The organism is Amycolatopsis sp. cmx-4-83 (genome assembly GCF_046548815.1).
GTDB classification, from domain to species: Bacteria; Actinomycetota; Actinomycetes; order Mycobacteriales; family Pseudonocardiaceae; genus Amycolatopsis; species Amycolatopsis pretoriensis_A.
Map to the genome: position 1 here is coordinate 283816 of NZ_JAEBEF010000013.1, position 57671 is coordinate 341486.

Genomic DNA, 57671 nt, shown 5'->3' on the forward strand with positions numbered 1-57671 from the left:
CCCCCGGCTCCTCGAGGAGGCGCTGCGGGTCGCGGGGATCACCGGGTACCCCACCCGGTGGACGCGGGTTTCGCTGCACGCCGCGGGCGCGGCCCGCGTCCGCGTCCGGGTGGGTGACGGCCCGTCGCTGGCCCTCACCGACACCGCCGGGCAGCCGGTGGCGTCGGTCGGCTCGGTGCGCGCGGAAGCCGTGGCCGCGGAGTCCGAGGTGGACTCGCTGTTCGAACCGCGCTGGGTGCCGGTCGTGCTGCCCCCGGAAGGCGCCACCGACGTCACCCTCGTCCGGCTGGCCGGCGACGGCAGTCCCCTGGACGACCTCACCACGCTGACCACCCGCGCCCTCGAACTGGTGCAGGACTGGCTGGCGGACGAGCAGTCCGCGGCGTCGCGGCTGGTCTTCGTGACCGAGGCCGGCGACCTCGCCGCCGCGGCCGTCTGGGGCCTGATCCGCACCGCCCAGGCCGAAAACCCGGGCCGCTTCGTGCTCCTCGACGTCGACGCCGAGACCACCGACGCGACCATCGCCCGTGCCCTCGCCCTCGACGAACCCCAGCTGCAGCTGCGCGGCAACACCGCCCGCGCCCCCCGCCTCGCCCGCCTGGAGGCCGCACTTTCACGTGAAAGTGCCCACCTGGGGGCCGCACTTTCACGTGAAAGTGCGGCCTGGGATCCGGACGGGACGGTCCTGATCACCGGCGGCACCGGGGGACTGGGGGCCGAACTCGCGCGGCACCTCGTGCGTGAGCACGGTGTCCGGCACCTGCTGCTGCTCAGCCGCCGCGGCCCGGACGCGCCCGGCGCCCGTGAGCTGCGCGACGAACTCGGCGCCGACGTCGAGATCCGCGCCTGCGACGTCGCCGACCGCGACGACCTGGCCGCCGCGCTCGCCGCGGTTCCGGCCGAACACCCGTTGACCGCGGTCGTGCACGCGGCCGGCGTGCTCGACGACGGCGTCGTCACCGCGCTCACCCCGGAGCGGCTCGCCCCGGTGCTGGCCGCCAAGGCCGCCGCCGCGTGGCACCTGCACGAGCTGACCCACGACCTCGACGCGTTCGTGCTGTTCTCCTCCGTCGCCGGGATCATGGGCGGCGCCGGGCAGGGCAGCTACGCCGCCGCCAACAGCTTCCTCGACGCCCTCGCCGAGCACCGCCACGCCGCCGGGTTGCCCGCCCACTCGCTGGCCTGGGGCTCGTGGACGGTCGGCATGGCCGGCTCGCTCGCCGAAGCCGACCGCGCGCGGATGGCCCGCTCGGGCATGCCGCCGCTCGAACTCGACCACGGCCTCGCGCTGTTCGACGCCGCCCTCGCGTTGCCGCGGGCCCTGGTGGTGCCGGTCGCCGTCGACCTCGCCGCCCTGCGCCTGCTCGACGAGCTGCCGCCGATCCTGCGCGGCTTGGCCGGGGGCATCCGCCGCTCGGCCGCCACGACGTCCGGGGCCGCCGCCGACCTCGCCGGGCAGCTGCGCGCCCTGAGCGACGAGGAGCGGCTCGCGAAGGTCACCGACCTCGTCCGCGGCCGTGCCGCGACCATCCTCGGCCACTCCGATCCCGCCGCGGTCGGGGCCGGGAAGTCGTTCTCCGACCTGGGTTTCGACTCGCTGACCGCCGTCGAGCTGCGCAACCGGCTGGCGGCGGTGACCGGGCTGCGGCTGCCCTCGACGCTGGTGTTCGACCACCCGACGCCGGTCGCGGTCGCCCGGCTGGTGCTGGCCGAGCTGTTCGGCGACGCGGCCACCCCCGCCGCGGTGACCACCGGACGGCGGGACGACGACCCGATCGTCGTGGTCGGGGTCGCCTGCCGCTTCCCCGGCGGGGTCGAGAGCCCCGAAGACCTGTGGGACCTGGTCGCCGGCGGCCGCAGCGGGGTGTCGAGCTTCCCCACCGACCGCGGCTGGGACGCGGCCGCGCTCGCCGCCTCCGACACCCGCGCGGGCGGGTTCCTCTACGACGCCGCCGAATTCGACGCCGGGTTCTTCGGCATCTCCCCGCGCGAAGCCGTCGCCATGGACCCGCAGCAGCGTCAGCTGCTCGAAGTGTCCTGGGAGGCACTGGAACGCGCCGGGCTGGACGCGACCGGCCTGCGCGGCTCGCGCACCGGCGTGTTCGTCGGTACCAACGGCCAGACCTACTCCGACCTGTTCCTCACCGCCGACGTCGAGCTGCGCGGCCAGACCGGCACCGGGATCGCCGGCAGCGTCGTGTCCGGCCGGCTGTCCTACGTGCTGGGCCTGGAGGGCCCGGCGATGACCATCGACACCGCCTGTTCGTCGTCGCTGGTCGCGATGCACCTGGCCGCGCAGTCGCTGCGGGCGGGGGAGTGCGACCTGGCGCTGGCCGGCGGTGTCACGGTGATGGCGACGCCGGGCGGGTTCGTCGGCTTCAGCGGCCAGAACGGCCTCGCGCCGGACGGCCACTGCAAGGCGTTCTCCGACGACGCCGACGGCACCGGCTGGTCCGAAGGTGTCGGCGTGCTGGTGCTGGCGCGGCAGTCCGAGGCGCTCCGCGCCGGGCACGAGATCCTCGCCGTGCTGCGGGGTTCCGCGGTCAACCAGGACGGTGCGTCGAACGGCCTGACCGCGCCGAACGGCCCGTCGCAGCAGCGGGTCATCCGCGCCGCGCTGGCCGACGCCGGTCTGTCCACTTCGGACGTCGACGTGGTCGAGGCGCACGGTACCGGGACGACGCTGGGTGACCCGATCGAGGCGCAGGCGCTGCTGGCGACGTACGGGCAGGACCGTGAGACGCCGTTGCTGCTGGGGTCGGTGAAGTCGAACATCGGGCACACGCAGGCGGCCGCGGGTGTCGCCGGGGTCATCAAGGTGATCGAGGCGATGCGGCACGGGGTCGTGCCGAAGTCGCTGCACGTCGGCGAGCCGTCGTCCCATGTGGACTGGGAAGCCGGCGCGGTCGAGGTCGTCTCCGAAGCCGTCGAGTGGCCCGCGGTGGATCGGGCGCGGCGGGCCGGGGTTTCGTCGTTCGGGATCAGCGGCACCAACGCCCACGTCATCCTCGAAGCACCCGAGCCGCGGCCCGTCCCCGCGCCGCGACCGGAGGTTCCGGTCGTGCCGTGGGTCGTGTCGGCCAAGACCGAGGACGCCCTCACCGCCCAGATCGCCCGGCTCACCGAGGCCGGGCCCGACCCGCTCGACGCCGGGTACTCCCTGGCCACCACCCGCGCGAGCTTCCCGCACCGCGCGGTGCTTTCGGCCACGCCGGACGGCGTCCGCGAGATCGCGCGGGGAACCGTGGAAGCGCTCTCGGTGGGCTTCCTGTTCACCGGCCAGGGCTCGCAGCGGCTCGGCATGGGCCGCGAGCTGTACCGCACCTCGAAGCCGTTCGCCGCCGCGCTCGACGCCGTCCTCGCCCACCTCGACCCCGGCCTGCGGGACGTCCTGTGGGGTGACGACGAGAGCCTGCTCGCCGAAACCGGCTGGGCGCAGCCGGCGCTGTTCGCCCTCGAAGTCGCCCTGGCCCGGATGGCCGAGGCGCACGGCGTCCGGCCCGCCCGGGTCGCCGGGCACTCGGTCGGCGAGATCGCCGCCGCGCACATCGCCGGCGTGCTGTCCCTCGAGGACGCCTGCGCGCTGGTGACCGCCCGCGGCCGCCTGATGCAGGCCCTGCCGCGCGGCGGCGCGATGGTCGCCGTCGAAGCGTCCGAAGAGGACGTTCGCGCCCGGCTCACCGGCGGCGTCGACATCGCCGCGGTGAACGGCCCGCGCGCGGTCGTGCTCTCCGGCGCCGAGGACGCGGTGCTGGCGGTGGCGTCGACGTTCGAGAAGACCAAGCGGCTCAAGGTGAGCCACGCGTTCCACTCGCACCTGATGGACCCGATGCTCGACGACTTCCGCGCGGTCGTCGCCGGGTTGGCGTTCACGCCGCCGCGGACCCTGCTCGCCACCACCGGCGACGTCACCGACCCGGAGTACTGGGTCCGCCACGTCCGCGACACCGTCCGCTTCGCCGACGTCCTCGCGGACCTGGACGTCACGGCGTTCGTCGAGATCGGCCCGGACGGGGTCCTCTCGGCACTGGTCGACGAGCCCGGCGCACTCGTGACCCCGTTGCTGCGCAAGGACCGCCCCGAAGCCGAGACCGTCCTCAATGGACTGGCCCGGCTGCACGTTGCCGGCGCCGACGTCGACTGGACGCCGTGGTTCACCGGCGCCCGGCGGATCACCCTGCCCACGTACGCCTTCCAGCGGCAGCACTACTGGCCGCGGGGAGTGCCGGGCCGCGGCGCCGTCGAGCGCCTCGGGCTGACCCCGGCCGGGCACCCGCTGCTGGACTTCGCCGTCGACCTCGCCGACTCCGGCGGTGTCGTGCTGTCCGGGCTGCTTTCGCGGGACGCCCAGCCGTGGCTGGCCGACCACGTCGTCGGCGGGCACGTGCTGTTCCCCGGCACCGGGTTCCTCGACCTCGCCGTCCGCGCGGCGGACCAGGTCGGCTGCTCGGCCGTGGAAAGCCTGTCCATCGCCGCGCCGCTGTGGCTGCGCCCGGACGAGCCGGTGCTGCTGCAGATCGCCGCCGGCGGCCCGGACGACGCCGGGCGCCGCGAGCTGACCATCTCCGCCCGCGGCACCGGCCCGCACGCCGAGTGGGTGCAGCACGCGGCCGGGTTCGTCGCGGTCGGGGAACACCCGGCGGCGCCGCCGGGGGAGTGGCCGCCCGCCGGGGCGACCGAGCTCGACGTGTCCACCGTGTACCCGGAACTGGCCGCGACCGGCCTGGCCTACGGACCCGCTTTCCGCGGCCTGACCCGGGCCTGGCTGGACGGCGACACGCTGCTCGCCGAGGCCGAGCTGCCCGGCGAAGCCGACGGCGACTACGGCCTGCACCCGGCCCTGTCCGACGCGGCCCTGCACGCCCTCCACCGGCTCGACACGATCGCGGGCGGCCTGCCGTTCGCGTGGTCCGGGGTGTCGCTGCACGCCTCGGGCGCGACGCGGATCCGTGCCCGCTTCACGCCGGTGGACCGCGAGTCGGTGGCGATCGCGGTCACCGACGAGGCCGGCGAGCCGGTCCTGACCGTCCAGTCGCTCCAGCTGCGCGAAGCGGCCCAGCGCGACGCGGACGACGACTCCCTCTTCCAGACCACGTGGGTCCCGGCCGCCCTGGCCAAGGACGCACCGGCGGGCACCTGGGCCCTGCTCGGCGACGACCCGCAGCTGGCGGCGGTGGCCCGCCCCTGCGCGGACCTCGAAACGGCACTGGCCCTGGAACCGGACGTCCTCCTGGTCCCGATCGGCGCCGGGCACGACGACCTGCTCACCGCCGTCCGGGAAGTGACCGCCCACGCGCTGGGCGTGCTGCAGAACGCCGACGAGCGGGCCCGCCGGGTCGTCTTCGTGACCCGGGAAGCCGTCGCCGTCGAGCCCGGGGACCGGATCGCCGATTCCGCCGCCGCGGCCGTCTGGGGGCTGGTGCGGTCCGCGCAGTCCGAGCAGCCCGACCGGTTCGTCCTCGTCGACCTCGAAGCCGGCGCGTCCCTCCCCGGCACCGGGTTCGTCGTCTCCGGGGAACCCCAGTTCGCCGTCCGCGGCGAAAGCGTCCGCGTCGCCCGGCTCGGCCGCCTCGTCGGCAACGGCGACCTCCTGCCCCCCGCGGTACCGGCGTGGCGGCTCACCGCCGGTCCCGCGGGCATCGACGACCTGGGCGCCGAAGCGTGCCCGGCCGTGCTCGACGACCCGCCCGCGGGTCACGTCCGGGTCCGCCTCGAAGCGGCCGGGCTCAACTTCCGCGACGTCCTGTCCGTGCTCGGCATGTACCCGGGCAAGCTCGGCGACCTCGGCGCGGAAGGCGCCGGCGTGATCGAGGCGGCCGGCCCGGGCGTCGACCCGGCCCGCGTCGGCGAGCGCGTCTTCGGCATGCTGCCCGGCTCGTTCGGCACCCACAGCGTCTCCGACGTCCGTTACCTCGCGCCGGTGCCCGCCGGGTGGTCCGCGCGCACCGCCGCGTCCGTCCCGCTGGTGTTCCTGACGGCCTACTACGCGCTGGTCGACCTCGCGGACCTCAAGCCCGGCCAGAAGATCCTGATCCACGCGGGCGCCGGCGGCGTCGGCATGGCCGCCATCCAGCTCGCCCACCACCTCGGCGCCGAGGTCTTCGCCACGGCGAGCGCGGGCAAGCAGCACGTCCTGCGCGAACTCGGCGTCGCCGACGACCACATCGCCTCCTCGCGCTCGCTGGAGTTCGGCGCCGACTTCCGCCGCGTGATCGGCGGCGCGGGCGGCTCGGGCGTTGACGTCGTGCTCAACGCGCTGACCGGCGAGTTCGCCGACGCCTCCCTGGACCTGCTCGCCGACGGCGGCCGGTTCCTCGAGATGGGCAAGACCGACATCCGCGACGCCGCCGCGCTGCCGCGGGTCCGCTACCGCGCGTTCGACCTCGGCGAGGCCGGGCCCGACCGCACCGCCGAACTGCTCGTCGAGCTGCTGCGGCTGTTCGAAGACGGCGTCCTCACCCCGCTGCCGATCCGGAGCTGGGACCTGCGCCAGGCCCCGGCCGCGTTCCGGCACATGAGCCGCGCGAAGCACGTCGGCAAGATCGTGCTGACCCTGCCGCCGCGCTGGGAACCCGACGGCACCGTGCTGATCACCGGCGGCACCGGCGGGCTGGGCCGCGAGCTGGCCCGCCACCTCGTGCGCACCTACGGCGTCCGGCACCTCCTGCTCACCAGCCGCCGCGGGCCCGACGCCCCCGGCGCGGCCGAGCTGCGCGAAGAGCTGGGTGTCGACGTCACCATCGCGGCCTGCGACGTCGCCGACCGCGACCAGCTCGCCGCCGTGCTCGCCCGGATCCCGGCCGCGCACCCGCTGCGGGGTGTCGTGCACACCGCGGGCGTCCTCGACGACGGCGTCGTCGCCTCGCTCGACCCGGCGCGCCTGGACACCGTGCTGCGGCCCAAGGCCGACGCCGTCGTCCACCTCGACGAGCTGACGCGCGAGCTCGACCTGGCCGCGTTCATCATCTTCTCCTCGGTCGCCGGCACGGTCGGCTCGGCCGGGCAGGGCAACTACGCCGCCGCCAACGCCTTCCTCGACGCCTTCGCCCAGCGCCGCCACGTCGAAGGCCGCGCCGCGCTCTCCTTGGCCTGGGGTGGCTGGGAAACCGGCATGGTCGGCACGCTCACCGACGCCGACCGCGAGCGGATGGCCCGCGGTGGCGTGCCGCCGCTGACCGTCGAGCAGGGCATCCGGCTGTTCGACCGGGCGACCCGCTCGCCGAGCGCCGTGGTCGTGCCGATGCGCGTCGACCTCACGGCGATGCGCGCCCAGGGCGAGCTGCCGTGGCTGCTGCGCCCGGTCGCCCGGCCGGGCCGCCGCCGCGCGGGTGGCGACGCCGAGCACGTGCGCGGGTCGCTGCGCGAACAGCTCGCCGGGATGCGCCCGGCCGAGCAGCTGCGGGTGCTCACCGGGCACGTCGCCGCCGAGGTCGCGACCGTGCTCGGGCACGCGGCCGACGACGTCGAGACCACGCGGGAGTTCCGCGAGCTGGGCTTCGACTCGCTGACCGCGGTGGAGTTCCGCAACCGGCTCGCCGCGGTGACCGGCCTGCGACTGCCCTCGACGCTGGTGTTCGATTACCCGACCCCGGGCGCGGTCGCGGAGTTCCTGCGCGGCGAGCTGGTCGGCTCGGCCGGCACCGGCTCCGCCGTCGTGGTCACCGGGCCGGTGTCCGACGACCCGGTCGTGGTCGTCGGCATGGCGTGCCGCTTCCCGGGTGGCGTCACCGGTCCCGACGGGCTGTGGGACCTGGTCGCCTCGGGCGGGGACGCCGTCTCGGGCTTCCCGGCCGACCGCGGCTGGGACCCCGCGGCGCTGGCCGCCAGCGACACCCAGGCGGGCGGGTTCCTCTACGACGCCGCCGAATTCGACGCCGCGTTCTTCGGGATCTCCCCGCGTGAGGCCGTCGCGATGGACCCGCAGCAGCGGTTGCTCCTCGAGGTGTCGTGGGAGGCCTTCGAACGCGCCGGGCTGGACGCGTCGCGCCTGCGGGGTTCGCGCACCGGCGTGTTCGTCGGCACCAACGGCCAGACCTACTCCGACCTGCTCATGACCACCGACGCCGACCTGCGGGGGCAGACCGGCACCGGGCTGGCCGCGAGCGTCGCCTCCGGCCGGCTGTCGTACGTGCTGGGCCTGGAGGGCCCAGCCATGACCATCGACACCGCGTGCTCGTCGTCGCTGGTGGCGCTGCACCTGGCCGCGCAGTCGCTGCGGTCGGGGGAGTGCGATCTCGCCCTCGCCGGCGGCGTGACCGTGATGGCGACGCCGGGCGGGTTCATCGGGTTCAGCGGCCAGAGCGGCCTCGCCCCCGACGGCCGCTGCAAGGCGTTCTCCGACGACGCCGACGGCACCGGCTGGTCCGAAGGCGCGGGCCTGCTGGTCGTCGAGCGGCAGTCCGACGCACTGCGCCACGGGCACCGGATCCTCGCCGTGGTGCGGGGTTCCGCGGTCAACCAGGACGGCGCGTCGAACGGCCTGACCGCGCCCAACGGGCCGTCGCAGCAGCGCGTCATCCGCGCCGCACTCGCCAGCGCCGGTCTGTCCACTTCGGACGTCGACGTCGTCGAAGCGCACGGCACCGGCACCACCTTGGGCGACCCGATCGAAGCCCAGGCGCTGCTCGCGACCTACGGGCAGGACCGCGGCACGCCGTTGCTGCTCGGGTCGATCAAGTCCAACATCGGGCACACGCAGGCCGCCGCCGGCGTCGCCGGGATGATCAAGGTGATCGAGGCGATGCGGCACGGGGTCGTGCCGAAGTCGCTGCACGTCGGCGAGCCGTCGTCCCATGTGGACTGGGAAGCCGGTGCGGTCGAGGTCGTCGCCGAGGCCGTTCCCTGGCCGTCGGTGGGCCGGGCCCGCCGCGCGGGCGTTTCGTCGTTCGGGATCAGCGGGACCAACGCCCACGTCATCCTCGAAGCGCCCGAAGCGCGCCCGGAAACCCCGCGCGAGGAGCCGGCCGCGATCCCGGTGCCGCTCGTCGTCTCCGGCCGGACCGCCGACGCGCTGCGGGACCAGGCCGCCCGCCTCGCCGAGCGGCTCGAGACGTCCGGTGAACTGCTCGACGTCGCCTTCGCCGCGGCCACGACCCGCGCGAGCTTCGCGCACCGGGCCGCGATCGTCGCCACCGAACCGGAAGCCGCGGTCCGCGAGCTGCGGGCACTGACCGGCGCCACCGAGACCGGCCGCCCGCCGGTGCCGGCGTTCCTCTTCACCGGGCAGGGCGCGCAGCGGCTCGGCATGGGCCGCGAACTGGCCGAGGCCTACCCGGTCTTCTCCGCCGCCCTCGACGAGGTGCTCGCCTTCTTCGACCCCGGACTCCGGGACGTCATCTGGGGCACGGACGCCGACGCACTGGCCCAGACCGGGCACGCGCAGCCCGCGCTGTTCGCGATCGAGGTCGCCCTGGTGCGGCTGCTGGCGTCGTGGGACGTGCGGCCGGACTTCGTCGCCGGGCACTCCGTCGGCGAGATCGCCGCCGCGCACGTCGCCGGGGTGCTGTCCCTGGAAGACGCGTGCACGTTGGTGGCCGCCCGCGGCCGCCTGATGCAAACGCTTGCGCCGGGGGGCGCGATGGTCGCCGTCGAAGCCTCCGAAGCGGACGTCCGCCCCCTGCTGACCGGCGAGGTCGACCTTGCCGCGGTGAACGGGCCGCGTTCGGTCGTGCTTTCCGGCGCCGAAGACGCGGTGCTGGAAGTGGCGGCGCGGTTCGAGAAGACCAAGCGGCTCGCCGTCAGCCACGCGTTCCACTCGCACCTGATGGACCCGATGCTCGACGACTTCCGCCGCGTCGTCACCGGCTTGTCCTTCGCCGAGCCGGAGATCCCGGTCGCCGCCGCCGGGGACGTCACCGATCCGGAGTACTGGGTCGGGCACGTCCGCGGCACCGTCCGGTTCGCCGACGCGGTCGCCGGGCTGGCCGAGCGCGGTGTGACGGCGTTCGTCGAGGTCGGGCCGGACGCCGTGCTCACCGCGCTGGTCGACGTCCCGGGCGCGGCGGTCGTCCCGGTGCTGCGCCGCGACCGCGGCGACCGCGCCGCCGTGGCCGCCGCGGTGGCCGCCCTGCACGTCGCCGGCACCCGGATCGACTGGGCCGCCTGGTTCGCCGGCACCGGCGCCCGGGCCACGGACCTGCCCACCTACGCCTTCCAGCACCGCCGCTACTGGCCGGAACCCGCCGCGCGCGCCGCGGCGGACGACTCCTTCTGGTCGGTGGTGGAGAACGGCGACCTCGAGTCGCTGGCGGCGGACCTCCAGGTCGACGCCCCGGCGCTGGAGTCGGTCGTCCCCGCCCTGTCGGCCCTGCGCGCGCGACGGCAGCGGCAGTCCGTTGTGGACGGCTGGCGCTACCGCGTCGAATGGCGCCCCTTGCCGACCGCGGCCGCCACGGCAGGCGAACGGCTGGTCCTCGTCCCGCCCACGGACGACCCGTGGGTCCGCGAGGTCGCGGCCGCGCTGGGTACCTCGCTGACCGTGTCCACTGTGGACCGGGACGAGCTGGCCGGCCTCCTGCGCCCGCACGTCGCCCCGACGGTCGTCTCGCTGCTCGGGCTCGCCGAGACCACCGCGCTCATCCAGGCCCTGGACGACGTCGGTGCCGACACGGCGCTGTGGTGCGTCACCCGCGGCGCGGTGTCCACCGGCCCGGCCGATCCGGTCACCGCACCCGCCCAGGCGGCGATCTGGGGCCTCGGGCGCGTCGCCGCGCTGGAGTACCCCCGCCGCTGGGGTGGTCTCGCCGACCTCCCGGCCGACCTCGACGCCCGGCTCCTCGCCAGATTCGCCGGGGCCTTCGACGGCGACGACGACCAGATCGCCGTCCGCGCCTCGGGTGTCTACGGCCGCCGCCTCGTCCCGGCGACCGCCGCGCCCACGCCGTGGCGGCCCCGCGGCACCGTCCTCGTCACCGGCGGCACCGGCGCGCTCGGCCGCCACGTCACGAAGTGGCTGCTCGGCCAGGGCGCCGAGCGGGTCGTGCTGGCCAGCCGCTCCGGCGGCGAACCGGGCCCCGACGAGCGGGTCGTCGTCGCGCGCTGCGACGTCGCGGACCGTGCCCAGCTGACCGGACTCCTCGAAGCTCACCGGCCCGACGCCGTCGTGCACGCCGCCGGCGTCCTCGACGACTGCGTCCTCGGCAGCCTCACCCCGGACCGCTTCGACGCCGTCTTCCGCGCGAAGGTCGATTCGGCGGTGCTGCTCGACGAGCTGACCGGCGACCTCGACGCATTCATCCTGTTCTCCTCGGTGGCCGGCGCCGTCGGCAACCCCGGCCAGGCCAACTACGCCGCCGCCAACGCCGTGCTCGACGCGCTCGCCGAAGCCCGGCGCGCCCGCGGGCAGGCCGCGACGTCCATCGCCTGGGGCGCCTGGGCCGGGGACGGCATGGCGGCCGGTCTCGGGGGTGGCCTGGACCCCGACCTCGCCGTCACCGTGCTCGCCGACGCGGGCGGCCCAGCCGCGCAGCTCGTCGTCGCCGACATCCAGAACGCCGACGTCCTGCGGTCGCTGCTGAGCATCCGCCGCAGCCCGCTGCTGGCCGACCTGCCGGTCGTCCGCCGGGTCCTCGCCGACCTGGCCACCGAACCGGCCACCGGGGGAGCACTGGCCACGCGCCTGCTCGCGGCCCCCGCGGCCGAACGCGCGAGCGTGCTGCTGGACCTGGTCCGCGAGCACGTCGCCACTGTGCTCGGCCACGCCGGCACCGCGGAAATCGGGGCCACGCGGGCGTTTTCGGACCTCGGGTTCGACTCGCTCACCGCGATCGAGCTGCGCAACCGCCTCGACGCCGCCACCGGGCTGAGCCTGCCCGCGACCCTGGTGTTCGACCACCCGAACCCCCTCGCGCTGGCCGAATTCCTCCTCGTCGAAGTGCTCGGCGGCGACGTCCCGGCGACCGCCGTGGCGGGCCCGGCGAACGCCACCGACGACCCGATCGTCGTGGTCGGCATGAGCTGCCGCTTCCCCGGCGGCGTCCGCACCCCCGAGGACCTGTGGACGCTGCTGTCGGAAGGCCGCGACGCGATCACCGGGTTCCCCGCCGACCGCGGCTGGGACATGTCCGCGCTGGCGGGCGAGGGGCGCGGCAGCAGCTACGTCGACCGCGGCGGGTTCCTGCCCGACGCCGCCGACTTCGACCCCGAGTTCTTCGGCATCTCCCCGCGCGAAGCACTGGCGATGGACCCGCAGCAGCGCGTGCTGCTGGAGACGTCGTGGGAGGCCGTGGAACGCACCGGCATCGACCCGACCGGCCTGCGCGGCAGCCGCACCGGCGTCTTCGTCGGCACCAACGGCCAGGACTACGCCGGCGTGATCGTCCGCTCCGCCACCGACGTCGAGGCCCACGCGGGCACCGGCGTCGCGGCCAGCGTCGTGTCCGGCCGCCTGTCCTACGTGCTCGGGCTCGAAGGCCCGGCGATGACCATCGACACGGCGTGCTCGTCTTCGCTGGTCGCGCTGCACCTAGCGGCGCAGGCCCTGCGCGCGGGGGAGTGCGACCTCGCGCTCGCGGGCGGCGTCACGGTCATGGCCACCCCGGTCAGCTTCGTCGGCTTCAGCCGCCAGAACGGCCTCGCGCCGGACGGGCTGTGCAAGGCGTACTCCGACTCGGCCGACGGCACGAGCTGGTCCGAAGGCGCGGGCGTGCTCGTCGTCGAGCGGCTGTCCGACGCACGCCGGCACGGCCACGACGTCCTCGCGGTGGTCGCCGGTTCGGCGATCAACTCCGACGGCGCGTCCAACGGCCTCACCGCGCCCAACGGCCCCTCGCAGCAGCGCGTGATCCGGCAGGCCCTGGCCAGTGCGGGACTGCGTCCGTCCGATGTGGACGTCATCGAGGGCCACGGCACCGGCACGACCCTCGGCGACCCGATCGAGGCGCAGGCGCTGCTGGCCGCGTACGGTCAAGAACGTGAACGGCCGCTGCTGCTGGGGTCGGTGAAGTCCAACCTCGGCCACACCCAGGCCGCGGCGGGCGTCGCCGGCGTCATCAAGATGATCCTGGCCCTGCAACGGGAACGGATCCCGGCGTCCCTGAACGTCACCGAGCCCTCCACCCACGTCGACTGGACTTCGGGCGGGGTCGAGCTGCTCACCGAGCCCGTCGAGTGGCGTGAGAACGGGCACCCGCGCCGGGCCGGCGTCTCGTCGTTCGGCCTGTCCGGCACCAACGCGCACGTGATCATCGAGCAGGCCCCGGCCGCCGCTCCCGTCGAACCGCGGCGGGAGGTCACGCCGGGCGTGGTGCCGTGGCCGGTCGCCGGCCGGTCCGAAGCCGCCCTCGACGCGCAGCTCGCCTCCCTGCCCCGCGACCTCGACCCGCTCGACGCCGGGTTCTCGCTCGCCACCACGCGCTCGGCGTTCGAACACCGGGCCGTGCTGGTCGACGGCACGCCGGTCGCCCGCGGGATCGCGCGGGAGCGGACGGTCGCGTTCCTGTTCACCGGCCAGGGTGCGCAGCGGCTCGGCATGGGCCGCGGGCTCTACGAACGGTTCGGCGTCTTCGCCGACGCCTTCGACGCGGTCTGCGCGCACCTCGACACCGCCTTGCCGCGTCCGCTGCGCGAAGTGGTCTTCGGCGACGACCCCGCGCTGCTCGACGAGACCGGCTGGGCCCAGCCCGCGCTCTTCGCGCTCGAAGTCGCGCTGTTCCGGCTGGTGCGCTCGTGGGGCGTGCGGCCCGCGTTCCTCGCCGGGCACTCGGTCGGCGAGATCGCCGCGGCCCACGCCGCCGGGGTGCTGTCGCTGGCCGACGCGTGCACGCTCGTCGCGGCCCGCGCCCGGCTCATGCAGGCGCTCCCGTCCGGCGGCGCGATGGTCGCCGTCCGCGCCACCGAGGACGAGGTCCGGCCGCTGCTGACCGGCGGCGTCTCGCTCGCCGCGGTGAACGGGCCGTCGTCGGTCGTGCTCTCCGGCGCCGAAGACGCCGTGCTGGCCGCGGCGGCGGGCTTCGAGCAGACCAAGCGGCTCGCCGTGTCGCACGCCTTCCACTCGGCGGCGATGGACCCGATGCTCGACGACTTCCGCGCGGTCGTGGCCGGGTTGGCTTTCGCCGCACCGGAAATCCCGGTCATCGGCGACTTCACCTCGCCGGAGTACTGGGTGCGGCAGGTCCGCGACACCGTCCGCTTCGCCGACACGACCGCGCGCCTGCTCGAGGCCGGTGTCACGGCGTTCGCCGAACTGGGCCCGGACGCCGTGCTCACCGCGCTCGTCGACGGCGAAGTCCTCGCCCCGGTGCTGCGTGCCGGGCGCGACGAGGAGACGACCGCCGTCACCGCGCTGGCCGCGTTGCACGTCAACGGCGTGCCGGTGGACTGGACCGCGCTCTTCGACGGCACCGGCGCCCGGCGCGTCCCGCTCCCGACGTACGCGTTCCAGCGGCAGCGCTACTGGCCGCGGCTCATCCCGGGCCCGGGGCAGCTCGGCATCACCGCGGCCGGGCACCCGCTGCTCGGCGCGGTCACCGAGCTGGCCGGCTCCGGCGAGGTCGTCTTCTCCGGCAGGCTCTCGCCGTCGTGGGTCGACGAGCACGTCATCGGCGGCCAGGTCCTGTTCCCCGGCGCCGGGTTCCTCGAACTGGTGGTGCGCGCCGGCGACCACGTCGGCTGCGGCCGCGTGGAGGACTTCACGGTGGCGGCGCCGCTGGTGCTGTCCGCCGCGACGCTCGTGCAGGTCGTGGCCGGCGCCCCGGACGCGGACGGCCGCCGAGAGGTCAGCGTGTCCTCGCGCGCCGACGCCGAGTGGGTCCGCCACGGCACCGGCGTCCTGGCCCCGGGCACGCTCCCGGCCGGCTTCGACGCGGGGGAGTGGCCGCCCGCCGGAGCGTCCGAAGTGGACTTGGACGGGTTCTACGAGAACTTCGCCGAGGCCGGGTTCGCCTACGGGCCCCAGTTCCGCGGCCTGCGCCGGGTGTGGCTTCGTGACGGCGAGGTCTTCGCCGAAGCCGAGCTGCCGGGCGACGACCACGAGGACTACGGCCTGCACCCGGCCCTGCTCGACTCGGTGCTGCACGCGATCTCTTTCGCTGATTCAGTGCCGGGCGGGCTCCCGTTCTCGTGGGCGGGCGCGGAACTGCACGCCACGGGCGCGCGCCGGGTCCGGGCGCGGATCGCGCGGGCCGGCGACGACTCGGTCACCCTCGACCTCGCGGACGAGACCGGTGCGCCGGTGCTGTCGGTGGACGCGCTGACCCTGCGCGCGGCGACGCCGGTCGAGTCCGGGCCCGAGTCGCTGTTCCGCGTCGACTGGCTGCCGTTGCCCGGTGCCGAACCCGAGGGAAGCTGCGCGGTACTGGGCGCCCGGCTCGCGGAGCTCGGCACCGAGTACCCGGACGTCGCCACGGCGCTGGCCGCGGAGCCGGACGTGCTGCTGGTCGGAGTGCACGGCGGCACCGACGTGCTCGCCGACGTCCGCCGGGTCACCGCCGACGTCCTCGCCATCCTGCAGACCCCGAACGAGAGCACCCGGATCGTCTTCGTCACCGAGGGCGCCGTCGCCGGGGAAGACCTCGCCGCGGCCGCCGTCTGGGGCCTGGTCCGCTCCGCGCAGACCGAGAACCCGGGCCGGTTCGTGCTCGCCGACGTCGACGACGCCTCCCTGGCCGGACTGCCCGCCGCGATCGCGACCGGCGAACCGCAGCTGCTGCTGCGCGACGGCACCGCCCGGGCCGCCCGCCTGACCCGAGCGGCACTTTCACGTGAAAGTGCCGACCTGGGCCCCGCACTTTCACGTGAAAGTGCGGGCTGGGACCCGGAGGGGACCGTCCTGATCACCGGGGGCACCGGTGGGCTCGGCCGCGTCTTCGCCCGGCACCTGGCCGCCGAGTACGGCGTCAAGCACGTCCTGCTCGCCAGCCGTCGTGGCGGGGACGCCGACGGGGTCGTCGAACTGGTCGCCGAACTCGCCGCGCACGGCACCGAAGTCACCGTCGCCGCCTGCGACCTCGCCGACCGCGCCGCCGCGGAGAACCTGCTGGAAAGCATCCCGGCCGACCGCCCGCTGACCGCGATCCTGCACGCCGCCGGGGTCCTCGACGACGGCGTCCTCGGCTCCCTCGACCCCGGCCGCCTCGAGACCGTGCTGCGCCCGAAGGCCGACGCCGCCTGGAACCTGCACGAGCTGGCCGGCGACGTCGACGCGTTCGTCCTGTTCTCCTCGGTCGCCGGCACCATCGGCTCGCCGGGGCAGGCGAACTACGCCGCCGCCAACGCCTTCCTCGACGCGCTCGCCGCGCACCGGCACGCCCGCGGGCTCGCCGCGACGTCGCTGGCGTGGGGCGCGTGGGAGACCGGCATGGTCGGCACCCTCACCGACGCCGACCGCGAGCGGATGGTCCGCGCGGGCATGCCGCCGCTGCCGGTCGAGCAGGGCTGCGCGCTCTTCGACCGGGCCGTCGCGCTCACCGAACCCGCGCTCGTGCCGGTGCTGATCGACCTGCCGCGGCTGCGCGGCCTGGCCGAACCGCCGTGGCTGCTGCGCCCGGTCGGCCGCCGGAGCCGTCGCGGCGCGGGCCGGGCGACGCCTGCCGCGAACGCCCTGCGCGAGCGGCTGTCCGGCCTCCGCGAGGGCGAACAGCGCAAGGCCCTGCTGGAGGTCATCCGCACCCAGGTCGCCGCCGTGCTCGGGTTCGACGCCGCGAGCGTCGACGTCGAGCGCGAGTTCCGCGGCCTCGGCTTCGACTCGCTCACCGCCGTCGAGTTCCGCAACCAGCTCGCCACCGCGACCGGCCTGCGGCTGCCGGCGACCCTGGTGTTCGACCACCCGACCCCGGTCGTGCTGGCCGGCTTCCTGCGCGGCGAACTGGCCGGCGAGGACGTCCCGGTCGCCCGCACCACGGTCAAGGCGCCGGTGTCCGACGACCCGATCGCCATCGTGTCGATGGCCTGCCGCTACCCGGGCGGGGTCACCTCGCCCGAGCAGCTGTGGCAGCTGGTCCTCGACGGCGGCGACGGCGTCGGGCCCTTCCCGGCCGACCGCGGCTGGGACCTCGCCGGGCTCTTCGGCGCCGACCGCGGCCGCTCGTACGTCCGCGAAGGCGGTTTCCTCGGCGAGGCCGGGATGTTCGACCCCGGCCTGTTCGGCATCTCGCCGCGCGAGGCCCTCGCGATGGACCCGCAGCAGCGGCTGCTGCTGGAAACGTCGTGGGAGGTCATCGAACGCGCCGGCGTCGACCCGCTTTCCCTGCGCGGCAGCAAAACCGGCGTGTTCGCCGGCGTGATGTACCACGACTACGGCCAGGGCGTGCAGTTCCCGGAGGAGGCCCTCGGCTTCCTCGGCATCGGCACCGCGGGCAGCGTCATGTCCGGGCGCGTCGCCTACGCGCTCGGTCTCGAAGGCCCGGCGGTCACCATCGACACAGCGTGTTCGTCGTCGCTGGTCGCGATGCACTGGGCGGCCCAGGCCCTGCGGGCCGGGGACTGCGAACTCGCGATCGCCGGCGGTGTCACGGTGATGGCGACGCCGGGTGCCTTTGTCGATTTCTCGGCTCAGGGCGGCCTCGCGCAGGACGGCCGGTGCAAATCGTTCTCCGACTCCGCCGACGGTGTCGGCTGGGCCGAAGGCGTCGGCGTGGTCCTGCTGGAGCGGCTGTCGGATGCCCGCCGCAACGGGCACGAAGTCCTCGCCGTGGTGCGCGGTTCGGCGGTCAACCAGGACGGCGCGTCCAACGGCCTCACCGCCCCCAACGGCCCTTCGCAGCAACGCGTGATCCGCCAGGCGCTGACGGTCTCCGGGCTCACGACGTCCGATGTGGACGTCGTCGAAGGCCACGGCACCGGCACCCCGCTCGGCGACCCGATCGAGGCGCAGAGCCTGCTGGCCACCTACGGCCGGGACCGCGAAACGCCGCTGCTGCTGGGTTCGGTGAAGGCCAACATCGGCCACACCCAGGCCGCCGCCGGCGTGGCGGGCGTGATCAAGATGGTCCAGGCCATGCGGCACGGCGTCGTCCCGAAGTCGCGCTACTCGGCCGAACCGTCGTCCCATGTGGACTGGTCCGAGGGCGCGGTCGACCTGGTCCCCGACACCACGGCGTGGCCCGAGGTGGACCGCGTCCGCCGCTCGGCGGTGTCGTCGTTCGGAATCAGCGGCACCAACGCCCACGTCATCCTCGAGCAGCCGGCCGAGCAGCCCGCACCCCGGGCGACCACTTCGGACACCGGTCCGGTGCCGGTCGTGGTCTCCGGCCGCACGCCCGAAGCTCTGCGTGCCCAGGCCGCCCGCCTGGCCGAACACTGGGAAGCGACCGACAACCCGATGAGCGACCTGGCGTTCTCGGCCGCGGTGACCCGGGCGGCGTTCACGCACCGCGCCGCGGTCGTCGGCAGCGAGCTCACCGAGGTCGTCGCCGGGCTGCGGGCCATCGCCGCCGGGGACGCCGCCGTGCAGGGCGAGGCGCGCGTCGCCCCGCCGGTCGCGTTCCTCTTCTCCGGCCAGGGTGCGCAGCGAATCCACATGGGACGCGGCCTGTACGTCGCACACCCGGTGTTCGCGGCCGCGTTCGACGAGGTGCTGGCGCTGCTCGACCCGGACGTGCGGGCCGCCCTCGACGACGAGACCCGCATCGACCGCACGGAGTTCGCGCAGCCCGCGCTGTTCGCCTTCGAGGTCGCGCTGTTCCGGCTCCTGGAGTCCTGGGGCGTGCACCCCGACTTCGTCACCGGGCACTCGGTCGGCGAGATCGCCGCCGCCCACGTGGCCGGCGTGCTGTCCCTGCCGGACGCGTGCGCGCTCGTTTCGGCACGGGCCCGGCTGATGGGCGCGCTGCCGACCGGCGGGGTGATGGTCGCGGTGCGGGCGTCCGAAGAGGACGTTCTCCCGTTCGTCGGCGAAGGCGTCGACGTCGCTGCCGTGAACAGCCGCGGCTCGGTCGTCCTTTCCGGACACGAGGACGCCGTCGTCGCGGTCGCGGCGAAGTTCGCCAAGCACCGGCGCCTGCGCGTCTCGCACGCCTTCCACTCCGTGCTGATGGAACCGATGCTCGCCGAGTTCGGCGACGTCGTCGCGAAACTGGACTTCGCCGAGCCGCGGGTGCCGGTCGTGTCGGCGGGCGACGTGACTTCTCCGGCGTACTGGGTCAGCCAGATCCGCGACACCGTCCGCTTCGGCGACGCGATCGAGCGGCTCACCGAGGCCGGCGTCACGGTGTTCGCCGAGCTGGGCCCGGACGCCACGCTCACCGCCATCGTCGACGAGCCGGCCGCGCACGTGATCCCGGTGCAGCGCAAGGACCGCGACGAAGCCGCCGCGGTCGCCGAGGCCCTCGCGCGGCTGCACGTCGCCGGGGTCGCCGTCGACTGGGCCGCCCGCTTCCCGAAGGCCCGGCGGGTGGCGCTGCCGACGTACGCCTTCCAGCACGAGTGGTTCTGGCCGCTGCCGGCCGCCGGCGGCGACGCCACCGGCCTCGGCCTCACCCCGGCCGGGCACCCGCTGCTCGGCGCGACCCTCGCACTGGCCGACTCGCCGGGCGTGGTCTTCTCGGGACGGCTGTCCGCGGCGACCCAGCCGTGGCTGCGCGACCACGTCGTCGGCGGCACGATCCTGTTCCCCGGCGCGGCTTTCCTCGAACTCGCGGTCCGCGCGGCCGACGAGGTCGGCTGCGCGGCGGTCGAAGACCTGACCCTGGCCGTGCCCCTCGTGCTCGACCCGGACGGCGCCGTCGTGCTGCAGCTGGCCGTGGGCGAGCCCGGCGAACGCGGCCGCCGCGAGCTGACGATCTCCTCGCGGGCCGACGAAGACTGGACCCGGCACGCGACCGGCACGCTGGTCCCGCGCGCCGTGCCCGCCGAGGCGGTGCCCGGCACGTGGCCGCCGGCCGGGGCCGTCGAGGCCGACCTCACGGACTTCTACGCCCAGGCGGCCGAAGCCGGGTTCGCCTACGGGCCCGCGTTCCGGGGCCTGCACCGCGTCTGGCGCTCCGGCGCCGAGGTCTACGCCGAACTGGCCCTGCCCGAAAGCCTGGAAGCCGGCCGGTTCGGGCTGCACCCGGCGTTGCTCGACGCGGCCCTGCAGGCCATCGGCTTCGGCGAGGGCGCCCCGGCCGGGCTGCCGTTCGCCTGGACCGGCGTCACCCTGCACGCGTCCGGCGCGACCCGCGCCCGCGTCCGGATCACCCCCGCGGGCGGCGACTCCGTGTCCCTGGCGCTGGCCGACGACGCCGGGAAGCCGGTCCTGACCGCGACCGGCGTCACCCTCCGCGCGGCCGAAGCCCCCGCCGAGGCCGACGCGTTGTTCGAGCTGCGCTGGACGCCGGTTCCGCTCCCCGAGCCGGGTGCCGAAACCTGGGCGGCCGTCGGGACCGACCTCGCCACCGCGCTCGGCGTCGAGGCCCACCCGGACTTCGCGACCGCGCTGGCGTCCGGCGCCGACGTCCTCGCCATCCCGGTCACCGGCGGGCCCGACGCGGCGGCTTCGGCCCACGCGCTCACCGCGGAAGTCCTGGAATACCTGCAAAGCCCGGCACCGCGGCTGGTGTTCGTCACCCGCGGCGCGGTCGCCGGGGACGACGTCGCCGCGGCCGCGGTCTGGGGCCTGGTGCGCTCGGCGCAGTCCGAGGAACCCGGCCGGTTCGTCCTGCTGGACGCCGACGAGCCCGACGGCGACACGATCCGCGCGGCACTGGCCACCGGCGAACCGCAGCTCCTCCTGCGCGACGGCACCCTGAGCGTCGCCCGCCTCGCCCGAGCCGCACTTTCACGTGAAAGTGCCGACCTGGGCCCCGCACTTTCACGTGAAAGTGCGGGCTGGGACCCGGAGGGGACCGTCCTGATCACCGGGGGGACCGGTGGGCTGGGGCGGGTCTTCGCCCGGCACCTCGTGGCTCGGGGGGCGCGGAAGTTGCTGCTGCTCAGCAGGAGGGGGCCGGCCGCCGAGGGGGTCGGTGAACTGGTCGCGGAGCTGGCCGGTGCCGACGTGCGGGTGGTGGCCTGCGACGTCGGCGACCGGGACGCGCTCGCCGCGGTGCTCGCCGGGGTGCCCGACCTGACCGCCGTCGTGCACACCGCGGGCGTCGTCGACGACGGCGTGCTCGCGTCGCAGTCCCCGGAACGGCTGGCGAAGGTGTTCGCGCCGAAGCTCGACGCGGCCTGGCACCTGCACGAACTCGCCGGGGACGTCGCCGGGTTCGTGGTGTTCTCCTCGGTGGCCGGCACCATCGGCACGCCGGGGCAGGCCAACTACGCGGCCGCGAACGCGTTCCTCGACGCCCTCGCCGCGCATCGCCGCGGCCGCGGGCTGGCCGGGCTGTCGCTCGCGTGGGGTGCCTGGGACACCGGCATGACCGGCGACCTGACCGACGCCGACCGCGAGCGGATGGTCCGCGGCGGGATGCCGCCCCTGGGCGCCGAGCAGGGCACCGAGCTGTTCGACCGCGCGGTGGCCGGCGACCTCGCGCACGTCGTCCCGGTGCGCGTCGACCTCCCGACCCTGCGCACGCGCGGCGAGCTGCCGTGGCTGCTGCGCCCGGTGGGCCGGCCCGGCCGCCGCAGCGCGGCCGCCGGTCCGGACCGGGCCGCCGCGGCCGACCTGCGCGGGCAGCTGGCCTCGATGCGGGAGAGCGAGCAGGAACGGACGCTGCTTTCCCTGGTGCGCACCCAGGTTTCGGCGGTGCTCGGCCACCCGGCCGAGCAGGTCGGGGCCGGGCTGGAATTCCGCGAACTGGGCTTCGACTCGCTGACCGCGGTCGAATTCCGCAACCGGCTCACCGCCGCGACCGGGCTGACCCTGTCGGCGACCGTCGTCTTCGACTACCCGACCCCGGCCGGGCTCGCCGCGCACCTGCGGGCCGAGCTGGCCCCGGCCCCGGCCGCCGCGACTTCGCTGCCGGCGGAGCTTGACCGGCTCGAAGAGCTGGTCGCCGCGGGCACGGCGGGCGAGTTCGCCGAGGCGGACGTCGCGGCCCGGCTGCGCCGGCTCCTGGCGAAGATCGCCGACGCGGCGCCCGCCGGCGAAGACGTCTCCGAGCGGCTCGACGCGGCCAGCACGGACGAGGTGTTCGCCTTCATCGACCACGAACTGGGCCGGCTCGGCGACGGGTCCGGACTCGAGCGGGAGGGCTGAGGCCGCCATGACCGAGGACAAGAAGCTCGTCGAGTACCTGAAGTGGGTCACCGCCGACCTCGCCAAGACGCGCAAACGCGTCGAGGAGCTCGAAACGGCGGAACCGGAACCCGTGGCGATCGTGTCGATGGCCTGCCGCTACCCGGGCGGGGTCACCTCGCCCGAGGGGCTGTGGGACCTCGTGCTCGACGGCGGTGACGGCATCGGAGCGTTCCCCGAAGACCGGGGCTGGGACCTGGGGGGTCTGTTCGGCGATGAAAGAGGACGTTCGTACGTTCGTGAAGGCGGTTTTCTCGACCACGCGGGCCGCTTCGATCCTGGCCTCTTCGGCATCTCCCCGCGCGAGGCGCTGGCCATGGACCCGCAGCAGCGCCACCTCCTCGAGGTCTCCTGGGAGGTGATCGAACGCGCCGGGCTCGACCCGCTTTCGCTGCGCGGCAGCAAGACGGGCGTGTTCGCCGGCGTGATGTACCACGACTACGGCCAAGGCGCGCAGTTCCCCGAAGAGGCGCTGGGCTTCCTCGGCGTCGGCACCGCGGGCAGCGTGCTCTCCGGCCGCGTCTCCTACACCCTCGGGCTGGAAGGCCCGGCGGTCACCGTCGACACGGCGTGCTCGTCGTCGCTGGTGGCGATGCACTGGGCCGCGCAGGCGCTGCGGGCCGGCGACTGCGAGCTGGCGATCGCCGGCGGTGTCACGATCATGGCCACCCCGGGGTCCTTTGTGGACTTCTCCGCGCAGGGTGGCCTCGCCCGCGACGGGCGGTGCAAGTCCTACGCGGAGTCCGCCGACGGCGTCGGCTGGGCCGAAGGCGTCGGTCTCGTCCTGCTGGAGCGGCTGGCGGACGCGCGCCGCCACGGCCACGAAGTCCTCGCCGTGCTGCGGGGTTCGGCGGTCAACCAGGACGGCGCGTCCAACGGCCTCACCGCCCCCAACGGGCCATCGCAGCAGCGGGTGATCCGGCAGGCGCTCACGAGTTCCGGGCTCACGGTGTCCGATGTGGACGTCGTCGAGGGCCACGGCACCGGCACGCCCCTCGGCGACCCGATCGAGGCGCAGAGCCTCCTGGCGACCTACGGCAAGGGCCGCACGACGCCGCTGCTGCTGGGGTCGGTCAAGTCCAACATCGGGCACACCCAGGCGGCCGCGGGGGTCGCGGGCGTGATCAAGATGGTCCAGGCCATGCGCCACGGCGTCGTGCCCAAGTCGGTGCACCTCGACGAGCCGTCGTCCCACGTGGACTGGACGGCGGGCGCGGTCGAGGTCGTCACCGAGCACACGCCCTGGCCCGCAGTCGAGCGCGTCCGCCGGGCCGCGGTGTCTTCGTTCGGGATCAGCGGCACCAACGCCCACGTGATCCTCGAACAGCCGGAACCGGTCGAGCAGCCCGAAACCGAGGCGCGACCCGGTGTCCGCGCGTTCGTCGTGGCCGGGCGCACCGAAGCCGCGCTCGCCGCGCAGGCCGCCCGCCTGCGTGAGCACCTCGACGCCGAAGAGATCACTTCCGCGGACCTGGCGTGGTCCTTGGCGAAGTCGCGGGCCGCCCTCGAACACCGGGCCGTCATCGTCGCCGAGGACCCGCGCGACGACCTCGCCGCGCTGGCCGCGGGCACGCCCGGCCCGGCGGTGACCACCGGCGTCGCCGACGTCGACGGCCGGGTCGTGTTCGTCTTCCCCGGCCAGGGCGCGCAGTGGGCGGGCATGGGCGCCCGGCTGCTCGACGAGTCGCCGGTGTTCGCCGCCCGCATCGCCGAATGCGAAGCCGCGTTGTCCCCGTACCTCGACTGGTCGCTGACCGACGTCCTGCGCGGGACGGCCCCGCTGGACCGCGTCGACGTCGTGCAGCCCGCGTCGTTCGCCGTGATGGTCGCCCTCGCCGCGCTGTGGCAGGCCCACGGGATCACCCCGGACGCCGTCGTCGGCCACTCCCAGGGCGAGATCGCCGCGGCCTGCGTGTCCGGCGCGCTCGACCTCGCCGACGCCGCGCGGGTCGTCGCCCTGCGCAGCCAGGCCATCGCCCGCCGGCTCGCCGGAGCCGGGATCATGCTGTCGGTGTCGGTGCCCGCCGCCGACGTCGAAGCCCGCCTCGCCCGGTTCGAGGGCAGGCTGTCGGTCGCCGTGGCCAACAGCCCGTCGTCCGTCGTCGTCGCCGGTGATCCGGCGGCGGGGGAGGAGTTCCTCGCCGAACTGGCCGAAGCCGGCTTGCGGGCCCGCCGCATCGACGTCGACTACGCCTCGCACTCCGCGCACGTCGAGCTGATCTCCGGCGAGCTGGCGACCGCGCTGGCCGGGCTGAAGCCGCGGCCGTCGGAGATCCCGTTCTTCTCCACAGTGGACGGTGAGTGGCTCGACACGACCCGGCTGGACGCCGGCTACTGGTACCGCAACCTGCGGCAGCGCGTCCGGTTCGAGGAGGCCATCCGCGAGCTGCTTTCCCTGCAATACCAAGCGTTCCTGGAGATCAGCTCGCACCCGGTGCTCAACGTCCCGCTGCAGGAGATCGCCGAGGACGCGGGCGCCCGCGCGGTCGTCACCGGCACGCTGCGCCGCACCGACGGCGGCCTCGACCGGTTCCTGACCTCGGTGGCGAAGGCGCACGTCCGCGGCGTCAGCCCGGACTGGGCGAGCTTCCTGGCCGAGGGCGCGAAGGTCGTCCCGCTGCCGACGTACGCCTTCCAGCACGAGAACTACTGGCCCGAACCCGCTCCGGTGGCCACCGCGGACCCGGCGGAGGCCGAGTTCTGGACCGCGGTCGACGACGCCGACTTCGCGTCGCTCAGCAGCACCCTCGACGTCGAAGAGGACGCGCTCACCCGCGTGCTGCCCGCGCTGTCTTCGTGGCGCCGCCGCCGCTGTGAACAGTCCGCTGTGGACGGCTGGCGCTACCGCGTCACGTGGAAGCCGTTGTCCGCCAGGACAGCCGCGACCGGACGTTGGCTCGCGCTGGTGCCCGAAGACTTCGACCTGCCCTTCGACGCCGACCGGCTGGTGGTGGCACCGGACGCCGACCCGGTCGAGGTCCTGCGTGCGGGACTCGGAGAGTACGCGGGGGTCGTTTCCTTCCTGGAACTCGACGGGACGACGTTCGCGAAGACCGCCGCACTCGTCGAATTCCTCGCCGAAGCCGACCCGGTGGTCCCGCTGTGGGCGGTCACCCGCGGCGCGGTGTCCGTAGGCCGCTCGGACCCGCCCGCCGACCCCGCCCGCGCCGCGCTGTGGGGTGCCGGGCGGGTGCTCGCGCTGGAGTACCCGCGGGTTTGGGGCGGCCTGATCGACCTGCCCGAAACCCTCGACGAGCGGGCCGTGGCCCGGTTCGCCGCCGCCCTCGGCGGCGTGGAAGACCAGGTCGCCGTGCGCGCGTCCGGGCTCTTCGGCCGCCGGCTCGTGCACGCCGCGGCCGGGGGCGCCGCCGAACCGTGGCGCCCGCACGGCACGGTGCTGGTCACCGGCGCCGAGGAAGGCTTCGGCGCGCGGGTGGCCGAGTGGGTCACCGGGTGCGGTGCCCGCGTCGTGACCGCGGTGCCCGAGGACCGGCAGCTCACCGCCGTCCTGCACACCGCCGGGATGACCGGCGACCCCGGCGCGTGGACCACCGCCGTCCAGCTCGACGAAGCCCTCGCCGGCGCCGACCTCGAAGCGTTCGTGCTGTTCACGTCGGTGAGCGCGGTGTGGGGTGCCGAAAGCCAGCGCGACCGCGCCGCCGTCGACACCGGCCTCGAAGCCCTCGCCCGGCACCGCCGCGACCGCGGCCAGGTGGCGACCGCCGTCGCGTGGAGCGCCTGGGCGGACACCGGCGTCGCCGAAGACGAGGAGACCGCCGGGTTCCTGCGCGCCCGCGGCCTCCCGCCGCTGCCGGTCGAGCAGGCGCTGCTCGCGCTCGGCCAGGCCGTCGCCCACGACGACACCGCCGTCGTGCTCGCCGACGTCCGGTGGGACCGGTTCGTCCCGGCGCTCACTTCCCGCCGCGACGGGACGCTGCTCGACGAGCTGCCCGAAGTCCGCGCGCTCGCCGACGCCGGTCCGGGCGACGTCACGGCGGCGTCGGATCTGCTGGCCCGCCTGCGCGAGATCGACCCGCGCGAGCGCGAGACGCTGCTGCTCGACCTGGTCCGTGAGCAGGTCGCCGGCCTGCTCGGCTACGCCGGCGCGGCCGCGGTCGAGCCCCGCCGCCCGTTCAAGGAACTGGGTTTCGACTCGCTCACCTCGGTCGAACTGCGCAACCGGATCAACGCGGCCACCGGCCTCACCCTGCCGTCCACCCTGGTCTTCGACCACCCGCGCCCGGACGCCGTCGCCCGGCTCCTGGCCGCCGAACTGCTCGGCGACGACGACCAGGCCGCGGCCCCGGTCGCGGCCGGCGTGGTCGACGGCGACCCGATCGTCGTGGTCGGCATGAGCTGCCGCTACCCGGGCGGCGTCCGCTCGCCCGAGGACCTGTGGCGCCTGGTCGCCGACGGCACGGACGCGATCACGGAGTTCCCCGGCGACCGCGGCTGGGACCTGCTGGGCCTGCAGGGCGGCGCGTCCTACGTCCACGAGGGCGGTTTCGTCGACGGCGTCGCGAACTTCGACGCCGGGTTCTTCGGCATCTCCCCGCGCGAAGCCCTCGCGATGGACCCGCAGCAGCGCCAGCTCCTGGAAGTGGCGTGGGAGCTGTTCGAACGCGCCGGCGTCGACCCCGAAGGCCTGCGCGGCAGCACCACCGGCGTCTACGTCGGCGGGTCCGGCAACGGCTATTCGCCGCCGCCGGAACTCGCCGGGCACCTGCTCACCGGCGCCGCCACCAGTGTCCTGTCCGGCCGGATCTCCTACCTGTTCGGGCTGGAAGGCCCCTCGGTCACCGTCGACACCGCGTGCTCGTCGTCGCTGGTCGCGCTGCACATGGCCGCGCGGGCGCTGGCGTCGGGCGAATGCTCGCTGGCCGTCGCGGGCGGCGTGACGGTGATGGCGACGCCGAGCGCGTTCGTCGAGTTCAGCTACCAGGGCGGCCTCGCCGCCGACGGGCGCTGCCGGTCGTTCGCCGAGTCCGCGGGTGGCACCGGCTGGGCCGAGGGCACCGGCCTGCTCCTGCTGGAGCGGCTGTCCGACGCCCGCCGCAACGGCCACACCCCGCTGGCGGTGCTGCGCGGCACCGCCGTCAACTCCGACGGCGCGTCCAACGGCCTCACCGCCCCCAACGGCCCCTCGCAGCAACGCGTGATCCGCCAGGCACTCGCCGGTGCCGGACTGTCCACATCGGACGTCGACGCGGTCGAGGCGCACGGCACGGGGACGTCCCTCGGCGACCCGATCGAAGCCCAGGCACTCCTCGCCACCTACGGCCGCGACCGCGACGAGCCCCTGCTGCTGGGCTCGATCAAGTCGAACCTCGGGCACGCCCAGTCCGCCGCGGGCGTCGCGGGCGTGATCAAGATGATCGAGGCGATCCGCCGCGGCGTGCTGCCGAAGACGCTGCACCTCGACGAGCCGACGTCCCAAGTGGACTGGACGGCGGGGTCGATCTCGCTGCTGACCGAGCAACGCGCCTGGCCCGAGACCGGCCGCGCCCGCCGCGGTGCCGTGTCGTCGTTCGGGGTCAGCGGCACCAACGCGCACGTGATCCTCGAACAGGCCGGCGACACCGAGGTGCTCCCGGCCGCGGTGACCGGCCCGGTGCCGGTGCTCCTCTCCGCCCGCACCCCCGAGCGGCTCGCCGCCCAGGCCGCGCGGATCGCCGATTTCCTCGCCACGGAACCGGAGCTGACCGATCTCGCCGCCGCGCTGGCGACGACCCGCACGCACTTCGACCACCGGGCCGCGGTCGTCGCCACCGACCGGGACGAGCTGCTCGCCGGGCTGCGCGCGCTCGAGGGCCCGACCCTGGCCGCGCCGGAGGGCAAGCTCGCGATCCTGTTCGCCGGGCAGGGCAGCCAGCGCCTCGGCATGGGCCGCGAGCTGGCGGCCACCTACCCGGTGTTCGCCGACGCACTCGACGCCGTCCTCGCGCACCTCGACGTCGAACTCGACCGCCCGTTGCGCGAGGTCGTGCACGGCGACGACGCCGAGCTGCTCAACCAGACGCAGTACGCGCAGGCGGCGATCTTCGCGTTCGAAGTCGCGCTGTTCCGGCTCCTGGAATCGTGGGGGATCACCCCGGACCAGCTGGCCGGGCACTCGGTCGGCGAGATCGCGGCCGCGCACGTCGCCGGGGTGTTCAGCCTGGCCGGGGCGTGCCGGCTGGTCGCCGCGCGCGGCCGGCTCATGCAGGCGCTCCCGCCGGGTGGCGCGATGCTTTCCGTGGTGGCGAACGAAGAAGAGGTCGTCCCGCTGCTCGGCGACGACGTCGTGATCGCCGCCGTCAACGGCCCGCGCTCGGTCGTCGTCTCCGGCACCGAAGCCGCCGTGCTCGCGGTGGGGGAACACTTCGCCAAGACCCGCCGTCTCGCCGTCTCGCACGCCTTCCACTCACCGCTCATCGAACCCGCGCTGGCCGAGTTCGGCCGGGTGGTGGCCGGGCTCGAACTCGCGGCGCCGTCGATCCCGATCGTCTCGACCGTCACCGGCGACGCCGACTTCACCTCGCCGCAGTACTGGGTGCGGCAGGCGCGGGAAGCCGTGCGGTTCGCCGACGCCGTGACGACCTTGGCCGGCGCGGGCGTCACGACGTTCCTCGACGTCGGCCCGGACGGCGTCGCCGCCGCGATGGCGGCCGAGAGCCTCACCGGCGGGGAGACCGTCGCGGCCGTGCGTGCCGAGCCCCGGACGCTGGTCACCGCGCTCACCCACCTGCACCACGCGCGGGTGCCCGTCGACTGGGCGAAGTTCTTCGGCGGCGGCCGCCCCGTCGCGCTGCCGACGTACCCGTTCGCGCCGGACCGCTACTGGCCCGAGGGCTTCCACGGTGCGAACGGCGACCTGCGCCTGTCCGGCCTGCACTCCGCCGAGCACCCGCTGCTCGGCGCCGGTGTCGCGCTGCCGGAGTCGGGCGGGTTCCTGTTCACCGGGGCGCTCTCGCCGCAGCTGCAGCCGTGGCTGGCCGACCACACCGTGGACGGCGTGATCGTGTTCCCCGAGGCCGGGTTCGTCGAACTGGCCGTGCGCGCGGGCGACGAGGTCGGCTGCGACCTCGTCGAGGAGCTGACCGTCGAGGTCCCGCTGACACTGCCGCCGGTCGGCGGCGTGCACGCGCAGGTCGTCGTCGGCCCGGAAGGGACCGCGGGGACGCGCGAGGTGACCGTCTGGACCCGGCCCGAAGGCGCGGGGGAGCACCCCTGGACGCGGACCGCGGCCGGCCGGCTCGCCCCCGGCGCGCCCGAACCCGCGGTCGACCCGGCGTGGCCGCCCGCGGGCGTGGAGATCGAGCTCGACGGCTTCTACGAGGACTTCGCCGAGGTCGGCGCGGCCTTCCGGGGCCTGCGGTCGGCGTGGCGCTCGGGTGACGACGTCTTCGCGGAGGTGGCGCTGCCGGCCTCCCGCCAGGACGACGCGGCCGCGTTCGGCCTGCACCCGGCGCTGCTCGACGCGGCCCTGCAGGCGGTGACCCTGCTGGACGTCCCGCTCCGCCCGGCGACCGGCTGGACGCGGTTCGCGCTCCACGCCGGCGGCGCGGCGGCCGCGCGCGTCCACCTCCGCCGGGACGGCGACACGATCGCGCTCACCCTGACCGACCCGGCCGGGGCGCCGATCGCGTCCGCGGCAGCCGTGTCGTTCGGGGAAGCCGCCGTCGCGACGGCGCAGGGGCACGACTCGCTGTTCCACCTCGAGTGGACGCCGCTGCCGGAGGTTTCGCCGTCGGGACGGCGGCTCGTCGTGCTGGGCGAGGACGCGACCGACCTGGCCGGGCTGGTGGCCGCGGCGAAGGACGACGGCGTGGCCGTCGTCGGAGTGGACACGAGCGGCGACCCGGTCGCCGCGACCCACCGCGCGACCGCGCAGGTGCTGGACCAGCTGCAGTTCTTCCTCGCCGCCGACGACGTCCAGGTGGTGTTCCGCACCGGTGGCGGTCCGGCGGCCGCGGCCGTGCAGGGCCTGGTCCGGGCGGCGCAGTCGGAGAACCCGGGCCGGTTCGTGCTGGTCGACGGGGACGCGGCCGACGCGGCACTGGCTTCCGGCGAACCTCAGGTCTCGGTGCGCGACGGCGTCCCGCACCGCGCCCGGCTGGTCCGGGCCCCGGCGGCGGACCGGCCGGAGCCCGGCTTCGGCGACCCGGACGGCACGGTGCTCGTCACCGGCGGCACGGGCGGGCTGGGCCGGCTGCTGGCCCGGCACCTGGTGACCCGCCACGGCGTCCGGCACCTGCTGCTGGCCGGCCGGCGGGGCCTCGGCTCCGCGGGCGCCGCGGACCTGGTGAACGAGCTGAAGGGCCTGGGCGCGGACGTCCGCGTCGCGGCGTGCGACACCGCCGACCGCGAAGACGTCGCCGACCTGCTCTCCGGCGTCCCCGAAGGCCACCCGCTGACCGCGGTGGTGCACGCGGCGGGCGTCCTCGACGACGGCGTCGTGGGGTCGCTGACGCGAGCGCGGCTGAAGAAGGTACTGCGCCCCAAGGTGGACGGCGCCTGGCACCTGCACGAGCTGACCCGCGGCCTCGACCTGAGGGCGTTCGTCCTGTACTCGTCGGCGAGCGGCCTGCTCGGCGGCGTCGGCCAGGGCAACTACGCGGCGGCGAACTCGTTCCTGGACGCCTTGGCGGCGTCGAGGCGGGCGGAGGGCCTGCCGGCGGTGTCGCTGGCGTGGGGCCCGTGGGCGCAGGCGGACGGCATGGCGGGCACGCTCGCCGACGTCGACGCCCAGCGCCTGGCGAAGTCCGGCATGCGCCGCTTCACCCCGGAGGAGGGCCTGGCGCTGTTCGACACGGCGGTCGCTTCCCCGGCCGCGATGGTGGTCCCGGTGGGCCTCGACCTGGCGGTGCTGCGCGGCCACATCGTCCCGCCGGTCCTGGGCGACCTGGTCCCGAAGACCCGCCGCACGGCCCGCATCGACGCCGACGGCGTCCGTTCGTTCGTGCCCCGGCTCGGCGAGCTGGCCCCGGACGCGCAGTCCCGCGAGCTGCTGACCCTGGTCCGCGAGCTGGCGGCGAGCGTCCTGGGCCACGGCTCCCCGGCGGCGATCGACCCGGACACGGGCTTCACGGAGATCGGCTTCGATTCCCTGACGGTGGTGGAGCTGCGCAACCGCCTCGGTTACGCGACGGGCCTGACGCTGCCGGCGACGGTCCTGTTCGACCACCCGAACCCGCGGGTGCTGAGCACGCACCTGCTGTCGCTGCTGAGCCCGGAGCCGGTGGACGCGTCCGCGCAGGTGCTGTCGTCGCTGAGCAGCTTCGAGGCACTGGTGGGGGACCCGTCGCTGACCCCGGAGACGGTGGGTTTCGTGACGACCCGCTTGCGTTCGCTGCTGGACCGGCTCGGCGGGGACACCGAGTTCCTGGAGTCCCTGGACTCGGCGAGTGACGGGGAGCTGTTCCGCCTGATCGACTCGGAGCTGGGCGCGGACTGAGGTCGCTGACGGCCCTTTCATGACGTCCACCCGGTGGCGCGCGCTGAACCCCGGCCGGGCACGAAAAACCGGGCCGGGGGAAGGGATCCCCGGCTCGGTTCGAGTGGAAATCAGGCAGCCACGGCCTGGAAGGTGCGCGGGTTCCACTGCACCGTCAGCGCGGTCAGTCCGATGATCGCCACCGCTTCATGACGTCCGCCGGCGGTCGGTCGTGCCCGAGGTGTCATCCGCGACCTCGCTCGGTGGCGTGCGCTGAACCCCGGCCGGGCACGAAAAAACCGGGCCGGGGGAAGGGATCCCCCGGCCCGGTCGGCAGAGCCGGATCAGGCAGCCACGGCCTGGAAGGTGCGCGAGTTCCACCGCACCGCCAGCGCGGTCAGCCCGATGATCACCACCGCGCCCACCAGGGTCGGCACCACCGGCAGTGTCTCCCGGAAGCTCGCCCGGCTGATGTCCACCACGTACGCCAGCGGGTTGAACCGCGACAGCACGTACAGCCACATCGGGGCGCGGTCCGGGGTGATCGGCAGCAGGATGCCCGACAGCAGCGTCAGCGGCAGGATCACGATGTTGACGATCGACGAGAACGTGTCCTCGTTGCGCAGCTTCAGCACGATCGCGTTCGCGCAGCACGCGATCGTCAACGCCGTCAGCGCCGTGATCACCAGCACCAGGACCACGCCCACCGCGCTCACCGCCACGCCGAACACCAGGCTCGCCAGCAACAGGATGATCACACCCTGCAGCAGCGACAGCGTCACCGACGGCAGGGCCTGGCCGAGGCTCAGCGCCGTGCGGCTCACCGGGGTCACGCGCAGCCGGTCGACCGCGCCCGCCTTGATGCCCGACAGCAGGACGAAGCCGCAGTAGACGCCGTTGGTCGCCGCGATCTGGATGATCAGCGCCGGGGTCAGGTCCACCCAGGACGTCTGGGCCGCGACGCCCGGTGTCTTGCTGACCAGCACCGCCAGCAGCGGCCCGCACAGCACCAGGTACAGCACCGGCTGGATCATGCCCATCACCAGGTACGGCTTGTTGCGCAGCAGCACCGCGATTTCGCTGCGGTACACCAGGATCGCTTCACGCAGCATCGGTCGCCTCCTTGACGGGCTCGCGCAGGCCCCGGCCGGTCAGGGCGAAGAACACGTCGTCGAGCGTCGGGCGCTGGACGCGCAGCGCCACCAGCGGGATGTCGTGCTGGTCGAGGGCCCGCACCAGCGGCGAGAGCACCTCTTCGCTCTGCGCGACCTGGAACCGCAGGGTCGCGTCCTCGCGGCGCAGGCCGCGGATCCCGGGCAGGCCGCCGAGCAGCAGTTCCGCGTGGTCCGCGCGTTCCGGCGGCACCGTCACCTCGACGCCGTCGCCGAGCAGGCGGGACTTGAGCGCCTCCGGGGTGTCCTCGGCGACGATCACGCCGTCGTCGATCACCTGGATCCGGTCGGCCAGCGCGTCGGCCTCGTCGAGGTAGTGCGTCGAGAGGAACACCGTCACGCCCTGCTCGTCGCGCAGCCGCCGGATGTGGCTCCAGAGGTGGGCGCGGCTCTGCGGGTCGAGGCCGGTGGTCGGCTCGTCGAGGAACAGCACCACCGGCAGGTGCACCATGCCCAGCGCCAGGTCGAGCCGCCGCCGCTGGCCGCCCGACATCGCCGACGTCAGCCGGTCTTCCAGGCCGGTCAGGCCGAGCTGCCCCGAGACCTCGCGGACGCGCTCGGCGGCGTCGGTCTTGTTGAGCCCGTAGAGCCGGGCCTGCAGCATGAGCTCTTCGCGGACCTTGCGCTCGTCGACCGTGCCGCCGCCCTGGGCGACGTACCCGATGTGCCGCCGCACGCGCTTCTGCTCGGTGAGCAAGTCGGCGCCGGCGATCCGGGCGGTCCCGGCGGTCGGGCGCAGCAATGTCGTGAGCATGCGCATGGTCGTGGTCTTGCCGGCGCCGTTCGGGCCGAGGAAGGCGACGATCTCGCCGGCCTCGACCCGCAGGTCGACCCCGCGGACCGCGGCGACCTCCCGGCCGTCGGCGGTGAAGGTGCGGGCCAGGCCCGCGGCCTCGATCACCGGGCCGGCTCGGTCGCGGCCGGCGTCCCGGCGGCCAGCGCGAGCACCGCGTCGACGGCACCCTCGCGCCCGCGGCCCGGCTCGTGCTGCAGCCGTCCCATTTCCCGCGCCCGCCGGGTGAAGGACGGGTTCTCCAGGACCTCGGTCAGCTTCGCGGCGACGTCGTCGACGTCGATGCCGTGCGAGGACTCGACGACGAGGCCGACGCCGGTGTCCCGCGCGCGGACGGCCTGGTCGTAGCCGTCGACGAACAGCGGGCGCAGCAGCAGCGGCTTGCCGAAGTAGAGGCTCTCGATGTAGCCGTTGCCGCCGCCGTGGGTGAAGTGCGCGCGCACGTGCGGGTGGGCGAGGACGTCGAGCTGCGAGGGCAGCCACTTCTCGGCCCGCAGGTTCGACGGCAGTTCGTCGGACGGCGGCAGCAGGTGCCACGACTGGGCCGGCAGCCGCCAGAGCACGGCGTGCTTGCCCTCGAGGCGCCGCGCGACCTCGACCAGGCCCTTGATCTCGGCCTCGCTCATCCGCACGACCGTGCCGAACCCGATGTAGACGACCGATTCGTGCCGGTCGAGCCAGCCCTTGACGTCCTGCTCGTCCGGCAGTTCCGGCAGCGGCGGCACGATCGCGCCGAGCATCCGGAAGTGCGCCGGGATGTCGACCGGGTATTCGAGTTCGGCGAGCGAGTAGACCAGCACGAGCGCGGCTTCGTCGATCCGGGACGTGTACTTGGCGGCGAGCCGCGAGACGCCGAGCTCCTTGTTGGACTTGACGTACTCGACGACCCGCTTGCGCAGCAGGGAATCGGTGAAGTACAGCGCCTTGCGGCGGAACCCGAACCACGCGTTCGCCAGGCGCTGCCCGGCGGTCATTTCCAGCGGCAGCCCGGAGTGCGGGACGGGGAAGCCCGGCGGCAGCTTCGTCAGGTGGTTGCTCACCGAGAAGGGCACGCTCACGACGTGCGGGATCTGCTGCGTCACGGCCAGCTCGAACCCGGCGTGCAGCAGCGAGTCGATCACCATCGTGGCCGGCTCGACCTCACGCACGATCTCGGTGAGCGCGCGGTAGGCCTGGTCGCGGAAGCGGGTGTCGAAGGTGTGGCGCATCAGCGCTTTGTGCGCCTTCCAGCGGGACTTCTGGGTGACCGCGTGGTAGGTCTCGTCGTCCCACTCCCCAGAGGACAGCTCCGGGATCGGCGCCCCGAGCGACCGGAATGCGATCCGGCTGCCGGAGCCGTCGGCCCCGATGGCCTCGACCTCGGCGCGGCGGTTGTCGAAGGTGGCGAAGTAGACGTCGGGGACCCCGCGCCGGGAGAGTTCCGCCGCCAGCACGAGCAGGGAGTTGACCAGCCCGCTGTCGGGTGAGCTGACGAACAGGATCGGACGCCGTTCTCGGCTCATGGAGAAGCACCTTTCCTCGGCGGGAGCACACGGCCGCCGCGACCGTAACAACGGCTTTTCCGTGAATCACCTACATTCCGCTGGAGTTCCGGGGGCCGGCGGGCGGGTGCGAAGACTAAGGGTTTGCGGGCGCCGGACGCGGTTGACTCGGCCGATGCGGAAACCGGACCCGCGGTGCCGCGAGTCCCGGCCGGACGACACCGAGAGGCGAGGATGGCCAGCGAGAGCCAGCTGCGTGACTACCTCAAGCGCGTCACCGCCGACCTGCACCGGTCGCGTCAGCGCGTGCGGGAGATGGAAGCCGCCGCCGTGGAGCCGGTGGCCGTCGTCGGGATCGGGTGCCGGTTCCCCGGCGGGGTCGCGACGCCGGACCAGCTGTGGGACCTCCTCGACGGCGGCACCGACGCGATCGGGCCGCTGCCCGCCGACCGCGGGTGGTCCGCGCTGCTGGCCGGCGTGGACCGCAGCACGATCAGCCTCGGGGACGTCGACGCGTGGCGCGGCGGCTTCGTCGACGGCGCGGACCGGTTCGACGCCGGCTTCTTCCGCGTCTCGCCGCGCGAGGCCCTCGCGATGGACCCGCAGCAGCGGCTCCTGCTCGAAGTGACCTGGGAAGCCCTCGAACGCGCCCGGATCGTGCCCGCGAGCCTGCGCGGCAGCCGCACCGGCGTGTTCGTCGGCACCAACGGCCAGAGCTACGGCAAGCTCCTCGCCGCGTCCGGCGAGACCGTCGAAGGCCACGCCGGCACCGGCACCACCGCGGCCGTGCTCTCCGGCCGCATCGCCTACTCCTTCGGCTTCGAGGGCCCGTCGGCCACCGTCGACACCGCGTGTTCGTCCTCTTTGGTCGCCGCGCACTGGGCCACGCAGGCGCTGCGCTCGGGCGAGTGCTCCCTCGCGCTCGCCGGCGGTGTCACGGTCATGGCGACCCCCGAGGCGTTCGCCGAGTTCAGCAAGCAGGGCGGCCTCGCGCCGGACGGGCGCTGCAAGGCGTTCGCCGACGGCGCGGACGGCGTCGGCTGGGCCGAAGGCGCCGGGATCCTCGTCCTGGAAAGGCTTTCCGACGCCCGGCGCCACGGCCACCCCGTCCTCGCCCTCCTCCGCGGTACGGCGGTGAACTCCGACGGCGCCAGCAGCGGCCTGACCGTCCCCCACGGACCCTCGCAGCAGCGGGTGATCCAGGCCGCGCTCGCCGCGTCCGGACTGTCCACAAAGGACATCGACGTCGTCGAGGCGCACGGCACCGGTACCCGGCTCGGCGACCCGATCGAAGCGCAGGCCCTGCTGGCCACCTACGGCCGCGACCGCGAGCACGACCTGCTGATCGGCTCGGTCAAGTCGAACTTCGGGCACACGCAGGCCGCGGCCGGCGTCGCCGGGATCATCAAGGCCATCCTGGCCATCCAACACGGCGAAGTACCGCGCACCCTGCACGCCGACCGGCTTTCGTCCGAAGTGGACTGGCAAGCCGGCGCCGTCCGGCCGGTGACCGAAGCGGCAGCCTGGCCGGAGACCGGCCGCCCGCGTCGCGCCGCCGTGTCGTCCTTCGGGGTCAGCGGCACCAACGCGCACACGATCATCGAGCAGGCCCCCGAACCCGAGCCTGCCGGACGCGGGCCGCGCGCCGCCGGGCCGGTGCCGTGGTTCGTCTCCGCCCGCTCGGAACCCGCGCTGCGCGCCCAGGCCGAAGCACTGCTGGCCGCCACCACCGACGACGCCGGCGCGGCCGACGTCGCCTGGTCGACAGCGGTCACCCGCACGGCCTTCGAACACCGCCTCGCGGTCACCGGGCCGGACACCGCGGCCCTGCGCGACGGCCTGCGTTCCTGGCTCGAGCAGGGTGCCGCCGCGAACGTGACCACCGGGACCGCGTCGCGCGGCGAAACCGCGTTCCTCTTCTCCGGCCAAGGCGCACAGCGGATCGGGATGGGCACGCGGCTCGCCGAGGTGTACCCGGTCTTCGCCGAGGCATTCGCGGAGATCGCCGGACGCCTGGGCGTGGTCACCGACGACCGTCTTGATCGGACCGAGCACGCCCAGCCCGCGTTGTTCGCCTACGAAGTCGCCCTGTTCCGGCTGCTGGAATCGTGGGGCGCGCACCCGGCGTTCCTGGCCGGGCACTCGGTCGGGGAGATCGCGGCCGCGCACGTCGCCGGGGTGCTGTCGCTCGACGACGCCTGCACCCTCGTCTCCGCCCGCGCGAAGCTGATGGGCGCGCTGCCCGAAGGCGGCGCGATGATCTCGGTCCGGGCGTCCGAAACGGACATCGACGCCGGGGACGTCGACATCGCCGCCGTGAACGGCCCGGAGTCGGTGGTGCTTTCCGGCCCCGAAGACGCGGTCACCGCCGTGGCGGCGCGGTTCCCCGGCGCCCGGCGGCTCAAGGTGTCCCACGCGTTCCACTCGCGCCTGATGGACCCGATGCTCGACGACTTCCGCGCGGTGGTCGCGAAACTCTCCTTCGCCGCGCCGCGGATCCCGGTGATCGCAGGCGGGGACGTCACCGATCCCGAGTACTGGGTCCGGCAGGTCCGCGACACCGTCCGCTTCGGCGACGCGGTCACCCGGCTCAGCGAGTCCGGCGTGACGCGGTTCGCCGAGCTGGGCCCGTCAGCTGTCCTTTCCGGACTGGTCACCGGCGCGATCCCCCTCGCGCGCAAGGACCAGGACGAGGACGCCGCCCTGATCGCCGGGCTCGCCGCGCTGCACGTCGCTGGTGGGACCGTCGACTGGGCGGCCGTGCACCCCGGTGCCCGTCCGGTCGACTTGCCCACCTACGCCTTCCAGCGCGAGCGCTACTGGCCCACGCTCACCCCGCGCACCGGCGACGCGGCCGGCCTCGGTCTCACCCCGGTGCGGCACCCGCTGCTCGGCGCCGCCCTCGACGTCGCCGCGAGCACCGAGACCGTGCTCACCGGCACCGTGTCCCCGGCCACCCAGCCGTGGCTCGCCGGCCGGACCTCGTTCCCCGGCACGGGCTTCCTCGAACTCGCCCTGCGCGCGGCCCGCAACCTCGGCTGCCCGGAGCTCGCCGAGTTCACCCTCACCGCACCGCTCGCCCTGGCCCCGAAGGACGTCGTCGCGCTGCAGGTCCGCGTCGGCCCCCCGGACACCGACGGCCGCCGCCCGGTCGACGTGCACTCCGCGAACGCCGCACTTTCACGTGAAAGTGCGCACCAGGGGGCCGCACTTTCACGTGAAAGTGCGGACTCCGGGGCGGGCTGGACGCACCACGCCAGTGGCGTTCTGGCTGCGGCCGCCGGTCCGGAACCCGCTGTGCTGTCCGAGGGTGCGTACCTGACCGATGTCACCCTCGACGGCGACGCGGGTGCGTTCGACCTCCACCCGCTCCTGCTCGCCGAAGCCCTCCGAGCCTGCGGCGCGGAAGCTGTTTCCTGGCGCGGGGTCTCGCTGCACGCGCGGGGGCTGGCCCGGCTGCGGCTGCGCGTCGCCCCGCTCGGGGAGACGACCGTCAGCCTCGCGCTGCTCGACTCCGCGGACCGGCCGGTGTTCGTCGCCGCCGAGGTCGGGTTCGGCAGCGCCGTCACCGAGATCGAAGCCGCGCCGGCCACCCCCGTGCGCGTCCCGGCGAGCCCGGTGGCCGGCGACTGGGCCGCGCTCGGCGAGGCCGACCGCGTCCGCGCGGCCGAAGACCTGGTCCGGACCACCGTCGCCGCCGTGCTCGGTCACGGCGACACCGGCGCGGTCGGCACCGGCGACCCGTTCACCGACCTCGGCTTCGACTCGATGATGTCGGTCGAGCTGCGCAACCGGCTCACCACCGCCACCGCCCTCGAGCTGCCGGCCACGCTCGTGTTCGACCACCCGACTCCGGCCGCCGTCGCGCGCCTGCTGCTGGCCGGGCTCTTCGGCGACGACGAACGCGCCGGCCCGGCCCGCCGGACCCGGGCGCGCACCGACGACCCCGTCGTCATCGTCGGGATGAGCTGCCGGTACCCGGGCGGCGTCCGCTCGCCCGATGACCTCTGGACGATGGTCGCGAACGGCCACGACGCGGTCGGCCCGTTCCCGCGCGACCGCGGCTGGGACCTCGCGACGCTCGCCGCGGGCGCGTCCGCCACCACCTACGGCGGCTTCCTCGACGGCATCGACCGCTTCGACGCCGCGTTCTTCGGCATCTCCCCGCGCGAAGCCCTCGCGATGGACCCGCAGCAGCGGCAGGTCCTGGAGACGTCGTGGGAAGCGCTGGAGGACGCCGGGATCGACCCGCTCGGCCTGCGCGCCACCCCGACCGGCGTGTTCGTCGGCACCAACGGCCAGGACTACGCGAGCGTGCTCGCGGGCAGCGACGCCGACGTCGGCGCGCACGCCGGGCTCGGCAACGCCGCCAGCGCGGTGTCCGGGCGGGTGTCCTATGTGCTCGGTCTCGAAGGCCCGTCGATGACCGTCGACACGGCGTGTTCCTCGTCGCTGGTCGCGCTGCACCTGGCGGCACAGGCCCTGCGGACGGGGGAGTGCGAGCTGGCGCTCGTCGGCGGCGTGCTCGTGATGTCCAGCGCCAACTACTTCCTCGGCACCAGCCAGCAGGGCGGCCTCGCGCCGGACGGGCGCTGCAAGGCGTTCGCCGAAGCCGCCGACGGCACCGGCTGGGCCGAAGGCGTCGGGATGCTCGTCGTGGAACGGCTTTCCGACGCGCGCCGCAACGGGCACGAGGTCCTGGCCGTGGTGCGCGGTTCCGCGGTCAACTCCGACGGCGCGTCCAACGGCATCACCGCCCCCAACGGCCCCTCGCAGCGCCGGGTGATCCGGGCCGCGCTCGCCGACGCCGGACTGTCCACTTCGGACGTCGACGTCGTCGAGGCACACGGCACCGGGACCACGCTGGGCGACCCGATCGAAGCGCAGGCCCTGCTGGCGACCTACGGGCAGGACCGCGAAACACCGTTGCTGCTGGGCTCGTTCAAGTCCAACATCGGCCACACCCAGGCCGCCGCCGGGGTGGGCGGGGTGATCAAGGTCGTGCAGGCGATGCGGCACGGCCTGGTACCGCCGACCCTGCACGTCGACGCGCCCTCGTCGCACGTGGACTGGACGGCCGGGTCGATCGACCTGGTCACCGCGCCGACGCCGTGGCCCGAGGTGGCCCGGCCGCGCCGCGCGGGGGTGTCGGCGTTCGGCGTCAGCGGGACCAACGCGCACGTCGTGCTCGAACAGGCTCCCGAAGCGCCCGCACCCGCCCCAGAACCCCCGTCCGCCGTGGTGCCGTGGGTGCTTTCGGCCCGCAGCCGGACCGCGCTGCACGCCCAGGCCGCCCGCCTGGCCGGGGCCGGGTCGCCGCTCGCCGCCACCGGGCTCGCCCTCGCCACCCGCCGGGCCGCGCTGGAGCACCGCGCGGTCGTCGTCGGGGCCGACGTCGAGGAGATGCGCTCGGCGCTGGCCGGAAACCTCGTCGAAGGTCTCGCGCAGGATGGTGGCACGGCGCTGCTGTGCACCGGCCAGGGTTCGCAGCGGCCCGGCATGGGCCGCGGGCTGTACGACCGCTACCCGGTGTTCCGGGCGGCGTTCGACGAGGTCTGCGCCGAATTCGGCGACGAGCTGCGCGACGTCGTCTTCGGCGAGGACGCCGCTCTGCTGGACACCACCGGCTGGGCGCAGCCGGCGATCTTCGCCGTCGAAGTCGCGCTGCTGCGGCTGCTGGACGAGTGGGGAGTCCGGGCGGACCACCTGGCCGGGCACTCGATCGGCGAGATCGCCGCCGCCCACGCGGCCGGGGTGCTCTCGCTGACGGACGCGTGCACGCTCGTCGCGGCGCGGGCCCGGCTGATGCAGGACCTGCCCGGCGGCGGGGCGATGTTCGCCCTGCGCGCGAGCGCCGCCGACGTCGAGCCGCTGCTCGGCCCGGATGTTGCGCTCGCCGCCGTCAACGGGCCGTCGTCGGTGGTGGTCGCCGGGACCGAAGCCGCCGCGCTCGCGGTGGCCGAGCGGTTCGAGAAGGCCCGGCGGCTCACCGTCAGCCACGCCTTCCACTCGCCGCTGATGGAGCCGATGCTGGAGGACTTCGCCAAGGTCGTCGCCGGCCTCGACCTGCGGGTGCCGAAGCGGTCGCTGATCTCCGCGGTCACCGGGCGGCCGGAACGCGAGCTGTTCGCCACGGCCGAGTACTGGGTGGACCACGTGCGCCGGACCGTCCGCTTCGGCGACGTCGTCGCGGACCTGGCCGGGCGCGGGGTGACGCGGTTCGTCGAGGTCGGCCCGGACGCCGTGCTGTGCGGGATGGCCGCCGAGACCGTCGACGCCACGTTCGTGCCGCTGCTGCGAGCGGGCCGCGACGAGGAAACAACGATCGTCACCGCGCTGGGCCGCCTGCACGTCGACGGCCTCGCGATCGACTGGTCCCGGTTCTTCGCCGGGGTGGACGCCCGCGGCGTCCGGCTGCCGGCGTACCCGTTCGACGGCGAGCGGTTCTGGCCGGAGGCCTCGGTCCCGGCCGCGCCGGTCGAGCCCGCGGACGGTTTCTGGGCGGCGCTGGAAGGCACGGACATCCCGGCGCTGGCCGCGGAACTCGGTGCCGACGCCGACGAGCTGGCCCGGGTCCTGCCCGCGCTTTCCGCGCACCGCAAGGGACACGTGGACCGGACCACGACGGACGGCTGGCGCTACCGCGTCGACTGGCAGCCGTTCGCGGGGACGGCCGCGCCGCGCCGCGAGGACTGGCTGATCGCGGTACCCGCGTCGCTCGACGGCGACGAGCGCGTCGAGGTGCTGGTCGACGTGCTGGGCGCGGACACGGTCCGGCTCGTCGTCGACGGCCCCGACCGCGCGAAGCTGGCGGAGCGGATCACGGCGCTGCTGGAGACGTTCCCGAGCCCGGCGGGCGTGTTGTCGTTGCTGGCGCTGGACGAGACACCGGCGCCGGACACGCCATCGGTACCGGGCGGGCTCGCCACGACCGCGGCTTTGGTGCAGGCCCTCGGCGACGCCGGGGTCGACGCGCCGCTGTGGTGCCTGACCACCGGCGCGGTCCGGACCGGTCCCGGGGACGCGGCGGGCAGCCTCGCGCAGGCCGCGGTCTGGGGCCTCGGCCGGGTGGCGGCGATGGAGTACCCCGGCCGATGGGGCGGGCTCATCGACGTGCCGGCGGACTTCGAGCCCCGCGCGCTGACCCGCCTGCCGGCCACGCTCGCGGCGGCGGGGGAGGAGGACCAGATCGCGGTGCGCCCGGACGGCGCACTGGTCCGGCGGCTGGTGCCCGACCCGACCGGAGCCTCCACCGGGCGCCTGGGCGAGGTGCCCGCCGACGGCACGGTGCTCGTGACCGGCGGTACCGGCGCTCTCGGGGGCAAGCTCGCGCACTGGCTCGCCGAGTCCGGTGCAGGCCACATCGTGCTGACCAGCCGCCGCGGGCCCGACGCGCCCGGTGCCCGCGAACTGGCGGACGAGCTGACCGCCGCGGGCGCCCGGGTGACCGTCGCCGCTTGCGATGTCTCCGATCGGGACGCGTTGCGGACCCTCATCGAGGGCCTGCCCGAGGAGTTCCCGCTGCGCGGAGTGGTCCACGCCGCCGGGGTGCTCGACGACTGCGTGGTCGACGCCGTCGACCCGAGCCGGTTCGAAACGGTCCTGCGGCCCAAGACCACCGCCGCCGTGAACCTGCACGAATTGACGAAGGACCTCAGCCTCTTCGTGCTCTTCGCCTCCATCGCCGGCACCGTCGGCGGACCGGGTCAGGGCAGTTACGCCGCCGCGAACGCCGTGCTCGACGCCCTCGCCGAACAGCGGGCCGCCGCCGGGCTGCCCGCGCTGTCGGTCGCCTGGGGTGCCTGGGGCGAGGTCGGCATGGCGGCCGACCCGGCCATCCAGGAACGCATGCGCCGCAGCGGCGCCGCCGCTCTCGCACCCCGACGGGCGCTCCTCGCCCTCGGGGAAGCACTCCGCCGCGGGGACACCTCCGTCACCGTCGCCGACATCGACTGGACGCGGTACGCGCCCGGCATGGCGCTCATGCGGACCACCCACCTCCTCGACGGTGTCCCCACCGCCCGCGCGGCCATCGAAGCCGCCAGGAGAGCACCGGAGACCGCCGAGGAACCGCTGGCCGAACAGCTGGCCGGGATGCCGGAACCCGAGCGCGTCAGCACGCTGTCGAAGGCGGTGCGGTCGGCCGCCGCGATGATCCTCGGGCACGCCTCGGGGGACGCGATCGAGCCCGAGGCGAAGTTCGGGCTGCTCGGCTTCGACTCGCTGAGCGCGGTCGAGTTCCGCAACCTGCTGGCCCGGCGGACTGGGCTGAACCTGCCGCAGGGCCTGGTCTTCGACCACCCGACGCCGCTCGCGCTCGCGCAGTACCTGCGGGCCGAGCTGGTGCCGGCCGACCGGCCCGCGGCCGATCCACTGGACGCCGAGCTGGCCGGCCTGGAACGGGCGATGGCGGCCGGCGGCCTCGACGAAACCCGCCGGGACGCCGTGTCCCGGCGGCTGCACCGTCTGCTCGACGGGCTGCGGCCGGAGCGCACGGACGGCGAAGACGTCTTGGCGGCTTCGGACGACGAAATGTTCGACCTGCTCGGCAAGGAGTTCGGGATCTCGTGAGCACGCAGGATGGGCGAGCGCTGATGGACAACGAAGAGAAGCTCCGGCACTTCCTCAAGCGCGTCACCGTGGAGTTGCAGGAGACGCGCGCGAAGCTGCGGGAGGCCGAGACGGCCGACCAGGAACCGATCGCGATCGTCGGTCTCGGCTGCCGCTTCCCGGGAGGGGCGTCGACGCCGGAAGCGCTCTGGGAGCTGCTTTCCGAGGGGCGCGACGCGATCACGGAGTTCCCCTCCGACCGCGGCTGGGACGTCGACCGGCTGCACGACCCGGATGGCGCCTCCCGCGGCACGTCCTACGTGCGCCACGGCGGGTTCCTGCACGACGCGGGCGACTTCGACCCGGCGTTCTTCGGCATCTCGCCGCGGGAAGCGCTGGTCATGGACCCGCAGCAGCGGCTGATGCTGGAGATCTCGTGGGAGGCGATCGAGCGCGCGGGCATCGACCCGGCGTCGCTGCGCGGCTCGTCGACCGGCGTCTTCACCGGCACGAACTTCCAGGACTACATCCACCTCGCCGCGAGCGCGGCCGAAGGCGCCGAGGACTACCTCTCGACGGCCAACGCGTCCAGCGTGCTGTCGGGCCGGGTCGCCTACGCGCTCGGCCTGGAGGGGCCCGCGATCACCGTCGACACCGCGTGTTCGGCGTCGCTGGTCGCGATGCACCTGGCCGCGCACGCCCTGCGCCGCGGCGACTGCTCGCTGGCCCTGGCCGGCGGCGCGACCGTGATGGCCACCCCGACGTTGTTCATCGCGTTCAGCCGCCAGCGCGGGCTCGCCCCCGACGGCCGCTGCCGCTCGTTCGCCGAGGGCGCCGCCGGCACCGGCTGGGGTGAAGGCGCGGGCGTGCTCGTGCTGGAAAAGCTGTCCGACGCCGAACGCAACGGCCACCGGGTCCTCGCCGTCCTGCGCGGCAGCGCGGTCAACCAGGACGGCGCGTCCAACGGCCTGACCGCACCGAGCAGCCCGGCGCAGGAACGCGTCATCCGCGCGGCGCTCGCGGGCGCCGGGCTCACCCCGGCCGACGTCGACGCCGTCGAGGCGCACGGGACCGGCACCACGCTCGGCGACCCGATCGAGGCCCGCGCGCTGGCCGCCACCTATGGCCGCGACCGCGACGGCGAACCGCTGTGGCTCGGCTCGGTGAAGTCGAACCTGGGGCACACGCAGGCCGCCGCCGGCGTGGCCGGGGTGCTGAAGATGGTCCTCGCGCTGCAGCACGGCGTCCTGCCGGAGACCCTGGGCGTCGACGCGCCGACGTCGGCACTGGACTGGGACGGCAGCGGGCTCGCGCTGGTCACCGGGACGCGGCCGTGGCCGTCGACCGGGCGGCTGCGGCGCGCCGGTGTCTCGTCGTTCGGGCTGAGCGGTACCAACGCGCACGTCATCCTGGAGCAGGCGCCCGCGGTCGAGGCCGCGGCCGAGCCGGCGCCGCGGGTGCCCGGGGTGCTGAACTGGCCGCTGTCCGGCAAGAACGCCGCCGGGCTGCGCGGGCAGGCCGCCCGCCTGTTGTCCTTTGTGGACACGGAACCCGTGCCGCTGGACCTGGCCTACTCGCTGGGTGTTTCGCGGGCCGCGCTGCCGCACCGCGCCGTCGTCACCGGGTCCACTGTGGATGATCTGCGAGCGGGGCTCGCGGCGCTGGCGGACGGGACTTCCGAGGCCGCGGCTTCGGGCGCGGTCGCGTTCCTGTTCACCGGGCAGGGCGCGCAGCGCACCGGGATGGGCCTCGAACTGCGGGCCGCGTTCCCGGTGTTCGCCGAGGCGTGGGACGCTGTGTGCGCCCACCTCGACCCGGCGCTCGCCGACGTCGTGCGCACCGGGACCGGGCTCGACGACACGAAGAACGCCCAAGCCGCGCTGTTCGCGCTGGAGGTCGCGCTCTTCCGGCTCGCCGAGTCGTGGGGGCTGCGGCCGGACTACCTGCTCGGGCACTCCGTCGGCGAGCTGGCCGCGGCGCACGTCGCCGGCGTGTTCTCGCTGGAAGACGCCTGCGCGCTCGTCACCGCCCGCGGCCGGCTCATGCAGGAGCTGCCGGCCGGCGGTGCGATGCTCGCCGCCGAGCTCACCGAAGCCGAAGCCCTCGCCCTGATCACCGGCCCCGAGGTCTCGCTGGCCGCGGTCAACGGGCCGGGCTCCGTGGTGTTCTCCGGGGACGCGGCGGCCATCGACGCCCTCGAAGCCGCGCTGAGCGAGCGCCGGACCAAACGGCTGCGCGTCAGCCACGCCTTCCACTCGGCGCGGATGGAGCCGATGCTCGGCGAGTTCGCCGCCGTCGCGCGCCGGATTTCCTACGGCGAGGCGACGTTGCCGGTCGTCTCGAACCGCACCGGCCGCGTCGCGGCACCGGGCGAGCTGCAGGACCCGGCGTACTGGGTTTCGCACGTGCGGGACACCGTCCGCTTCGGTGACGGCGTGCGGTGGCTGGCCGAGCGGGACGTCACCCGGTTCGTCGAACTGGGCCCCGACGGCGTGCTGTCCGCGATGGCGAGCGGCGCCGGCGACGACGTCAAGTGCGTGCCGCTGCTGCGGGCCGGACGGCCGGAGGAGCAGACCGTCACGGCGGCGGTCGGCGCGCTGCACGTCGCCGGGGTGCCGGTGGACTGGGCCGGGTTCTACGCCGGCACCGGGGCGCGGCTGATCGACCTGCCGACGTACGCCTTCCAGCACGAGCGCTACTGGCCGGCCGCGACCCCGCCGGGCGCGGTGGCGACCGACCCGGGCGGGCTCGGCCTGACCGCGGCCGGGCACCCGCTGCTCGGCGCGGCCACCGGCCTGGCCGACGGCGAGGGCCACCTGTTCACCGGCCGGCTCTCCGCGGCGGCGACGCCGTGGCTCGCCGACCACATCATCATGGGCGCGATCCTGTTGCCCGGCACGGCTTTCCTCGAGCTGGCGATGCGCGCGGGCGACAGCGTCGGCTGCCCGCGCGTCGCCGAGCTGACCCTGGAGGCGCCGCTGGTCCTGCCCGAGCGCGGCGGCGTCCGGCTGCAGCTGCTTGTCGGCGCCCCGGACCACAGTGGACGGCGTCCGTTCACCGTCCACTCGCGACTCGAAGACGAACCCGAGGACACGGCCTGGGAACGGCACGCCGGCGGCGTGCTCGCCCCGGGTGCGGCGGTGCCGGCGCCGGTGGCCTGGCCGCCCGCGGACGCCGAGGAGGTCGACCTCACCGGCTTCTACGACGGCCTGGCCTCGGCCGGGTTCGGCTACGGCCCGGCGTTCCAGGGCCTGGAGCGGGTCTGGCGCCGCGGCACCGAGGTGTTCGCCGAGGTGACGGCTCCGCGCATGGCGGGCGCGACGGACGCGTACGGCCTGCACCCGGCGGTCCTCGACGCGGCCCTGCACGCCTTGGGCGCTGCGGACCGCGGCGAGGACGCGGACCGGCTGCTGCCGTTCGCGTGGACCGGCGTGACGCTGCACGCCCCGGGCGCCTCGGCGCTGCGGGTCCGGATCGACGCGGCCGACCCGGTGTCGGTGGCGATCGAGGTCACCGGCACCGCGGGCGAGCCGGTGGCGTCGGTGGAAGCGCTCGCCCTGCGCCCGGTCGCCGCGGGCACCGGCGCGGGCCGGAAGGCGCGGCACGAGTCGCTGTTCACCGTGGACTGGGTCCCGGTCCCGGCGAGCGCGGCGGCCGGTCCGGTGGACTGGCCGGCGCTCGGGGACGCGACCGGGACGCCCTCCCACGTCGTCTACCGGCCCACCGGCGGGGACACCCCCGAAGCCGTCCGCGAAACCCTGCGCGAAGTCCTCCACACCGTTCAGACCTGGCTCGGCGACGACCGTTTCGCCGGCTCCCACCTCGTCGTCGTCGCCGGTTCCACCGATCTCGCCACCGCCCCGATCTGGGGGCTCCTCGGCTCGGCGCAGGCCGAACAACCCGGCCGCATCACGCTCGTCGACCTCGACGACGACGACCTCCTCGCCGCGGCCGTCGCGCTGGGGGAGCCGAAGGTCGTCGTCCGCGAGGGACGGCTGCACGTCCCGCGGCTCGGCCGCGCCGCCGTCGCGCCCGCGTCGGAAGGCCGCTTCGACGGCACCGTCCTCATCACCGGCGGCCTCGGCGGCCTGGGCACGCACCTCGCCCGGCACCTGGTCGCCGAGCACGGCGCCCGCCGCCTGCTGCTGCTCGGCCGCCGCGGCCCGGACACCCCGGGCGCGGCCGAGCTGATCGCCGAGCTGGGCGTCGAAGCCACCGCGATCGCCTGCGACGTCACCGATCGTGAAGCACTGGCCGCGGTCTTCGCCGAGCACGACGTCACCGCCGTCGTGCACACCGCCGGCGTCCTCGACGACGCCACTTTCGGGGCACTGACGGAAGATCAGCTCGACGCCGTCCTGCGCCCGAAGGTCGACGCCGCCTGGCACCTGCACGAACTGGCCGGGCCCGTCGAGACCTTCGTGCTGTTCTCGTCCGTGGCCGGCGTCTTCGGCGCGGCCGGGCAGGCCAACTACGCCGCCGGCAACGCCTTCCTCGACGCCCTCGCCGCCCACCGGCGCGCGAGCGGCCTGCCCGCGGTCAGCCTCGCCTGGGGCGCGTGGGAGACCGGCATGGCCGGCACCCTCACCGACGCCGACCTCGACCGGATGACCCGGTCCGGCACCCCGCCGCTGGCCCTCGACCAGGGCCTGAGCCTGTTCGACGCCGCCCTCGGCGCGGACGACGCCCTCCTCGCGCCCGTCCGGCTCGACCTCGACACGCTGTCCGCCGCGCCCGAGGTGCCGCCGCTGCTGCGCCGGCTGGTCCGCGGCAGCACCCGCCGCCGGAACCGCGCCGACTCCGGGCTCACCGCCCGGCTCGCCGCGCTGGCCCCGGCCGACCGGCAGCGCGCGCTCGTCGACCTCGTGCGCACGCACGTCGTCGGCCTGCTCGGCTACAGCTCGATCGGCCAGGTCGAGCCCGGGCAGTCCTTTGCGGACCTCGGCTTCGACTCGCTCTCGGCGGTCGAGCTGCGCAACGCCGTCCAGGCCGACACCGGCCTGCGCCTGCCCGCGACGCTCGTCTTCGACTACCCGACCGTCCTCGCCCTCGCCCGCCACCTGCACGACGAACTGGTCGGCACGCTGGAAGCGGTGCAAACTCCCACGCGGACGACCCCGGTCGAGGCCGACCCGGTCGTCATCGTGTCCATGGGCTGCCGCTACCCGGGCGGGATCACTTCGCCCGACGAGCTGTGGGACTTCGTGCTCGGCGACGGCGACGGCGTCTCCCGCTTCCCGGGCGACCGCGGCTGGCCGGTCGACGCCCTCTACCACCCGGACCCCGACCACGCGGGCACCAGCTACACCCGCGAAGGCGGCTTCCTCGACGACGTCGCCGGCTTCGACCCCGGCTTCTTCGGCATCTCGCCGCGCGAGGCGCTGGCCATGGACCCGCAGCAGCGCCAGCTGCTCGAGACGTCGTGGGAAGCCCTGGAACGCGCCGGGATCCGGCCGGAAACCCTGCGCGGCAGCCGCACCGGTGTCTACGCCGGCATCATGTACCACGACTACCTCGGCGCGAACGTCGAGTTCCCGGCCGACTCGCTCGGCTACCTCGGCACCGGCAACGCGGGCAGCGTGCTGTCCGGGCGCCTGTCCTACGTCTTCGGCCTGGAAGGGCCGTCGGTCACCGTCGACACGGCGTGCTCGTCGTCGCTGGTCGCGCTGCACATGGCCGCGACCGCGCTGCAGCGCGGCGAGTGCGAGCTGGCGCTGGCCGGCGGGGTCACCGTGATGGCGACCCCGGGGACGTTCATCGACTTCAGCCGCCAGCGCGGCCTCGCCGCCGACGGCCGCTGCAAGTCCTACGCGGACGCCGCCGACGGCGTCGGCTGGTCCGAAGGCGTCGGTGTCCTCGTCCTGGAACGGCTTTCCGACGCCCGCCGCAACGGCCACCCGGTCCTGGCGGTGGTCCGCGGCTCCGCGGTCAACTCCGACGGCGCGTCCAACGGCCTGACCGCGCCGAACGGCCCGTCGCAGCAGCGCGTGATCCGCCAGGCCCTCACCGCGGCCGGACTGTCCACTTCGGACGTCGACGTCGTCGAAGGCCACGGCACCGGGACGACGCTGGGCGACCCGATCGAAGCGCAGGCGCTGCTGGCCACCTACGGCCAGGACCGCGACGAGTTCCGGCCGCTGCTGCTCGGCTCGATCAAGTCGAACCTGGGCCACACCCAGGCGGCGGCGGGGGTCGCCGGCGTGATCAAGTCCGTCTACGCGCTGCGGTCCGGTGTCGTGCCGAAGACCCTGCACGTCGACACGCCGTCGTCCCATGTGGACTGGACGGCCGGCGACATCGAGCTGGTCACCGCGACCCGGCCGTGGCCGGAGACCGGGCGCCCGCGCCGCGCGGCGGTCTCGTCGTTCGGCATCAGCGGCACCAACGCCCACGTCGTGCTGGAGCAGCCCCCGGCCGCCGAGCCGGAACCCGCTTCCGCCGGGCGGCCCGCGCCGTGGCTGCTGTCGGCCCGCACCCCGGAAGCCCTGCGGGAGCAGGCGAGCCGGCTGCTGGCGTCCGATCCGGGTGACGTCGCCTGGTCCCTGGCCACGACGCGCACCACGTTCGAGCACCGCGCGGTCCTGACCGGCGACACCCTGGCGGCCCTCGCCGCCCTCGCGGACGGCACCGACGCACCCGGGCTCGCGGTCGGCGAAGCGGTGTCCGGCGTCCGGACGGCGTTCCTGTTCACCGGCCAGGGCGCCCAGCGCGCCGGGGCGGGCCGTGAGCTGGCCGAGCGGTTCCCGGTGTTCGCCGCCGCGCTCGACGAGGTCTGCGCGCACTTCGACCCGTCGCTGCGGGAGCGGATGTTCGACGCCGGCGCTTCCCTGGCGCCGACCGACATCGCGCAGCCCGCGCTGTTCGCGATCGAGGTCGCGCTGTACCGGCTCGTGCGCTCCTGGGGCGTCACCCCGGACCTGCTGCTCGGGCATTCGATCGGCGAGCTGGCGGCCGCGCACGTCGCCGGGGTGTTCTCGCTCGAGGACGCCTGCCGGCTGGTCGCCGCGCGCGGCCGGCTGATGGCCGCGCTGCCCGCCGGTGGCGCGATGGTCGCCGTCAACGCGCCCGAAGCCGTCGTGGCGGAAGCACTGGACGACCGGGTGTCGATCGCCGCGGTCAACGGGCCGGAGTCCGTCGTCATCTCGGGCGACGAGGCCGCGGTCACGGAGATCGCCGCCAGGTTCGCCGCGGCCGGGCACCGCACCCGCCGGCTCGACGTGAGCCACGCCTTCCACTCGCCGCTGATGGACCCGATGCTCGACGACTTCCGCGCGGTCGCCGAGACGATCGAGTACGCGCCCGCGGACCTGCCGGTGGTGTCGAACCTGACCGGGGCGGTCGCCGGGGCGGAACTGTCCACAGCGGACTACTGGGTGCGGCACGTCCGCGCCGCCGTCCGGTTCGCCGACGGGATCACGACCCTGCTCGCCGACGGCGTCACGGCGTTCCTGGAGCTCGGCCCGGCCGGGGTGCTCAGCGCGCTGGCCGCGGAAACCCTGCCGCCGGAAGCGATCGCGGTCCCGTGCCTGCGCCGCGACCGCGCCGAGGACGACTCGGTGCTCGACGCGCTGACCGCGTTGCACCTGCACGGGGCCGACGTGAGCTGGGAGTCCTACCTCGACGGTGGCCGCGCGGTCGAGCTGCCGACCTACCCGTTCCAGCACGAGCGGTTCTGGCCGCGCGTGGCCCTGCTGACCGGTGGCACCGGCCTCGACGCCGTCGCCCACCCCCTGCTCGGCGGCGGCATCGAGCTGCCGGAGTCCGGCGGCTTCCTCTACACCGCACGGCTTTCCCTCGCCGCGCACCCGTGGCTGGCCGGGCACCGGATCGCCGGTTCGCTGCTGCTGCCCGGGACCGCGCTGCTGGAGCTCGCGGCCGCGGCCGGCGAGCAGGCCGGGTGCCCGGTCGTCGGCGAGCTGACCCTCGAAGCGCCGCTGGTGGTGGGCGAAGAGACCGGCACGCACGTCCAGATCGCCGTCGGTGCCCCGGGTGAGGACGGCGAGCGGCCGATCTCGATCTACTCCCGCCGGGAAGACGCGCCCGACGAGCTGTGGACCCGCCACGCCGGGGGCACGCTGGGCACGTCCGGCGAGCCCGCGGCACCGGTCACCCGCCCGGCCGACGCGACCGGGATCGACCTCGACGGCCTCTACGACCGGTTCGCCGACCAGGGCTTCGAGTACGGCCCGGCGTTCCGCGGCCTGACCGCCGCCTGGCGCCACGGCGAGGACGTCTACGCCGAAGTCGAACTGCCGGAGGACGAACCCGCCGAGACGTACGGCCTGCACCCGGCGCTGCTCGACGCGTGCCTGCACGCCACCTCGTTCGGCACCACCGTCCGGCCGGGTGCCCTGCCGTTCTCGTGGGCGGGCGTCACCGTGCACGCTTCGGGCGCGACCGCGGTGCGGCTGCGCGTCTCGCCCGCCGGCGACGACGCGGTGTCCCTGCACCTGACCGACCTCGACGGCGAGCCGGTCGCGACCGTGCGTTCGCTGGTGCTGCGGCCCCAGTCCGCGACCCCGGCCGTCGACCGCGACTCGCTGTTCCAGCTCGACTGGACCCCGATCGCCGTCGGCGCGCCCGAAACCGCCGCGGTGTCGGTCGCGGGCGTCGATCCGTTCGGCGTGGCCGCCGTTTTCCCCGCCGCCACCCGGCTTTCCGGACCGCTCGCCGCCGACGGGGGCGTCGTCCTGTGGCCGATCGCCGCCGGCGAGAGCGCCGACGTCGTCCAGGAGACGCACGAACTGACCACGCACGTGCTGGGCCTGCTGCAGGACTGGCTGGCCGCCGAGCGGCCCGCGCGGCTGGTGCTCGTCACCCGGGGCGCGACGACCGGGGCCGATCTGCCCGCGGCCGCCGTCTGGGGCCTGGTCCGCACCGCGCAGGTCGAGCACCCCGGCCGCGTCGCGCTCATCGACCTCGACGGCACCGAAGCCTCCCTGGCCGCGCTGCCGAACGCGCTCACCACCGGCGAACCGCAGCTCACGCTCGTCAACGGCGAACCCCGCGCCGCCCGCCTCACCCGCCCCGACGACGCGGCACTTTCACGTGAAAGTGCCGCTTTGAAACGCAAAGCGGCACTTTCACGTGAAAGTGCCGACCAGGGGGCGTCGCCTTCAGGGGAAAGCGACGGCTGGGATCCGGACGGGACCGTGCTCATCACCGGCGGGACCGGGGGGCTCGGGGGGTTGCTGGCCCGGCACCTGGTCGGCGAGCACGGCGTCCGGCACCTGGTGCTGGTCAGCCGCCGTGGGCCGGCCGCCGAGGGGGCGGCCGAGCTGGCCGCCGACCTCGGCGCGGCCGGTGCCGAGGTCGCCGTGAAGGCGTGCGACATCGCCGACCGCGACGCGCTGCGAGCGCTGCTCGACGACGTCCCGCCCGAGCACCCGCTGACCGCGGTCGTGCAGACCGCCGGCGTCCTCGACGACGGTGTCCTCGGCTCCCTCACGCCCGAACGGCTGGCGACCGTGCTGCGGCCCAAGGTCGACGCGGCCTGGAACCTGCACGAGCTGACCCGCGACCTCCCCCTGGCCGCGTTCGTCTCGTTCTCCTCGGTCGCCGGCACCTTCGGCGGCGCCGGCCAGGCGAACTACGCGGCCGCCAACGCCTTCCTCGACGCGCTCGCCCTGCACCGCACCGCCGACGGCCTCCCGGCGCAGTCGCTGGGCTGGGGCCCGTGGGCCGCGGCGACCGGGATGACCCGGACGCTCAGCGACGCCGACTTCGAGCGGATGGCCCGGCTCGGCATGCCCGTGCTGCAGCCCGAGCAGAGCATCCGCCTGTTCGACCGGGCGCTCACCACCGACCGCGCGGTGCTGCTGCCGGTCCGCCTCGACCTGCCGGTGCTGCGGTCGCAGCCGGAGATCCCGCCGCTGCTGCGCGGCCTCGTCCGCGTCACCGGCCGCAAGCAGGCGGGCCGCGGGTCCGCCGGGCTGCTCCGCCGCCTGGCCGGGCTGACGCCGGAAGAGCGTGCCGAAGCGCTGCTGACGCTGGTGCGCGAGCAGGTCGCGCTGGTGCTCGGGCACGCCGACGCCGCCGCCGTCCCGGCCGCGAAGACGTTCCAGGAGCTGGGTTTCGACTCGCTGACCGCGGTCGACCTGCGCAACAAGCTGACCGCCGCGTCCGGGGTCGCGCTGCCCGCCACCACGGTGTTCGACTACCCGACGGTGACCGCGCTGGCCCGCCACCTCGCCGAGCAGCTGGGCGAAGGCGAAGGCGACGGCGACCGCGTGGACGTCGCGCCGGTCACCGCCGCGGTGGCCGACGAGCCGATCGCGATCGTCGCGATGAGCTGCCGCTACCCGGGTGGCGTCACCACCCCCGAGCAGCTCTGGGAGCTGGTCACCGGCGGCGCCGACGCCATCACCGAGTTCCCGGCCGACCGCGGCTGGGACGTCGACGCGCTCTACGACCCCGACCCCGACCACCCGGGCACGTCCTACACCCGCCACGGCGGCTTCCTGCACGACGCCGCCGAGTTCGACGCCGCCTTCTTCGGGATGAGCCCGCGCGAGGCCGTCGCCACGGACACCCAGCAGCGGCTCCTGCTGGAAGTCTCGTGGGAGGCGTTCGAGCGGGCCGGCATCGACCCGCGCAGCCTGCGCGGCAGCCGCACCGGCGTGTTCGCCGGCGTGATGTACAACGACTACAACAGCCTCGTCGCGGGCGCGGACCTGGAGGCCTACCAGGGCAACGGCAGCGCGGGCAGCGTCGCATCCGGGCGCGTCGCCTACGTGCTCGGGCTGGAAGGCCCGGCGGTCACCGTCGACACGGCGTGTTCGTCGTCGCTGGTGGCGCTGCACTGGGCCGCGCAGGCGCTGCGCTCGGGGGAGTGCTCCCTGGCGCTGGCGGGCGGCGTCACGGTGATGTCCACGCCGGGGACCTTCGTCGGGTTCTCGCGCCAGCGCGGGCTTTCCCCGGACGGCCGCTGCAAGTCCTTCGGCGACGGCGCGGACGGCGTCGGCTGGTCCGAAGGCGCCGGAATGCTGTTGCTGGAGCGGGTTTCCGACGCGAAGCGCAACGGGCACCCGATCCTGGCCGTGGTGCGCGGCAGCGCGGTCAACTCCGACGGCGCGTCCAACGGCCTGACCGCGCCGAACGGCCCGTCGCAGCAACGCGTGATCCGGCAGGCACTTTCCGTCGCCGGACTGTCCACTTCGGACGTCGACGTCGTCGAAGGGCACGGCACCGGGACCACGCTGGGCGACCCGATCGAAGCCCAGGCACTGCTCGCGACCTACGGCCAGGACCGCGAAACCCCGCTGCTGCTCGGTTCGGTGAAGTCGAACATCGGCCACACCCAGGCCGCCGCGGGCGTCGCCGGCGTGATCAAGGTGGTGGCCGCGCTGCGGCAGGGTGTCGTCCCCCCGTCGCTGCACGCCGGGGAGGTGTCCTCGCACGTCGACTGGGCGGCCGGGGACGTCGAGGTCGTCACCGAGAACCGGCCGTGGCCGGAGACCGGCCGCGTGCGCCGCGCCGCGGTGTCGTCGTTCGGCATCAGCGGCACCAACGCGCACACGATCATCGAACAGGCGCCGGAGCCGGTGCTCGCGGACGCGCCGCCGGACGCCGGGGTCGTGCCGTGGCCGGTGTCGGCGACGACGGAACGCGCCCTGCGCGAGCAGGCCGCGCGGCTGGCCGGGTACGACCTCAACCGCGTCGACGCCGGGTACACCCTCGCCACCGGCCGGACCGCGTTCGACCACCGCGCGGTGGTGCTTTCGGAGCACCGCGCGGAACTGTCCGCGGCGCTGGACGCGCTGGCGGCCGGCGAACCGCACCCGGCCGTCGTCACCGGGCGCGTGGCCGAATCGGCCAAGCTCGCCGCGCTGTTCGCCGGTCAGGGCGCGCAACGGCTGGGTATGGGACGCCGGTTGTACGCGCGCCACCCCGTGTTCGCGCAGGCCTGGGACGCGGTCGCCGAGCAGCTGCCCGGCGAGTGGGCCGGGATCGTCTGGGGCGAGAACTCCCGCCGGCTCGCGGACACGGCCGCGGCGCAACCCGCGCTGTTCGCCCTCGAAGTCGCGCTGTACCGGCTCTTCGAGTCGTGGGGCGTGCGGCCGGACTACGTGCTCGGGCACTCGGTCGGCGAGGTCGCGGCCGCGCACGTCGCCGGCGTGCTGACCCTGGCCGACGCGTGCACGCTGGTGCGGGCACGCGCCGAGCTGATGGGCGCGCTGCCTTCCGGCGGAGCGATGGTGTCCGTGCGCGCCACCGCCGCGGAAGTCGAGCCGCTGCTGGGTGACGACGTCGCGATCGCCGCGGTCAACGGGCCGGACGCCGTCGTGCTCGCCGGCGCCGAAGAAGCGGTGCTCGCCGTGGCCGAGCGGTTCGAGAAGCCCAAGCGGCTCACGGTGTCCCACGCGTTCCACTCGCCGCTGATGGACCCGATGCTCGAGGAATTCCGTGCGGTCGCCGAGGAGCTGACGTACTCGGCGCCGCGGATCCCGGTGGTGTCGACGGTCACCGGCGCGCTCGTCACGGACTTCACCGCGGACCACTGGGTGGCCAACGTCCGCCGGACGGTCCGCTTCGCCGACGGCGTGACGGCGCTGCACGAGCACGGCGTGCGCGTGTTCGCCGAGTTCGGCCCGGACGGCGTCCTCTCCGCCATGACGGCCGGCACCCTCGCCGACGCGGTCACGGTCCCCTTGCTGCGCAAGGAAACCCCCGAGCCGCGGGCCGCGCTGGCCGGGCTCGCCGGCCTGCACGTGGTGGGCGCCCGGGTCGACTGGCCCGCGGTGCTGCCGGGTGGCCGGCACGTGGAGCTGCCGACGTACGCGTTCCAGCGCGAACGGTTCTGGCCGCGCGGCGGCGCGACCCCGCGCGGCGACGCGACGGCGGCCGGCCTGGGCGTCGGCGGCCACCCGATGGTCGGCGCCGTGGTGCGCCCGGCCGGGTCGGGCGAGGTGCTGCTGACGAGCCGGCTGTCGGTGTCCGGGCACCCGTGGCTGCGCGGCCACGTCGTCGGGGGCACGGTGGTGCTGCCTGGCACGGTGTTCGCGGAGCTGGCGCTGCGGGCCGGCGACGAAGCCGGGACGCCGTGCCTGGACGACCTCACGCTGGAGGCACCGCTGGTGCTGCCCGAGCGGGGCGGGGTGCAGCTGCAGCTGCGCGTGTCCGCGCCGCGCGAGGACGGGCACCGGACGCTGACCGTCCACTCGCGACCGGAGGACGGCGACGACCTGACGTGGGTCCGGCACGCGACCGGCGTGCTCGGGCCCCAGCGGGCGGCGGCGGCCGCTTTCCCGTGGCCGCCCGCCGCCGAGCCGGTGGATCTTTCGGGTCACTACGAGCGCTTGGCCGACGGCGGCTTGTCCTACGACGGCACGTTCCGCGGCCTGCGGGCGGCGTGGCAAGCGGGCGACGAGGTTTTCGCCGAGGTGGCCCTGCCCACCGGCGACGCGGGGGAGGCGGGCGCGTTCGGCCTGCACCCGGCGCTGTTCGACGCGTGCCTGCACGCGATCGGCCTGCTCGGTGGCGAGGCCGGCTTGCCCTTCGCGTGGGAGGGTGTGCAGCTGCACGCCACCGGCGCGGCTTCGGTCCGGGTGCGGATTTCCCGTGCCGGGCCGGGGGTTTCGCTCGCGATCGCGGACTCGTCGGGAGCGGTGGTCGCCGAGGTGGCCACGCTGCGCCTGCGCGAGCCGGCGGAAGTGCGGCAGGTGAGCCAGGAGAACCTGTACCGCCTCACGTGGACCCCGCTGGCCGTCGAGCCGAAGGATCCGGCCGACGCCGGAGTCCTCGGGGCGAACGAGGTGCTTCCCGGCGCGGCGACCTTCGCCGACCTCGAAGCCGCCGCCACCGCCGCGCCCGGCCTCGTCGTCCTGCCGCTGCTCGACCCGCCCGGCGACGACCCCGCGGCCGCCGCCCTCGACGTCACCACCCGTGTCCTGGACCTCCTCCAGCGCTGGCTCGCCGACGACCGCCTCCGCGAAACCCGCCTGGCCGTCGTCACCCGCGGGGCCACCGACGGCAATCCCGTCGCCGCGGCTGTCTGGGGCCTGGTCCGCTCCGCACAGGCCGAACACCCCGGCCGGCTCGCGCTCGTCGACCTCGACGACACCGGCGACCACCTCGAAGCCGCCCTGGCGGCCGAGGAACCGCAGGTCGCGGTCAGGAACGGCCAGGTGCACGGCGGCCGGCTCGCCCGCGTTGCGGTCCAGTC

6 protein-coding genes and 1 pseudogene (2 of these 7 only partly in view) are annotated in these 57671 nt (G+C 75.0%); 4 read left to right on the plus strand and 3 right to left on the minus strand.

The annotated features are described in order from the left end of the window. Positions 1-22057 carry the 3' portion of a type I polyketide synthase gene (locus ACLJQM_RS37430; RefSeq protein ID WP_410635048.1) on the plus strand. The gene continues 3092 nt to the left of window position 1, outside the view, so only the last 22057 of its 25149 coding nucleotides appear in the window; its start codon lies beyond the left edge, outside the window; its stop codon occupies positions 22055-22057. A gap of 25 nt (positions 22058-22082) precedes the next feature. Continuing rightward, positions 22083-31532 (plus strand): annotated as a pseudogene (locus ACLJQM_RS37435) (SDR family NAD(P)-dependent oxidoreductase); the annotation flags it as partial. 323 nt (positions 31533-31855) lie between these two features. Here the strand turns inward: ACLJQM_RS37435 and ACLJQM_RS37440 are convergent. Genes ACLJQM_RS37440 through ACLJQM_RS37450 form a run of 3 tightly spaced genes read right to left on the minus strand, consistent with a single transcriptional unit; the run spans position 31856 to position 34978 of the window. Continuing rightward, positions 31856-32623: an ABC transporter permease gene (locus ACLJQM_RS37440; RefSeq protein ID WP_247024808.1), complete on the minus strand. Its 768-nt coding sequence runs from the start codon at positions 32621-32623 to the stop codon at positions 31856-31858. Then, positions 32613-33584, minus strand: a complete 972-nt coding sequence (locus ACLJQM_RS37445) for an ATP-binding cassette domain-containing protein (RefSeq protein WP_360782188.1) — start codon at positions 33582-33584, stop codon at positions 32613-32615. The genes ACLJQM_RS37440 and ACLJQM_RS37445 overlap by 11 nt, the downstream gene beginning before the upstream one ends. After that, a complete protein-coding gene (locus ACLJQM_RS37450) occupies positions 33581-34978 on the minus strand; it encodes a glycosyltransferase (RefSeq protein WP_410635049.1) in 1398 nt (465 codons plus the stop codon). Before ACLJQM_RS37450 ends, ACLJQM_RS37445 begins: the two co-directional genes overlap by 4 nt. Before the next feature lie 213 nt (positions 34979-35191). Here ACLJQM_RS37450 and ACLJQM_RS37455 point away from each other — a divergent pair, with 213 nt between their 5' ends. Both ACLJQM_RS37455 and ACLJQM_RS37460 read left to right on the plus strand, forming a co-directional pair. Then, the gene (locus ACLJQM_RS37455) at positions 35192-43528 is read left to right on the plus strand and encodes a type I polyketide synthase (RefSeq protein ID WP_410635050.1); all 8337 of its coding nucleotides are present in this window, start codon (positions 35192-35194) and stop codon (positions 43526-43528) included. Next, positions 43525-57671, plus strand: the 5' portion of a protein-coding gene (locus ACLJQM_RS37460) for a type I polyketide synthase (protein WP_410635052.1). The gene runs 5890 nt beyond the window's last position; 14147 of the gene's 20037 nt are visible here — the first part of the coding sequence; its start codon is at positions 43525-43527; its stop codon lies beyond the right edge, outside the window. Before ACLJQM_RS37455 ends, ACLJQM_RS37460 begins: the two co-directional genes overlap by 4 nt.

Bases quoted from the DNA above. Each gene is read 5' to 3' on its own strand.
- ACLJQM_RS37440 (WP_247024808.1), bottom strand. From the start codon at position 32,623: ATGCTGCGTGAAGCGATCCTGGTGTACCGCAGCGAAATCGCGGTGCTG.
- ACLJQM_RS37450 (WP_410635049.1), bottom strand. From the start codon at position 34,978: ATGAGCCGAGAACGGCGTCCGATCCTGTTCGTCAGCTCACCCGACAGC.
- ACLJQM_RS37455 (WP_410635050.1), top strand. From the start codon at position 35,192: ATGGCCAGCGAGAGCCAGCTGCGTGACTACCTCAAGCGCGTCACCGCC.